This is a genomic window from Streptomyces sp. NPDC030143, assembly GCF_055573695.1.
In genome coordinates this window covers 1-57,671 of sequence record NZ_JBVIAY010000032.1, presented here as the reverse complement: position 1 = coordinate 57,671, position 57,671 = coordinate 1, and the positions used below count along the sequence as shown (strand labels likewise).

At 69.2% G+C, this 57,671-nt stretch carries 41 protein-coding genes and 8 pseudogenes (1 of these 49 running past the window's edge); 24 read left to right on the top strand and 25 right to left on the bottom strand.

All coding sequences use genetic code 11. The features are described from left to right. The 3 genes in view from ACZ4YY_RS33995 to ACZ4YY_RS33985 are tightly spaced (at most 53 nt apart) and all read left to right on the top strand, a layout consistent with a single transcriptional unit that may run on beyond the window. Nucleotides 1-179 carry the 3' end of a carbonic anhydrase gene (locus ACZ4YY_RS33995; RefSeq protein WP_468298827.1) on the top strand. Its footprint begins 307 nt before the window's first position, so the window shows 179 of its 486 coding nt (coding positions 308-486); its start codon lies beyond the left edge, outside the window; its stop codon occupies nucleotides 177-179. After that, nucleotides 179-361: a hypothetical protein gene (locus ACZ4YY_RS33990; protein WP_380810320.1), complete on the top strand. Its 183-nt coding sequence runs from the start codon at nucleotides 179-181 to the stop codon at nucleotides 359-361. Before ACZ4YY_RS33995 ends, ACZ4YY_RS33990 begins: the two co-directional genes overlap by 1 nt. 53 nt (nucleotides 362-414) lie before the next feature. Beyond that, a complete protein-coding gene (locus ACZ4YY_RS33985) occupies nucleotides 415-906 on the top strand; it encodes a RapZ C-terminal domain-containing protein (RefSeq protein ID WP_468298826.1) in 492 nt (163 codons plus the stop codon). On the opposite strand, the gene ACZ4YY_RS33980 is transcribed toward ACZ4YY_RS33985, so the two are convergent. Then, nucleotides 802-1,284 (bottom strand): hypothetical protein, encoded by a 483-nt coding sequence (locus ACZ4YY_RS33980; RefSeq protein WP_468298825.1) that lies wholly within the window; start codon nucleotides 1,282-1,284, stop codon nucleotides 802-804. The genes ACZ4YY_RS33985 and ACZ4YY_RS33980 overlap by 105 nt on opposite strands. A gap of 829 nt (nucleotides 1,285-2,113) precedes the next feature. Between ACZ4YY_RS33980 and ACZ4YY_RS33975 the strand changes: the two genes are divergently transcribed. From ACZ4YY_RS33975 to ACZ4YY_RS33955, 5 genes are all read left to right on the top strand, one after another. Continuing rightward, nucleotides 2,114-2,323, top strand: a complete 210-nt coding sequence (locus ACZ4YY_RS33975; RefSeq protein ID WP_468298824.1) for a hypothetical protein — start codon at nucleotides 2,114-2,116, stop codon at nucleotides 2,321-2,323. Beyond that, entirely contained in the window at nucleotides 2,320-2,799 is a 480-nt protein-coding gene (locus ACZ4YY_RS33970) for a hypothetical protein (protein WP_468298823.1), read from the top strand. Before ACZ4YY_RS33975 ends, ACZ4YY_RS33970 begins: the two co-directional genes overlap by 4 nt. Further along, the gene (locus tag ACZ4YY_RS33965) at nucleotides 2,796-2,999 is read left to right on the top strand and encodes a hypothetical protein (RefSeq protein ID WP_468298822.1); all 204 of its coding nucleotides are present in this window, start codon (nucleotides 2,796-2,798) and stop codon (nucleotides 2,997-2,999) included. Before ACZ4YY_RS33970 ends, ACZ4YY_RS33965 begins: the two co-directional genes overlap by 4 nt. A gap of 374 nt (nucleotides 3,000-3,373) precedes the next feature. After that, on the top strand, nucleotides 3,374-3,727 hold the full coding sequence (locus ACZ4YY_RS33960; protein WP_468298821.1) for a hypothetical protein: 354 nt from the start codon (nucleotides 3,374-3,376) through the stop codon (nucleotides 3,725-3,727). A 43-nt stretch (nucleotides 3,728-3,770) separates the two neighbouring features. Further along, entirely contained in the window at nucleotides 3,771-7,835 is a 4,065-nt protein-coding gene (locus ACZ4YY_RS33955; RefSeq protein ID WP_468298820.1) for a hypothetical protein, read from the top strand. 654 nt (nucleotides 7,836-8,489) lie between these two features. Here the strand turns inward: ACZ4YY_RS33955 and ACZ4YY_RS33950 are convergent. Beyond that, the gene (locus ACZ4YY_RS33950) at nucleotides 8,490-12,164 is read right to left on the bottom strand and encodes a S1 family peptidase (RefSeq protein ID WP_468298819.1); all 3,675 of its coding nucleotides are present in this window, start codon (nucleotides 12,162-12,164) and stop codon (nucleotides 8,490-8,492) included. A gap of 111 nt (nucleotides 12,165-12,275) precedes the next feature. Between ACZ4YY_RS33950 and ACZ4YY_RS33945 the strand changes: the two genes are divergently transcribed. Beyond that, nucleotides 12,276-12,614, top strand: a complete 339-nt coding sequence (locus ACZ4YY_RS33945) for a CU044_2847 family protein (RefSeq protein ID WP_468298818.1) — start codon at nucleotides 12,276-12,278, stop codon at nucleotides 12,612-12,614. Between the two features lie 717 nt (nucleotides 12,615-13,331). On the opposite strand, the gene ACZ4YY_RS33940 is transcribed toward ACZ4YY_RS33945, so the two are convergent. Both ACZ4YY_RS33940 and ACZ4YY_RS33935 read right to left on the bottom strand, forming a co-directional pair. Further along, complete coding sequence (locus ACZ4YY_RS33940) at nucleotides 13,332-14,249, bottom strand: hypothetical protein (RefSeq protein WP_468298817.1); 918 nt, start codon at nucleotides 14,247-14,249, stop codon at nucleotides 13,332-13,334. After that, nucleotides 14,246-15,046 carry a ParA family protein gene (locus tag ACZ4YY_RS33935; protein ID WP_466728184.1) on the bottom strand — a complete coding sequence of 267 codons (801 nt, stop codon included), beginning with the start codon at nucleotides 15,044-15,046 and terminating at the stop codon, nucleotides 14,246-14,248. Before ACZ4YY_RS33935 ends, ACZ4YY_RS33940 begins: the two co-directional genes overlap by 4 nt. Before the next feature lie 453 nt (nucleotides 15,047-15,499). Between ACZ4YY_RS33935 and ACZ4YY_RS33930 the strand changes: the two genes are divergently transcribed. Together ACZ4YY_RS33930 and mobF are read left to right on the top strand one after the other, a co-directional pair. After that, nucleotides 15,500-16,120 (top strand): hypothetical protein, encoded by a 621-nt coding sequence (locus ACZ4YY_RS33930; RefSeq protein WP_468298816.1) that lies wholly within the window; start codon nucleotides 15,500-15,502, stop codon nucleotides 16,118-16,120. A gap of 192 nt (nucleotides 16,121-16,312) precedes the next feature. Next, nucleotides 16,313-17,431, top strand: a pseudogene (mobF, locus tag ACZ4YY_RS33925) (MobF family relaxase); the annotation flags it as partial. A gap of 65 nt (nucleotides 17,432-17,496) precedes the next feature. Here mobF and ACZ4YY_RS33920 read toward each other — a convergent pair. From ACZ4YY_RS33920 to ACZ4YY_RS33895, 6 genes and pseudogenes are all read right to left on the bottom strand, one after another. Then, a pseudogene (locus ACZ4YY_RS33920) lies at nucleotides 17,497-18,215 on the bottom strand (IS6 family transposase). 50 nt (nucleotides 18,216-18,265) lie between these two features. Further along, nucleotides 18,266-18,463: pseudogene (locus ACZ4YY_RS33915) on the bottom strand (transposase); the annotation flags it as partial. Between the two features lie 335 nt (nucleotides 18,464-18,798). Continuing rightward, complete coding sequence (locus tag ACZ4YY_RS33910; RefSeq protein WP_468298815.1) at nucleotides 18,799-19,713, bottom strand: DUF3732 domain-containing protein; 915 nt, start codon at nucleotides 19,711-19,713, stop codon at nucleotides 18,799-18,801. After that, nucleotides 19,656-20,750, bottom strand: coding sequence for a hypothetical protein (locus ACZ4YY_RS33905; protein ID WP_468298814.1), 1,095 nt, complete (start codon nucleotides 20,748-20,750; stop codon nucleotides 19,656-19,658). Before ACZ4YY_RS33905 ends, ACZ4YY_RS33910 begins: the two co-directional genes overlap by 58 nt. 21 nt (nucleotides 20,751-20,771) lie before the next feature. Then, on the bottom strand, nucleotides 20,772-21,257 hold the full coding sequence (locus ACZ4YY_RS33900; protein WP_388193457.1) for a three component ABC system middle component: 486 nt from the start codon (nucleotides 21,255-21,257) through the stop codon (nucleotides 20,772-20,774). Then, nucleotides 21,254-22,384, bottom strand: coding sequence for an ABC-three component system protein (locus ACZ4YY_RS33895; protein WP_468298813.1), 1,131 nt, complete (start codon nucleotides 22,382-22,384; stop codon nucleotides 21,254-21,256). Before ACZ4YY_RS33895 ends, ACZ4YY_RS33900 begins: the two co-directional genes overlap by 4 nt. A gap of 856 nt (nucleotides 22,385-23,240) precedes the next feature. On the opposite strand from ACZ4YY_RS33895, the gene ACZ4YY_RS33890 reads away from it, so the two are divergent. Next, nucleotides 23,241-24,350 carry a hypothetical protein gene (locus tag ACZ4YY_RS33890; RefSeq protein WP_468298812.1) on the top strand — a complete coding sequence of 370 codons (1,110 nt, stop codon included), beginning with the start codon at nucleotides 23,241-23,243 and terminating at the stop codon, nucleotides 24,348-24,350. A gap of 532 nt (nucleotides 24,351-24,882) precedes the next feature. Here ACZ4YY_RS33890 and ACZ4YY_RS33885 read toward each other — a convergent pair. The 4 genes and pseudogenes from ACZ4YY_RS33885 to ACZ4YY_RS33870 form a co-directional block, all read right to left on the bottom strand. Next, complete coding sequence (locus ACZ4YY_RS33885; protein ID WP_468298811.1) at nucleotides 24,883-27,639, bottom strand: RNaseH domain-containing protein; 2,757 nt, start codon at nucleotides 27,637-27,639, stop codon at nucleotides 24,883-24,885. Next, nucleotides 27,636-30,929, bottom strand: coding sequence for a hypothetical protein (locus tag ACZ4YY_RS33880; protein ID WP_468298810.1), 3,294 nt, complete (start codon nucleotides 30,927-30,929; stop codon nucleotides 27,636-27,638). Before ACZ4YY_RS33880 ends, ACZ4YY_RS33885 begins: the two co-directional genes overlap by 4 nt. Nucleotides 30,930-31,000: 71 nt before the next feature. After that, nucleotides 31,001-32,203: a restriction endonuclease-related protein gene (locus ACZ4YY_RS33875; RefSeq protein ID WP_468298809.1), complete on the bottom strand. Its 1,203-nt coding sequence runs from the start codon at nucleotides 32,201-32,203 to the stop codon at nucleotides 31,001-31,003. Between the two features lie 389 nt (nucleotides 32,204-32,592). Continuing rightward, nucleotides 32,593-33,306 (bottom strand): annotated as a pseudogene (locus ACZ4YY_RS33870) (IS5 family transposase); the annotation flags it as partial. Nucleotides 33,307-33,871: 565 nt separating this feature from the next. On the opposite strand from ACZ4YY_RS33870, the gene ACZ4YY_RS33865 reads away from it, so the two are divergent. After that, complete coding sequence (locus ACZ4YY_RS33865; protein ID WP_468298808.1) at nucleotides 33,872-34,270, top strand: hypothetical protein; 399 nt, start codon at nucleotides 33,872-33,874, stop codon at nucleotides 34,268-34,270. Between the two features lie 219 nt (nucleotides 34,271-34,489). Here ACZ4YY_RS33865 and ACZ4YY_RS33860 read toward each other — a convergent pair. The 6 genes and pseudogenes from ACZ4YY_RS33860 to ACZ4YY_RS33835 form a co-directional block, all read right to left on the bottom strand. Beyond that, nucleotides 34,490-34,765: pseudogene (locus ACZ4YY_RS33860) on the bottom strand (NF041680 family putative transposase); the annotation flags it as partial. Continuing rightward, nucleotides 34,686-34,934 (bottom strand): hypothetical protein, encoded by a 249-nt coding sequence (locus tag ACZ4YY_RS33855; RefSeq protein WP_468298807.1) that lies wholly within the window; start codon nucleotides 34,932-34,934, stop codon nucleotides 34,686-34,688. The pseudogene ACZ4YY_RS33860 and the gene ACZ4YY_RS33855, both read right to left, overlap by 80 nt. Before the next feature lie 61 nt (nucleotides 34,935-34,995). Next, nucleotides 34,996-35,469 (bottom strand): hypothetical protein, encoded by a 474-nt coding sequence (locus tag ACZ4YY_RS33850; RefSeq protein WP_468298806.1) that lies wholly within the window; start codon nucleotides 35,467-35,469, stop codon nucleotides 34,996-34,998. Beyond that, nucleotides 35,397-36,122, bottom strand: coding sequence for a hypothetical protein (locus ACZ4YY_RS33845; RefSeq protein WP_468298805.1), 726 nt, complete (start codon nucleotides 36,120-36,122; stop codon nucleotides 35,397-35,399). The genes ACZ4YY_RS33850 and ACZ4YY_RS33845 overlap by 73 nt, the downstream gene beginning before the upstream one ends. Before the next feature lie 392 nt (nucleotides 36,123-36,514). Further along, nucleotides 36,515-37,483, bottom strand: coding sequence for a TniB family NTP-binding protein (locus ACZ4YY_RS33840; protein ID WP_468298832.1), 969 nt, complete (start codon nucleotides 37,481-37,483; stop codon nucleotides 36,515-36,517). Nucleotides 37,484-37,557: 74 nt separating this feature from the next. Then, entirely contained in the window at nucleotides 37,558-38,388 is an 831-nt protein-coding gene (locus ACZ4YY_RS33835; protein WP_468298804.1) for a Mu transposase C-terminal domain-containing protein, read from the bottom strand. Nucleotides 38,389-38,505: 117 nt separating this feature from the next. Between ACZ4YY_RS33835 and ACZ4YY_RS33830 the strand changes: the two genes are divergently transcribed. Then, a complete protein-coding gene (locus tag ACZ4YY_RS33830) occupies nucleotides 38,506-38,679 on the top strand; it encodes a hypothetical protein (RefSeq protein ID WP_468298803.1) in 174 nt (57 codons plus the stop codon). A gap of 695 nt (nucleotides 38,680-39,374) precedes the next feature. On the opposite strand, the gene ACZ4YY_RS33825 is transcribed toward ACZ4YY_RS33830, so the two are convergent. Then, nucleotides 39,375-39,530 carry a hypothetical protein gene (locus ACZ4YY_RS33825; RefSeq protein ID WP_468298802.1) on the bottom strand — a complete coding sequence of 52 codons (156 nt, stop codon included), beginning with the start codon at nucleotides 39,528-39,530 and terminating at the stop codon, nucleotides 39,375-39,377. Between the two features lie 1,484 nt (nucleotides 39,531-41,014). Here ACZ4YY_RS33825 and ACZ4YY_RS33820 point away from each other — a divergent pair. After that, nucleotides 41,015-41,260, top strand: a complete 246-nt coding sequence (locus ACZ4YY_RS33820; RefSeq protein ID WP_468298801.1) for a hypothetical protein — start codon at nucleotides 41,015-41,017, stop codon at nucleotides 41,258-41,260. 285 nt (nucleotides 41,261-41,545) lie between these two features. Beyond that, nucleotides 41,546-41,638: pseudogene (locus tag ACZ4YY_RS33815) on the top strand (IS5/IS1182 family transposase); the annotation flags it as partial. Between the two features lie 15 nt (nucleotides 41,639-41,653). Here ACZ4YY_RS33815 and ACZ4YY_RS33810 read toward each other — a convergent pair. Beyond that, nucleotides 41,654-42,319 carry a hypothetical protein gene (locus ACZ4YY_RS33810; protein WP_468298800.1) on the bottom strand — a complete coding sequence of 222 codons (666 nt, stop codon included), beginning with the start codon at nucleotides 42,317-42,319 and terminating at the stop codon, nucleotides 41,654-41,656. Nucleotides 42,320-42,947: 628 nt separating this feature from the next. Between ACZ4YY_RS33810 and ACZ4YY_RS33805 the strand changes: the two genes are divergently transcribed. After that, nucleotides 42,948-43,775: an NlpC/P60 family protein gene (locus tag ACZ4YY_RS33805; protein WP_468298799.1), complete on the top strand. Its 828-nt coding sequence runs from the start codon at nucleotides 42,948-42,950 to the stop codon at nucleotides 43,773-43,775. A gap of 119 nt (nucleotides 43,776-43,894) precedes the next feature. Next, nucleotides 43,895-45,175 carry an RICIN domain-containing protein gene (locus tag ACZ4YY_RS33800; RefSeq protein WP_468298798.1) on the top strand — a complete coding sequence of 427 codons (1,281 nt, stop codon included), beginning with the start codon at nucleotides 43,895-43,897 and terminating at the stop codon, nucleotides 45,173-45,175. Between the two features lie 49 nt (nucleotides 45,176-45,224). Here ACZ4YY_RS33800 and ACZ4YY_RS33795 read toward each other — a convergent pair. Next, nucleotides 45,225-46,067: pseudogene (locus ACZ4YY_RS33795) on the bottom strand (IS5 family transposase). 344 nt (nucleotides 46,068-46,411) lie between these two features. On the opposite strand from ACZ4YY_RS33795, the gene ACZ4YY_RS33790 reads away from it, so the two are divergent. Continuing rightward, complete coding sequence (locus tag ACZ4YY_RS33790; RefSeq protein WP_468298797.1) at nucleotides 46,412-46,954, top strand: isochorismatase family protein; 543 nt, start codon at nucleotides 46,412-46,414, stop codon at nucleotides 46,952-46,954. 156 nt (nucleotides 46,955-47,110) lie between these two features. On the opposite strand, the gene ACZ4YY_RS33785 is transcribed toward ACZ4YY_RS33790, so the two are convergent. Beyond that, nucleotides 47,111-48,403, bottom strand: a complete 1,293-nt coding sequence (locus tag ACZ4YY_RS33785; protein ID WP_468298796.1) for a DNA-binding protein — start codon at nucleotides 48,401-48,403, stop codon at nucleotides 47,111-47,113. Between the two features lie 412 nt (nucleotides 48,404-48,815). On the opposite strand from ACZ4YY_RS33785, the gene tap reads away from it, so the two are divergent. From tap to ACZ4YY_RS33770, 3 genes and pseudogenes are all read left to right on the top strand, one after another. Continuing rightward, a complete protein-coding gene (gene tap / locus ACZ4YY_RS33780) occupies nucleotides 48,816-51,071 on the top strand; it encodes a telomere-associated protein Tap (protein ID WP_468298795.1) in 2,256 nt (751 codons plus the stop codon). Between the two features lie 6 nt (nucleotides 51,072-51,077). Further along, nucleotides 51,078-51,635 carry a telomere-protecting terminal protein Tpg gene (tpg, locus tag ACZ4YY_RS33775; RefSeq protein ID WP_468298794.1) on the top strand — a complete coding sequence of 186 codons (558 nt, stop codon included), beginning with the start codon at nucleotides 51,078-51,080 and terminating at the stop codon, nucleotides 51,633-51,635. A 264-nt stretch (nucleotides 51,636-51,899) separates the two neighbouring features. After that, a pseudogene (locus ACZ4YY_RS33770) lies at nucleotides 51,900-52,097 on the top strand (DUF5302 domain-containing protein); the annotation flags it as partial. Nucleotides 52,098-52,961: 864 nt separating this feature from the next. Here ACZ4YY_RS33770 and ACZ4YY_RS33765 read toward each other — a convergent pair. After that, the gene (locus tag ACZ4YY_RS33765; protein WP_468298793.1) at nucleotides 52,962-55,493 is read right to left on the bottom strand and encodes a helicase associated domain-containing protein; all 2,532 of its coding nucleotides are present in this window, start codon (nucleotides 55,491-55,493) and stop codon (nucleotides 52,962-52,964) included. Nucleotides 55,494-55,785: 292 nt separating this feature from the next. Here ACZ4YY_RS33765 and ACZ4YY_RS33760 point away from each other — a divergent pair, with 292 nt between their 5' ends. Both ACZ4YY_RS33760 and ACZ4YY_RS33755 read left to right on the top strand, forming a co-directional pair. Beyond that, a complete protein-coding gene (locus ACZ4YY_RS33760; RefSeq protein ID WP_468298792.1) occupies nucleotides 55,786-55,980 on the top strand; it encodes a double zinc ribbon domain-containing protein in 195 nt (64 codons plus the stop codon). 965 nt (nucleotides 55,981-56,945) lie between these two features. Continuing rightward, nucleotides 56,946-57,350, top strand: a complete 405-nt coding sequence (locus ACZ4YY_RS33755) for a hypothetical protein (protein ID WP_468298791.1) — start codon at nucleotides 56,946-56,948, stop codon at nucleotides 57,348-57,350. The last annotated feature ends 321 nt before the right edge of the window (nucleotides 57,351-57,671 follow it).

Below are 57,671 nucleotides of genomic sequence, written 5' to 3'. Positions count from 1 at the left end.
CGGTCCTGCGGGACATGGTGATGGAACGGTACGGCGACTACTGCGTCATCTTCGACGCCGACCAGGACAAGGTCCCCGTCTTCACCGCGCTCGGGCAGAGGGTCGGCCGCGCGGACAACCCCGACGCCATCGCCACTCTCATCGACATCCACGAGCGCGTGAACGGCGGTGACGCCTGATGGCCACCGCCCCCGAACAGACCCGCACCGTACTGGAGCGGTTTCCCGCCGGAGGCCCCCGCGGCTCCTGGCCGGCCGAAGAGTACGCCGCCAACCAGCGCGCCCAGGGCACCAATGCTCAGGTCGTCATGGACCTGCGCACCGACCAGTTCCTCGTGATCACCGACATCACCACTCAGTAGCACCGCCCCAGAGCGCCGCGCCCCGCCCTTCCCGGCCGGGCGCGGCGCTCCGCATGTTCCCGCCCTTCATCCTCGAGCAGGAGGCTCCATTGCACCCGATCCGTCTGATCTCGTTCGGCTACTTGCACCTGCCCACCAGCCCGGACGGCTCCCCTGTCCCACCCGCCGCCGACCGGATCGAAGACGTCCGTGACCGGCTCCGCGACCCGGCCGCTGCCCGCGACATCCTCGACCTGGACGGCCTCAGTCCCCGCGTCCAGGACGTCGTCCTGAACACCCCGGGCGCCCGCGAGCTGCTTGCCAACCTCGCCGACTACGCGGACCTGCCCGCAGGCCCCAGCCGCATTGCCCTCGGTTGTGCAGGAGGTAGGCACAGAGTCGTTGACCGGACTACGGTAGGACCCGCCGCCCCCTCCGTCGGTGCACGACGTTCACCTGGGTCAGCGGGTTTCGAGGGTGGCGCCCCAAGCGATCTCCTGATTGGTGTGACTGCTGATCAGCTTTCCCTCCGCACGGAAGGTGTAGGCACCACTGAGCCCGGTTAGCTTCGGCGTCCAGCACCGGGTCTGCCCAGGGAGGACGATGCCGTTGCCGCCAGCACTGTCGCAGTCGACGTAGCTCGGCAGACCTGAGCGCCACCGCCCAAGTACGGCGTTGCCATACTGACTCGCAGTAGGCGATGCCTTGAGCAGCAGAAAGCCCCAGTAGTTGTACTGGCTGTCCCGGCACAACTGGATCTGGCCGACGACCGCGCCACTGGTTGTTTTCAAGTTCTCGCCGTCGACGAGGGTGCCGTAGCTGTTGCCGAACTGGCAGTTCGGTGCAGCTGCCGTTTCAACTGCACCTGCCTGTGCGGGTGTCAACATGGTGGCGGCTGCCACTACGACTAGACCCGCCATGGCCTTGAGAGCCTTGGTAACCATTTTACGCCTCCGAGGAATGATGCGATGAGTGATCATCAGTAGTTGAAGAACTTGATTGCGGCAGGGGAGAAGATTTCGGTCGTGCTGTTGATGTCCTCGCACACCTTGATGTGTGCGCCGCTGCGGTGGGCATCCCAATCAACCGGACGGTCAAGGAGACGCCGACGTAAACGAAGCGGGACGACCGAGAGGTCTGTACCGACTTGGATCTCGCACCCAACTTCACTAGCAACAGGTCGACATCGGCGATCCTCCCCTCCATCGCGGCTGCAAGGCTTCCCACTTCGCATGCTGCGCCAACGCCATTGATGTGGGCATCCGCGCGGAGACTCCTAGAACTCGGCTCAACCCATACGCCTGCGGAATCTGGCAGGCACCTGACCACCTTTCCTGCCCGGTCAATGATCAATCTCGATGGCGTGAAGGAACCTCCCGATTCGCCGGGAAAATTCGTATCCGGTACTACCGAACACGTCAACTGACGCTGCTTCAAATCGGCCATTGAGCCTTCTGCAAGCTTGGGTCATCGAGTGCACCATCTCCTGGCTGACTGGCTACCGTCCGACTCAGCCACCGTTACGAGCGCCCCCCGCAACTACCTGGCCTTCCTCGGCCTCGCCCGCCGCCCCTCTGCCGCCGCAGGCGACTCGTCGGCCTCACCACATAAGACACGGCCTTTAGTCCGGAAAAGGGCATCCGGACTCACCGAACTCCTGGCCCGCGAACTCCGCGCCCGCGGCCGCGAGGTCGTAGTTGAGCACCTGCACGTCCATCTGCCGCGCGCCCTCAAGACGCCCGCCGGCGCCCGCACCGAACAGGAGACCGCCCGATGATCCGCCGTTTCCGCCGCTGCGGCCACGCCCCCGGCACCCTGACCCCCGAGGACCAGGCCGTCGTCGACCAGTTCCGCGCGATGCTCGCCGCCGTACGCGACCCGCAGCCCTGGACGCCCGGCAGCGGCCGGGACATCGCCGTACGGATCGGCCCGTTCATCGAGCGCGCCCATCCTCGACCCGCGACGACCACGGCCCCGAGATGATCGCCGTGGCCCTGGTCCACCCCGACACCCCGCACGCCGCGGCCTACCTCCACGGCCGCCAGCTCGGCTACACCGACCGCGGCTGGCTGCGCTGCGAGACGACCGCAATCCTCGGCGTCTGGCAGCCCGGCTACGCGATGCTCACCCACGCCGCCACGGGCCTGCCCCGGCCAGACGACGTCGGCATGGACCCCGCGCACTACGCCCTCTACGTCGAAGCCCGCAAATGCGACGACAGCCGCGACGGCTACACCCTGCTGCGTCTCGGTCCGTACACCCAGACCCGGCATGCCCAGCAGGACTACGACCGGCTTACCGCCGCCCTGGAGAGGCAGGAGACCACCGCCGTGCCCGGGTGCCGGGTCTCCGTGCGGTACGCGCCGTTCGACGTCAGCGACCACCATCTGTTCGCCGACCCGTACGAGGCCGACGCCGTGGAGCTCCTGGCGGCCGCCGTGGAAGGAGTGACCGCGTGACCGCCCTGTACGAGATCGTGACCAGCGAGGGCGACGACGGCACGACGCACCCGGTCGAACAGCTCTGGACGCCCGGCGAGGACGCGGTGGAGGACGGCTTCATCGTCCATCGCGGCCTGCACGTCACCGGCATCGACGATCCCACCGACGACCACCTCTACCCGGTCGGCTTCGTCTTCCTTGGCAAGTCAGCATGTTGAGTCAGCTTGTCGTTTAACGTCCGGCCTCGAACAGGCGGCCACGTAACCACTCGTCCGGGTGTTTCCGGGACGGTGATAAGCCTTCGATTGATCCTGAACGCGACCAAGAGGAAAAGGACTTGATGCGAGGGCGACGTGCGGTGACCGAGTGTCCTGGACGTACTGCGGGCGCATTGGTAGTGGTTGGTGGCTTCGGTGACCTTGGCCATGGTGACTGCTGGGCTGCTGATGCGGCGTATCGAGCGGCCTGCGACCGTAAGCGCGAGCCCCTCGGATCAACCGGAGCTGACGGCAGTTCGTCCTCGTCCGGGAGTCGGCCGCACTATCGTAGTCGTCCTGGGCTACTGCAGGGCAAGCGCCAGGGGAGCTGAGCGATGAGCGGAGCACAGCGTGTGGTGGCGGGCGGGACCGGCATCGCCGTGGCGGTCGTGGCGGGGGCGCTCTGCTTCTTGTCATGGGACCGGGCGAACCAGGTGGCCGGGGTGGTCTCCGCAGTGGTGGGTGTCGTCTCGTTGGGCGTGGCGGTGTGGGCCGCACTTGGGTCCGGCGGGGGCAGCACGCTGCGGGCCTCGAACACGGGTGCCACCACCGCCCTCGGGCCGGGTTCCCGCTCGATCAGCGGTGTGGCCGTCTCGGGTGTGCCGCGGGGTGACGTGACCTCCGAACACACCGGCGAGGCGCGGTCAGAGAACGGTGGCGAGGCGATCTCGGGGAATGAGCTCCGGTAGCGGCAGGTGGGGCGAGGACGGGGCGCGATGGGGGAGGGGCGCGATGCACCGGGACGTGGCCAAGGGCACCGGCGACGCGGAAGCCTCTAGCGGCAGCCTCGCGGTCAGTGGTGTCCTGAGGGTGGGCGGGAATCTGGTCATTGGCCGAGCCGACCGCGTGCCGCGGTCGGGGTACCTGCACGAGATTCGGCAGATCGCCGCAGCTGAACTGGTCGGCCGGGAGGCCGAACTCGCCGACATGGCGGCCTTCTGCACCGGCCCGGACGGCGCCGACCCGGGCACCGGGCGGTACTGGCGGTGGCTTGCCCCGGCATGGTCGGGCAAGACTGCTCTGATGGCGGAGTTCGCGCTGCGCCCGCCCAAGGGTGTAGATGTACTCGCGTTCTTCGTCACCGCGCGTTCCGCGGGCCGGTCGGACCGCACCGCCTTCCTGTCGGCCCTCGAACGCCAGCTCCGGGCGTACCTGCAGGAGAGTGACACCGACTGCGCGGATCTCGGGCAGTTCCTCGACGCACTGGAACGCGCCGCCGAGCTTGCTGCCGGGAACGGCCGCCGCCTGGTGCTGGTCGTCGACGGGCTGGACGAGGACACCGGTGTGCACACGGCCAGCAGCGGCTACAGCATCGCGGCGCTGCTGCCCCGGATGGTGCCCGCCAGCCTGCGGGTCCTGGTGGCCGGGCGTCCCAACCCGCCGGTGCCGAGTGACGTCCCCGACGGCCATCCGCTGCTCGACCCCGCCATTGACCGCCGCCTCCGGCCGTCCCCCGAGGCACTGGCCGTGCGCCGCGCGGCCGAGCGCGACCTGCATGGACTGCTGGGCGGTGCCGGCCTCGGCCGGGAGCTGACCCGGCTGCTGGCCGCTGCCGGTGGCGGGCTTAGCGCCGCCGACCTGGCCCTGCTCGTCGGGGACACCAGCCCGTGGGAGGTGACGGAACTCCTTGGCAGCTCCCTGGGCCGCTCCTTCCAGGCCCGCGATGAACGCTGGCCGACGAGCGGGCACGACCACGAGCCGCTGTACTCCTTCGCCCACGAGGAACTCCGTGCGGGTGCTCTCCGACGCCTCGGACCGGCCGAGCTGGCCGCGTACCGGGAGCGCGTGCACGCCTTTGTCGAGATGTGGCGTGCGGCCGACTGGCCCGAGCAGACGCCCGAGTATGCCCTCACCGGGTATCCGCAGCTGCTGCGCGAGAGCACGGACACCGCGCGCGCGACCGCGCTGGCGACGGACACCGCCCGGCACCGGCGACTGTGGTACACCACCGGCGCCGACACCCAGGCGCTGGCGGAGATCGCCGACGCCTTCCGGCTCCAGCTGGCCAGCCCGGCGACACTCGACCTGGGCGCCTGCGTGCGGCTTGCCCAGCGCCGCCACCTGCTGCGCAGAAGCGTTGGAAACGTGCCCGCCGACCTGGCCGTAACGTGGGCTCACCTGGGCCAGCCGCACCGCGCGCTGGCCTTCGCCGACCTGCTCCAGGACGATACGAAGGCCGCCGAGGTCCTCCGCGGGGCGGTCGCGGCGTTCCGGGAGGACCACGCCAGCCTGGAGCTGGTGGTGGGGCACGCCCGCGCATCCGCGTCCGCCAGCCGGATCGCTGCAGTCGCGGGGGGGCTGGGCGCACTCGGCCACACCGAGGCCTGCTCCGCGCTGGCTGCGGAGGCGGCCGCCCTGGCCCGCGAACTGCCCGATCCGGACGCCCGTCTGACCGTCCTGGTCCGGACGGCCGAGGCGACGGCACAGGGCGACGACCGGCACGCGACACACCGGCTCGCGAAGGAGATCGCTGACCTGCTGGAGCGAGCCGGAGACAGGCCCTGGCGAGAACAGAGCCACGAACAGAGCATCGACGCCGCAGTGGCCGTGTTGGTTGGCGCCGGCTGCCAGAGCCGCGCCGCCTGCCTCGCCCGTGCGGTGGGCGACCCGACCTACCGGGCGCACGCCCTGGTACGGGTAGCCGCGGCCGTCGGCCGGGCCGGTGGACACCAACAGGCCGCCGAGCTGGCGCGCGAAGCCGCAGACCTCGCCCGTACCGGCGCGCCCGAGTGGGCGGGTGCGGAACTCGGCTGGCTCGCCGCAGCGCTCGCCCGGGCCGACCACGGCGGCGAAGCCATGGACGTGGCCGACCGGGCCCTTTTGCTGGTTCCAACCATGAGCCGCTCTCACAACCCGGGGGTATCCATAGCGGCCGAGGCACTAGCCCTGTGCGGGGAGGTCGAACGGGCGGCCGAGCTCGCCTGCGGCGTCGCACACAAGTTTCATCGGGAGGGGGCCATGGCCGACGTGGCCAAGGCCCTCGCGGAGGTCGGCCACTTTGAGGAGGCGGTCCAGATGGCCCATGCCGTCCCCGAGGGCTTTCTGGGCCGACGGAACGCGACCCTGAGCGAGGTGGCGTGCACCATGGCTGCGGCAGGCCGGTCCGATGAGGCTCTGGACCTGGCCCGGACCATCGAGGTCGGGTACTACCGGAGCGCCGCCCTGGCCGGGCTCTCCCTGGTCATGGCTCGGTCGGACCTGCACCGGGAAGCGACCGAGCTCGCGGCCGAGGCCGTCGGGGCAGCCGACCCCCTGGGAGAGCGGCAGATCGAGGCACTGGCCGCCGCCGCAGCAGCGGCCGCGCGCTGCGGTCTGCTTCCCAGAGCCGCCGAACTCGCCGCGCGGACGGCCGATCTAGCCCGGACCCTCCCCGAGCCGTTCGAGCAGGAGCAGGAGGACACCGCCGTGGCCATGGCCCGCGCGGGCCACTTCCGGCTGGCGGCAGACCTCGCCCGCGCGCTGACCCAGCCCTTCCACCGGAACCGGGGCATGGCCACGGTTGCGGAGGTGATGGCGGAGGCTGGCCTTCATGAGCAGGCCGCCGCCCTCGCCTGCTCGATCGAGAGTCTGCAAAGCCGGGTAACGGCCATGTCGAATCTGATGGACATGCTGATCAGGGCCGGGGAGCACGAGCACGCCGCTCACTTGGCGCAGGAGGCATGGAACGTCACGTGGACGAGTGACGCCGACGACCGGCCGTCGGCGCAGGCCCTTGTGGTCAGCATGCTGTACCGCGCCGGGCACTTGGACTTGGCGCTCGACCTCGCCGACACCCTCACCGAGCCTCGCTCGATGGAAGTCCTGGGCAATGAAGCCAAGGCGTTCGCCAAGTCCGGACTCCATCAGGAGGCCGTCGATCTCGCCCAGGCGATCGTCGAACCCTACTGCCGGTACCAGGCGTTGACCGCGGTGGCTCGGGCCTTGGCCGGTGACGGCGCGCACCATGCAGCGGAGGAGGTGGCGGCGGAGGCCGTCCGGCTCGCCTCCGCGAGCGGGGATTCGGCCTCGCGGGACGAAGCTCTCCGCTTGCAGGTTGCGATGGTGGCCCTGGCGGGCCGGACTGGGGTCGCCCTCGACCTGGCCACCAGGATCGACGATGCGGAGGGGCGGAGCATGGCCGTGCTGGAGGTGGTGCGGGCGCTTGCCGAAGTCGGCGACATCGAGGCCGCCGCCACGATCGCCCGCACCCTCGCCCAGGAGGAGGGCTGGCGCAAGTCCGCGCTGACGGAGGTGGCGGTGGGAGCCGCCCACTGGGGCCGCCACCGCGAGGCGGCCGAAATTGCCGCAGAACTCGCCGACGAGAACATCATGGACGCCACCCTGGAGTACGTCCTGGACGCCGTCGCCGCGGCCGGCGGGCACGAGCGGGCCGCCGAGCTGGCCCGGGCACACCTGGCACCGGAGCGGATGGTCCGAGGTCTGGCCCGGGTGGCGGAGGCGGCGGCCGGGGCCGGCCAGTCCCGCTGGGCCGCTGAGCTCGCCGAGGAGATCGCCCGGTTGGCCCTCTTGACCGAGCGGACGGAGTCTCAGGACGAGGGCCTGGCCGCAGCGGCAGAGGTCCTGCGGCAGACCGGGAAAGGTGGGCGGAGCGCGGAGCTCGCCCGTACCGTCAGCAACCCGGTGAAGGGCATCGAAACCCTTCACAAGGTGGCCCTCAACGAGCCGGACGAGACCCGCAAGCTCGCCCTGCTCGCCGAGGCGGTCAGCCTCGGCAGCTGGTACCAGACCCGGCGGTGGCTGGCCCGGTCGGCACCCGAGGTCCTGGCGGGCCTGAGTGTGCAGGAGCTGCTCGCCTGAGCTTGACGTTTAGGGTCGGGCAGGCGGACTGGACGTACCAGGTCAGTAGCGGGTCCACTCGATACTCTGGCGACAGGAAGATGGCGTCGCTGGGCCGGACACCCGACTCCGCTTCGCGTTCCGCCAAGCCCTCGAACCAGGTCTGCAGTTCTCCCGACCGCGATCGCGGACCGGCCGCCCGTACCCAGAAAACATGCCTTCACAGACCAGCCCTTCAGTAGCCGCTTCGACACGCTTAAGCAATAGGGAATTCGTCGTCCTCGGACACCAGCGGTGGGCCGACGTCATCGAGGCCGCCGCCGCGTACATGGCCCGCATCCATGGCTGGCGGAACCTGCACCTTTATCCGGGCGATGACCCGGCGGAGCTCATCCCCCGCATCCCGCGCGCCGTCCTCACGCACGGCGTCTTCTTACGGCACCCGCACCCTTGTGCGTAGGCGGTCAGTGACCAGTGAGTCCTCAATATTCGGAGGCCAAGCAGCAACCAACTGTTCCCAGCTCCCACCGACAAGTGCTCTTCGTACTGACCTACGCAGCCACCCGGAGGCCCGCCCCGTCATTCGTGATGGGCCCGACGGAGGTACTGGCCTGGTAGTCCCGGCCCCGGCAGCCGCACTCACCGAGGCAGCGAGCACTCGTGACTGGTCCACCGTCAGTATGGGAACGCCCGCCAGGTCGGAGTGCTGATCCCCTTGCCTGGGACCAGGCCGTCGGGCACGCCGTCCGCCTCCTCCCGGGCAATGCGCTCCATCCGCATGCGCAGCTCGGCTGCCCGCGGCGAGAGTAGGAGGCGTTCCCGGGCGCTGAATGGCAGGACTGGCGGGAAGCGGTACTCCTGCCACAGCTCGACTACGTCGTCGGGATGGCCCTCGGGCGGTGTGAGCCAGGCGCGCAGCACGCCGTAGCAGCGCGTGGCAAGCACGCGCTTGAAGATGGTGTGGACGTTTTCCGGGCCATGGGACCCGAGAGTGGCGCAGTAGGCCGCTATTTGTTCGGTTTCGCGCTGGTGGCGCTCGCCGATCTCCCGTTCCTTCTGCCGCCGCTCCTCGCTGCTGGTGGAGGTGATCGTGACTCGGCCCCAGTCGCGGAGCAGCAGGATGTCGCCCCATTGCTGGACCTGCGCGCCCTCGTTCATCCGGGCGTAGGCGTCGCCTCGGATGGTGGTGAGCAGTTGGACGCGAGTGGAGGCGTTGAGGGCGCGCTTGGCGAAGTAGAAGGTGTCCGACACGCCGGCGGCGAACGGGCTGAACCCGAAGCCGCCGAACATGTCCACCTTGAGTAGTCCGATCGCTCTGCCGGGACGTGGTGGCAGCACTTTCAGCAGGGCTGCTGGGGTGATGCGGAGTTGCTCATCCACTGGCTGGCCCTCGCTGGGGGCGGTCAGGCCACCTCGGGACAGCAGCAGGTCGACTTCGGTGATGCCCGCCTGGTGCAGCAGCACGGGGTGGAGTGGGATGATGCCGCTCTCGCTGACCACGAACGGTGCGGCGTTGACTACACCATCGCCCGATCCTGGGTGGTGCTGGCAATCCTCCCAGAGCCGCGACTCCCACGGGATGTGCGCGTCTGGCCCCTGGGCGGCGACCAGAGCCAGCCAGGCCAGGTGGTCGGCGACCGCATCGCGGCGGACGGCCCGGAAGGCGTCCTCCGGGTAGGAGATGAAGTCGTCCCGGGTCAGTCGGATCGCGGTCGCGGAGTTCCGGTCCGCGATGTCGATGACGGGCTGCTTGAGCTGGTCGACCGGCTCCATGACGTTCTTGTCGAAGTTCTGGTGCAGCGAGACGATGCGCACGCCGTTGACGAAGATGTGGGACTTGAAGGATTCCGGCGACGGTGTCCAGGAGACCTCGCCGTAGGGGGGCAGTTGGAGTCTGCGCCATTGTGAGCCCGGTGTGAGGCGGGCGAGTTGGTTCACGATCGGCAGGAACTCGCCGTCTCGGACCACCCCGCGCATCACCGGTGGGTCGGTGTGCCGGAACCAGTCCCAGGCGTCCGGGTCTTCCAGTAGCTTCTCGCTGGTCTGCTGGTCCAGGCGGATCCGCACGGTGGTGCCGATCGGAGCCCGGCACCGGTGGATCTCCGTCGTGTCGTCGCGCTCGACGAAGCGGAAGCAGACGCCCTCGTCCTCGGCGGCAGCCAGGTGGCGGGTGATCACCTGGATCTCGGAGCCGAGGAGGAAGGCGGCGTTGACCCCGATACCGAAGCGTCCGATCCGCAGCCGCCGTGGACGTTCCCGAAGCTGGGGCAGGGAGGGGTCGGTGGTGGGGTCCCAGGTGCCGCCCACGGTGAGGAAGTTCTGGCGTACCACATCGGCGGTCATGCCGACCCCGGTGTCGCGCACCTCCATCCACTGCTCCCAGTCCTCCGGGGGCGCGATCTCGCCGGCCAGCAGCGGGAGCTCCAGAGCGGACCGGTCGGCGATGGCGATGACGATCCGGTGGTCGACCGGCTCGGCGTCAACTCCGGTGCGCCCCGCCTGGATCGCCTGGCGTGCCCAGACCGCGTCCAGCGCGTTCTGCAGCAGTTCGCGCACGCCGACCTCCGGTCGGTGGCCGTACAGCGGCCGGACCAGCAGCGGCAGCACACCGGAGGCGTTGAGGGTCAACCGCCCCAGTTCGGGCTCGAAGGCGAGGCCGGATTCGCGGACATAGCGGATGGGGTCGTCGATATTGCTCCGGATCACCGGGAAGCGCAACCGGAAGACCGCCTCACGCCCGACCGGGTAGTTCCGGGCCAGCACGGCCGAGCACTGGTTGACGCCGTCACGCAGCTCGACCACCGTGGTGTGCAGGGCCTCCAGCAGCCGGGGGTTGCCCGGGGAGCAGACGATGCGCAGTGCCTCCGCGCCCTCCTCGCTCTCCAGGCGGATGTCGCCGACCTGCCGTTGCAGCCGGCGCTGCCAGTGGTCGGTCGTGTTGGACGTCCTCACGGGCGTGAGGGTTTCGTCGGCCGAGACCTCCATTAGTGGGCGCATCCGCAGCGCCACCCGCAGCAGCGAGCCGAGGTACAGCACCCGGCAGCCGGCCACGAACCGTGCGCCGCCGAGCAGTTCGACGCAACGCTCCGCGAAGGAGTCGGGCGGATCCGCGAGCGTGCGCAGCAGGGCCGAGACGACCGCGCCGCACCCCTCGAAGGGCTCGCTGCGCAGCAGCAGCGGCATCGTGTCCGCGCCGGTGACTGCCGCAGCGAGCAGGTGGCCGTGCGCGTCCCGGAAGAGCGCGACCGCTCGCTGCTCGGCCTCGCCGAGGTCGGCGGCGAGGGCCTCCAGCGCCCTCGGGTCGGGCTCGTGCTCGTATCCGGCCCGCTCCTGCCACAGGTGCGGCGGCATGGACTCGACGGCGTGCACATACCTGGTCCAGGCGGCGTGCAGCGACCGGTCGTCCGCGATGGCCGAGGCCAGCTCGCCGATCGGCAACTCCTCGCACCGAGCGAGGGTCAGCACCGCCGCAGTCAGCACCACGGCATCGCGCGCGGAGAGCCCCCGCAGCGCCTCCGGCTCCGCCATCGCGGTGGCCAACTCCAGGAGTCGGCGGCACCGCCGCAGGACGTCCGGGGTGCCCGCGCAGCTCCGGACCATCGAGTCGACCGCCGCCAGGTACGCCGAGGATTGGCTCAGCAGCCCGCGCAGGCGCACGGGCACGGCGTCAGCGGTGGCGCTCGACCAGTGCCCTGGCCCGGACAGCGGCAGGAGCCGTGCCCAACTACCGCTCCGCGCAACGTGCCGCGCGTTGGCAGCCGCCACGTCCGGAGCGAACGCACCGGCCGGCACCGCCCATCCCCCGGACGGGGCCGATGCGTCGCGAGCCGTCTTGACCAGTCCGCAAACCCGGTACGTCCGCAGGTTCACCAGCGGCGCGCCGCTCATCCCGGGGCTGGCGTGCGCGCCAGCACCCAGCTTGAGCAGCCGACCCTCCCCGGTGTCGTGCACGCCCTCGAAGGTGAAAGTGGCCGGCTCTGCCGTCGGCGTCTGCCCGCTGAAGACGTCGCTGAACCCCAGGCAGTGCAGCCGGTCTTCCAAGCCTGGCAGCTCCTGGTCCAGCAGCACGCACTCCGCACCGGGTACCTCGACCTCGACCACCGCCAGATCGGGAAACGGGTACAGCACACCGCTGCCCCGGACCGGCGGGTAGAGCGCCGCAATCCGGCCGGTGAACTCCCCGTCGAGGTGCACGACCCGCACCTGCGGGGACTGTGCGGCAGCCACCACATGGGCACAGGTCAGCACCCGGCCCGGGGCGACGAAGAACCCGGTCCCGCCCGGCACCTCAGGGGCGGTGAGCCGCACCAGGCAGCGCATCAGCACACCATCGACCGTGTCGGGATCCACCACAACGCTCCCCAGCGCCTTCCGCCCCCGCTTTGCACGGGTTCAGCGCTGCTGACAGTATCTCAGCAGGCGCCGGGGGAAGCCGGTTTCGTTCACGGGAAGGGCACTGGAATGGGAACTGAGACCTACGAGGTGGACCTCGGCAATGGCACCACGATCCTGGTCCGGGCCCGCACGGCAGATGGCTCCGGCGCTGGCCCTACCGACGTCGGCCTGCGCCAGGCGCTGTCCTTCACCCAGGTCGCGGACGCCGTCCGCCAGCTGAGTTCCGAGTTGCGCGACGCGGTGCGCGCCGCCGCGCCGGACGAGATGGAGATCGAGTTCGGCCTGGAGCTGGGCGTGAAGTCCTCCCGCCTGCTCGCCGTCCTGGCCGACGGCGAGTCGAAGGCCACCTTCCAGGTACGGCTGAAGTGGACCAAGGACTCCGCGGAGAGCGAGCAGGAGGCGTAGCGGACCGGGCAGCACGCGGACCGGCCCCAGCGTTGCCGCCTGGCGGGCCGGCGCCTCCGGTGCGACCCGCTCGAACTACGAGCTGGCGATCAAGACTGTTCTGCGGCACATCGCCGCGGAGCACCCCGACCTTCAGGCGCTCGACAGCGATGCCACGTTCACCGAGCTCGGCCTGATCGCCGGCGCAGCGTTGGGTGGCCGAGGAAGACGGCCGTGGCACCGGCCGCCGCGAAGTAGGAGCCGCTCCGAGGCCCTTACGGACACATCCGTGCGGGCCTCGGTTGTGTTGTCGGCTACCGGCGGGAGGCAGATGGTACGGCGTACCGTCTGGGCCTTGTGTTCCCGGCATGACCGGGAACACAAGGCTCACAGGGGCTCGCTCTGCCACGTCACGCAGGGGGGGGAAGACTCCTGGCGCGTGGTCTGGGCGCCGGCCGCCGAACCCGGCGCCGTCCCGATCACCGCCATGCGGCACCCCGCCGCCCGGCGGCCACCGCCAGCATCCCCAAACCCGACGAAGAAGGCGCGCCCGCGACCTGGGCGGCCTGACACGCACCACCGGCACGACATAGGGCCGTGCCCACCGTGATCTGCGGTGGGCACGGCCCTTTTTTGCGTTTCACGGGCTCTGTGGCGAGCCGCGAACTCCGGCGAGGCGGGGATCTGTGTCGATGGTGACGCAGGGAGGTCAGAAATTTCTGACCTCTGTCTCGACTCTCAGCCGGAAGTGGCTTCGGCCTGCTCCGGTGAGGCGGCGGCAACGGCACGGTTCGCGGCGGTCAGCCGCTTCATCACGCGCTGCACCTCGAACTCCAGACGCTCCAGGTGCTCGCGAGCCGCGACCGGGTCGGCTTCCAGGGCGGCCTGCACCGCAGCCGGCGCCAGAGGCGCGTAGACACGGTCCTTGAGTGAGCCGGCCGCCCGCTCCAAAGCCGTGATCGCGGCCGGTGCGGGTGGCGACGCCGGGAGGTCAGAAATTTCTGACCTCGCCTCCTGTGCGGGGATCGCAGGCGTGGTCAGGTCCTTCACGATCGAGGCGAGCAGTGAGGCAGTCGGCCGTTTCTTGCCCTGCTCCGCTGCCTGCGTCAACCCCTCGGTCATCACTACCTGAGCGGTCTCCAGGCCCTGGCTGGCGATCACTTCGGCCATCACCTTGCGGGCCGACGCCCGTGTCAGATGCTGCGCGAGGTCGGGCCCCAGCTCGCTGATGGCCCGGATGCGCGCCGCGTCCTGCAGAAGCTCGAACACGTACTTCGGCTCGACATCGAGCACATCCGCCGCCCACACCGAGAAATTGGTGTGACCGGCCACCAGGTGCAGCTCGCGCTCCTGGGCGACCTCCAGCAGCACCGCCTTGTTCAGGACGGTGAAGTCCTCGGCGCGCTTACCGGCGAGGTCGATCTCGTGCAGGCGCTCGGTGATGTAGGCGAGCTGTTCCTCAGGGGTGCCGGTGATGTCGTCGGCGCTGAGAACCCGGCCGCGAGCGAAGACGCTAGGCCCGTCGACCGAACCTTGCTTCGCGGCTGACGTCGCTGCGCGCTTCTGTAGCTCAGCCGGAACCGCGGGGTCGACAGACGAGTCCGCAGCCTTCTTCAGGCGGCTGTTGCCCGCCGCGATCAGCTTGTTGCCACTCACGCTTCCACTCCTGATGCGGTGAGAATCCGGTCGTATACGTCAGTGAGCGCCTGCGCCTCCCGGCCCGGCGCATCGGTGATCGGCACGCACGCAAATCGCGTCTGCTGGCGCACCGAGTGGCGAGGGATCACCAGGTCGTCCCGGTAGAGGGATCCGTAGGTGTCCGCCAGGAACTCCCCTATGGCGTCCTTCAGCGTGCTGCGGCCACCCGGCACTATCGACGGGATGATCCCCACCACCCTCAAGTCCGGGTTCATGCCCAGATCCTTAACGAGCTTGATCGTGCTCAGAGCTTCCGCCGCACCGATGCGGCCGTCCTCGTCCAGCGTCGCCGGGATGAGGACGTCGGTAGCCGCCACGAGAGCAGACGTCACCAGCTTCCCGCCGGCCCGAGGCGGCAGGTCCAGGACGCCGACCATGTCGGGCCCGACTACGCCCTTGAGCCCCAGCCGCAGCCGGAACTCGAGGCCGACGGCCACGTTGTCGGTCTCCCGATTGGCGAGAGCCCGCTCCGCAGCGATGACCTGCACGCCGGACCAGGCCTTCCCCGCTTCAGCGAACGCGTCCACGGCCAGGCCGGTCTCCCCCTGCGGATCCAGCGCCAGCAGGTCGTTCATGGAGAACGCTGGCGCCTCATCGGCAGAAATGCCCAGCTCTGCCGTGAAGGTTCCTCGCGGATCGAGGTCGCCCGCGATGACACCGAGCTTCCGCTTCCGCGCGGCCGCGACTAGTCCTGCGGAGAGGGCACTCTTGCCCACGCCGCCCTTCTCGCTGTAGACCGCCAGCACTCTGCTCATGTCAGAACCTTCAGTCGATACGCCCAACTCACGGGGGGAAGAGTATCGGCAGGAAGCCCGGTATCTAGGGGCGGCTAGCGTGGAACAGCGCGGGCGAGGGCGGATCGAAAACCGTGGGGGAGACTCTTCCCCGGGCGTCGGTAGCTTTGGTGAAGCCAAGTGGTGAGAAGCGCAGGGCACTTGGTGTGTTGACCGGAGATTGTCGGCACCGCAGCATTCGCACGACCCCTGACGGAGCGGCACGCCCACGTAAGGGTGAACGCCTCGGCGGGCGGCCCCGGGACCACTACGGTGCGAGTCGGCATGACACGAACGCCGCCTCGCCGCTGTCGCAGCGCCCACGCCGCCCGCGACCCAGTCCGGCCAAGGCTCCCCCGGCTTCAGCCGGCACGGGCCCGTGCAGACGTCCCGCCGCCAGACTCGTTCTGCTGCCCCGGGAGGAGCGTGGGTCCCTTGGAGAAGCGCATGACGAAGAATGGTTCCAACGGCCGCAAATCCCGTATCCGCGCCCAGGCCAAGAGCGCGGGCACTACCTACCGCCGGGCCGCCAAGGCCTTGGACGGGCAGCGCGACGAGAGTGAGCTCCTGGCTCAGCGTGCCGCGCGCATGAACCTGGACGAACTCGCGGAGATTCGAGAGGTCTTCGTAAACGCCATGTGGGAAGCCGACCTGCCCGAGGTGGTGCAAGCCATCCTCTATGTCCTTTCTGGCCGCCTTAACACCGGTCGGCTTATTGACCCCAACGGCGTGCGCTGCTCACGCAGCGAGCTGGCGGCGCTGACGGGCCTGAGTGCGGAAGCGGCCAGCTTGGGCTTGCATCTCGCCGAAGCCCGGGGCTGGGTTACCGAGTTCCACGACAACGAAGCCCGCCTGACGATCCCTGGCGAAGACGCCGCCCTGTGGGAGCACTTCCTCGAGAAGGAACGCAATCCCGTACAGGACGTTGAAACCTACGAAGGGGTCCACGACCAGATTCGAGAGCAGATCGAGCAATCGCTGGCGGACCGGGCTAGCCTGCGGGCCGCTCTAATGTCGCGCGCGACAACGAGCGGCACTGTTGCCGAGACCGTCTGAATCCCGGGTTCGGCTGGCAGGACGGCCCGCCTGACGGGCGCCACGCTAAAGGCTTGGTGATGGCCTCCCGCCCGGCGGGAAGGACCCCGGATCGCGCTTTTTCGCAGGTCACCTCCGGGGTTCCATGGGGCGATGATCAGCATGTCGGAGGTTCGCCCGGGGAGCGGGTGGCGCTATCTCTTCCGCGGCGTGATGGTCGGCGACGGCCAACGCCGGGCGGGCAAGCCCCTGCGCGCTGCCCAGGATGAAGCCGGTGTCCCGCCCGGCGTGTGGAAGGGCCGGGGCCTGGCCGCGGTCGGCCTCAAGGACGGGGACGTGGTGACCGAGCGGCAGGCCGAACTCCTCCTGGGGGAAGGCCGGCACCCGGACGCCGACCGGATCGAGCGCGAGCTCCTGGCGCAGGGCAAGAGCCCGGAGCAGGCGAGGCGGGCGACCGTGCTGGGCAGGCCCATCGAGCACAACCGCTCAGCCAAGACCGACAAGGCCAAGGAACGCACCCCCTGGCTGGCCATGCACCTGGTGTTCCGGGCGCCGTCGACGGCACACATCGCGTGGGCGCTCGGGGATGACGACACCTGCGTGGTGCTGGAGCTGTGCCAGGGCATCGCCCGGGACAAGACGCTGGCGTGGTTGGGGGATGAGGTCGCGGAGATCCGCTGGAAAGGCGGCGGCAAGCGCCGCGCCCGGGTCAAGGACGGGCTGATCGTCGCGGCCTTCCGGCACTACGAGTCCAGAGCCACGGAATCGAAGCCATTGCTTCACGATCATGCGATCGTGTCGATCCGCGTCCGGCGGCCGGACGACAAGGGAACGTGGGGCAACCTGTCAGCGGACTCGCTGATGGCCCACATCGTCGCGGCCGACACCACCTACATCCTCTACTTCATGGAGGAGGTGTCCGCGCGGCTCGGATGGGCGTGGGAGCCACGCGAGGTGACGCCCGGCCGCAGGCCCGTCATGGAGATCGCGGGCATCGACCAGCGACTCATCGGCTGGCAGTCGACCCGCCGCCAGCAGATCGAGGACGTGCTGCCCGTCCTCACCGCCAAGTACGAAGAGAAGCAGGGGCACGCGCCGGAGGAGCGGGCCTCCTACGCGCTGGCCTGCCAGGCCGCCGACCAGACCCGCCCGCCCAAGCGCACCGAGCTGCTGTCGCTGACCGAGCTGCGGACGCGATGGCGCACCTCCGCGATCCGGGCGTTCGGCGCCTGCACCGTCTACCGGCTCGCACAGCGGGCGCGGGCGGCGGCCGCAGCGGTGTGGGCACGGGTGCGACCGGTGGTCGACATCGCCTTGGCGGGCGTTGTCACGTTGTTGAGGGTGTGACTGCCTGACGGCCCGTCGGGGCAGGGTGGGCTTGGGAGCTGGGCCTGTGGTCAGGCCGTGGTGGGCCGGTCGGCAGCGCCGGTGGTCTGGTCCCAGATCGCGAAGCGGACGGTCATCTCGGCTCGATAGGCGGCAGCGGTCATCAGGTGGCGGCGGGGCCGGAAGTGGGGCGAGATGCCGCTGAACGCGGACAGAAACCGCTGGGCCCCGCCCACAGAACGGAAGCCCTTCATCGCCCGTTCGCGCTGCCTGGTTGGCTGGTGGCTGTTCTCGGCCCGGTTGTTCAGGTATTTCGACTGCCGGTGCTCAACTGAGGACATGACCTCGCGGTGGGCTGCGCCGTAGGAGCGGAGCTTGTCGGTGACGATCACGTGCGGCACCATGCGGGTCTTCTTCATCAGGCGGCGCAGGAAGCGCTTGGCCGAGGCCTTGTCCCGGCGGCTCTGCACCAGGATGTCCAGGACGTTGCCGTCCTGGTCGACCGCCCGCCACAGGTACTTCTGTTCCCCATTGATCTTGATGAAGACCTCGTCCAGGTGCCACTTGTCACCAGGCCGGGGCTGCCGCCGGCGCAGCGCCCTGCGTACCACTGCCCGAACTTGGCGCACCAGCGGCGCACCGTCTCGTACGAGACGACGATCCCGCGCTCGAGCATCAGCTCCTCGACCTCGCGGAACGACAGCGGGAAGCGGAAGTACAGCCACACACAGTGGGATATGACCTCGACCGGGTACCGGTGCCCCTTGTACGACAGCGACACGGCCCCCACCGACAGCCCCCTCCAACACGATCAACCAGAAGATCATCCCACCCGGTCAACCAACGTGACAGCGCCGTCTGGAACGAGCCGAGCTCGCCCGGCAGATCTCGCCAGGGCGAGCCGGTGCGGTACTTCCACGCGATGGCCTCCAAAGTTCGGCGGTGGTCGGCCCATCGCCGGCCGCGGACCGGATTGGCCGGCATCAACGGCTCAATCCGGTCCCACATCGCATCAGTGATCACCCACCGGACAGACACTTGAGCCGTGCGGCGCATGGTCAGTGCCTGTGTCTGAACCCGCAGCCTCGGAGTGACTTTCGGCGCGCTGCGCCGTTGTCGACTTGATCAAGTCGGGCGGACGCGGTCCGCCCGCGCCCTGCAACACCACGGAGGACAGATGATCGCGCCGCCGGGCACTGGATCGCCAAGCTGATCGGTGACGAGGACGGCCGCTGGGGCCCGGCCTGCCCAGCCCGGCGGCGATGTCACACCGCGTTGATGGCTGAGCCCCAGCAGCCGGGACTGGCTGCCGGGGCTCGATGCGTGCTGAGGGGGCGGGGCACAACGCAAGCGTTGAGGGCTCGCTGGTGAAGTCAGGTGAGCCAGTGCGGTGGGATGAGCGCGTTGCGTGTGCCGTCCTCGTCGGGCCTCCAGTTGTCGATCACTGCTTCTTGGAACCAGTCGTCCGGGAGATTTGCGTGGTCGCAGACGATGATCTGGAGATCGCCCTGGTTGAGTTCCGAGACGTCATGTAGGAGTCGGAAATATTCGGTGACGGTGGACCAGTCGGCGTCTGGGACGGTGGACGCGTCGCGGGGCTTGGACGGGAAGAACGCCTGCGTGGGCTGGTCCAGCGCGAGGAAGCTAGGGACGGGCCTGTGGTGGCGGCGCAGGTAGGTGTGCAGGGCGAGATGGGCCACGAGGTGGTAGCCGATGTAGTTCTTGGCGCTGCCAACGCGTTCCTGAGGGAGACGGTCCTGGGGCCGCCGGATGACCACGCTGAGTTTCTTGAAGCTGATGCCGGCCTCGTTCGGCTCTTCTGACTGACCAAGCTCGAGCCGACGCGCCCACGGGGTCATTTGAGCCGCGATGTCAGCGAGACGGCGTTCCGTCTCGGCGGGTACGTCGTCGTTGGCTGTGTGCTCTTCGAGAACGCTGACGACTTCTTGTGCGGATGCCAGCGCATTGCGCAGCTGACCGACGTCGTCGGTGGGCCGGCGGTCATGAGCCAGAGATTGTGCGATGCGTCCTTGAAGGTGCGCTGCTCGCAGATGCTGTTCTTGCAGGCGAGCCATGTTCTCATCGCTCGCCATCAGCTCTCTCAGGAGCACGCCGTTGGCCTTGAGTCGCTCGGCCAGGCCATCGCGCTGGACTTGCAGGGCCCGAAGATGCTCTTGGCGGACGGGCTGAACTCCGGCGGCCTGTTCCAGTTCCTCTGAGAGCCGGTTCGTCAGCCTCGAGATGTCCTGGGCTGAAGGGTCCCGGTGTTCAAGGGGCTGGGTGCACATTGGGCAGACGCCGGTGTCGTGATCCCTCTCAGGTCCCAGAAGATCGAGTGTCTTGAGCCGGTCGACCTGGAGTGCAGCTCTCCTGTGAAGTCGAAGCTTCTGCGCTGCCAACGGTCGACGGTGGCCAGGGCGGCATCGAACTCCTGCAGCTGGGCCCGCAGCGTTCGACGTTCCTCATTCAGCTCCTGACGGCGGTCGCCGACGTCGGAACTGATCGGAGCGAGGGGTGGGACGGCGAGCGCCTTTCGGAGCAGGGCCTGCACCGTGTCGGCGTCAGGGGCTGCGGGAACGTCACTGAGAAGCCCCTCACTCTGCGCGAGTCTGAGCAAGGCGATGCCATTGGTGTCCAAGACCTCGCGCTGTCGCAGGGCGGCGTCGAGCTTGCGCTGCGCGGTGCGTACCTCGCGGCGGGCTTCGCCGAGCCGGTATTGCCGAAGGGCCTGTTCAGGGCCAGCAGCGCCGAGGAAGTAGGGCAGGGTGTCTTTAATGGCTTGCGCGATGCCATCCTCGGTCTGACGGTGGAACAGAGTTTTGGAGGCAGCGATCTCGTCCTGGTTTTGGAAGCAGAACAGGGCGCCCTGAGCTACAGAGACGTCGAAGGGGTAGCGGGCAGCACCAGCTGGAGGCTGGAAGCGGAAATCTTCGATTCCGAGGTGCGCGCTGACCTCGCCGCGCAGCGCGGCGGCGTTCGAGTTGACGTGGAGTTCAGCAGCGCTGGGCAGACTGAGCGTCTGGTCTCCGGAGCGCACGAACGCCTCATTTGTGGACTCGCCGGCCGGGCGAGGCCGTGCGAGAACCATCCGGCGCCCGTCACGAAACTCGGCTAGAAGCGCGTACCAGCCGACGGTACGGTCGATGGGGTTGTCGGGCAGCCCGGGCTTGCTACGACCCAAGCAAAAGTCAATGATGGCGAGGACGCCGGATTTCCCGGTTTCGGACTCTCCGGTCAGGATGTTCAGCCGCCCGGGGTGGAACCGCAGGACCCTGGGGGGCTTCCTGTTGTCTTGGTGGTAGAGGGCCAGGGCAAGCAGTTGCATGGCGGTTCTGGGACTCCTTGGTCAGGGACGAACACCAAGAGCGGTGTAGGCGCGATGCGGGTCGGTTGCTGCAAGCCAACGGCCTACCAGAGCCGCAGCGCGCGCACACTCCGCAACCTCTTGTCCGAAGCCAGGGGCCGCCTTGGGCTTGCGCGGACAACGCAGGCCGAGCGGTGTGACTTCCACAGCCTGGTGGCGCATCGCCATACGCAGACTCATTCGTGTGAGGCTGGTCAGCGAGACCGCCCGCTCGGCGAAGGCTGCGTGCTGAAGGGGGTTTTTGTCCGCCCACGCCATGAGTGAGACCGTCGAATTGCCCGGAAGGCTGTTTCGAGCTTTGGCCGGAAGGACGAGCGGCAGGACGAGAAACGCGGACGGCCACGGCATTGGCCGCCCCTTTTTGCTTTGCGCAGCGTAGATGCTGTGGGCCAGCAGGTAGGCGCCGAATGCCGGGTTGAGAAGCGCCTGCGCTTCCGCCGAGCGGTGGAGTGGGGCCGGTGTGGTCACTGGTCCGCGGCCTCGATGTGGTCCTTGCACAGACGGGGGTGGTCGGGGTGCCAGCCCACAGCTCGATCGCTCCCCACGTACTCCGTCCTGTCGCAGAGGTCGTGGATGGATCCGCGACCGATCCAGGGGGCCGTGCTGGTGCCTGGCCGAGCCGACTTATCAGCGACCTTCTCCATCGTCCCGTCCAAGACGTCCTGACCGATGTCCTGCCGAGCGGCCTCGCTGGTCGCATCATCGACGCGGCGGGTACGACGCCGGAAGACGCTCTCCCACTCGTAGTGCAGATCACGCTCGTATGCATCCAGCCCATCCGCGGTGACTTTGAAGCTCCTAAGCCACTCGGAACGCTGAGCCCGCGCGTAGTGGTAGTCGCGTAGATGCATCGCGATCTCGGTGTCGGGGAGACCAATCCACTGCATCTGCGAAACGACCAGCCGGTTCCGGTAGGGGGCCATCTCTGCCTCGGTGAGATTGCGGAGGGTCTCGGTGATTGGCAAGCTCTTGCCGGTGTACCGATCGACGGCTTCATCGCGGCGGCACAGGAGTTCTTCAGCACTGACCGAGGCCAGCATGTAGGTAGGGTCCTTGCGCTCTAGCAGACGCACGGCCACGCGATACCACCAGCCCTTGATCTCGTCTAGCACTGCACCCGCGTGCTCGCTAGGGGTGATCCCCAGCTCCTTGGCGAGACTACGGTCGACGTCTGACATCACTGGTGCACCGTCATCGACCACCATGGCGGTGACGAGCTTGTGCCGTTGCGCTGTCGTGAGCTCCATGAAGAGCGCGCGGTCGTCAGCCGTGGTTCCGGGTCCGTCTGCGTCGGTGGCAACTTCCTCCATGCGCGCCAGAGCCCGACCTACGTTCCGGTCAGGGCCTGAACGCAGGAAGTGGAGGAAGGTCCCCTCTTTGGCAACTTGTGTCGAAACGAGTCGCAGGATGGGTAGCGGGAGGGCTGATTGGTCGGCGCTGACGTTCAGAGAGTCGATCCAAGAGGTGACTGAGCGCCAGAAGTCTTTTCCAGTCTCGCTGAGCTGCCCGGCCGCCTCTCGATACTTGGACTGCAGCAGCTCAACGGGATCCTGCGTCTCGTGGCGCAGGAACTCGATGTCATCGAGAAGTTCCATACGCACTTCAACGGTATTTTCGTCCCAGCTGCGGCGTGCGAGTTCAAGAAGGGCTAGCTCGCATTGATAGAGGTAGCCCATCATCTGGCCCGCGGCCGAATGCGATCGCGCTTGCGCCACGTCCCCCACTACTGGTCGAACCGTGCGGCCGCGTGCCGCAGCAAGGTCCCGGCAAGAGGGAACCTTGCAACAACGTAGCACCGGGCGCACATGCTGGTGGGAGCTATGCAGTTTCCGTCGCCGCCCTCCGCGCCGCCCGCGCCCCGCGTCCCGGCTGTGGGTCTCCCCGGCCGCCCCATTCGACGCCGTCCGCGTAGACGTCGCGCATCTCCAGGTGGACCGCTGACCCGCCGCCTCGGTCGACCAGGAGCACTGGGTTGCGACAAGGTTTGAGCCTGGCTGATTCGCGACCCGGAAGGCCGTCCCCGTATCCGGGCAGATCACCACGCAGTTCGCCGTGGTCGGCCCGCTGACATCCCCGTTGCGGCCGCTCTGCGAGTGGGAGGGCGGGTTGGGCGGCGTGGACGCAACTGGGGATCGGGGCGCGTGCTCAGCCGGTCGCGCGTCGGCCGAGGCTGCCGCGCCCGTGCCACCCGTCAGCCCGTCGAAGCCCGGCGGGAAACGTGGTGGGGGAGTGTTGCACCGTCACGTTGCGGTGGCTTACTGGCCGCAGGGGTCTTCCACGAAACAGACCTGCGTCGGCTACGCCGACTGGATACATTCGAGCGGTGAATGAGATCGCGCGCCGAGATGCGCAGTCGCCTGCCGTAAATGACCTCGAGCGGTTCGAGGAGATGCTCCTCGATCAGCTTGCTGATGTGCAGGCTACGACCTGGCCTACTTCTTCGACATCGCTGTGCCGTCGCATGATCGACGTAAGCACCTGTCGACAGAGGACGACCTGGTCAAGGTCGACGACATTGACCTGCTGAGGGCCGCCCGCGAGATCGGCCTGCTCTCCGCCACCGGGCACGCTCAGATTGACCACATTCGCTACATGCGGAACTACGCCAGCGCGGCCCATCCCAACCAGGTGGAGCTGACAGGCATGCAACTCGCGGCCTGGTTGGAGACATGCGTCCGGCAGGTCATCACACTGCCGTACGACACGGTCACTGCAGAGACCGGCAGGCTTCTGGCCAACATCAAGAAGGATCGGCTTGACCCAAGCGAGGTCAAGAGCACCACCGCGTTCTTCGAGGACCTGCCCAGGGACCGCGCTGACGCACTTGGCGCTGGCCTGTTCGGCCTCTACACCAACACCAGCCGCACACCGATCGTCGCCGACAACGTCCTCATGCTGTGGCCGGAGCTGTGGCCGGAGATCAGCGAAGACGCCCGGCAACGTTTCGGCGTACAGTACGGCCGCTTCCGTGCCAGCGCCGACACTGCCCAGGCCCGCGCCGCCAAGGAGCTCCTTAACCTCGTCGACGGCGGTGCCTACCTGCCGGAACACGAGCGTGCAGCGGAGATGGACGCGGTACTGGACGACCTGCTGGCCGCTCATCATGGGTACAACAACTTCCACACTGAGCCGGCACCCGCACGAGCCCTAACCGCCCTCGCCGGCCAGTACGGCAACATCCCAGAAGCCGTGGAAGGCAAGTACGTCCTCGCCCTCGTCGAAGTCTTCCTCGGTAATGAGTACGGCGTGTCATGGGCTGCCGGCACCAGCTACGACAAACTGCTCGACAAGCTGACCAGCAGCCAAGCTGGGCGCGCCCTGCGTAGTTTCACCGAGCCGGTGATCTCCGCCAAACTCTGGGCTGTCAAGCCGCAGGCACGTTGGGACGTGCTGCTCGACACGATCGAGCCCAAACTGACATCACGGTCAGACCGTGAACTGTTCGAGGCAGTACGTGCCTTCACTGGCACACCGGACAAGTTGCGAAGCGACAGCAAGATCGCCCGACTCACGGAGGCTCCCCGAACTCGGCGAGTCGTACGGCTCCCGAAGAAGAACTGAGCAGGGTGGGTCCAACTCTGCACGTTGGACCCACCTCCTTCGCCTACGCCCAGTCCACGCCCAGTTCCCGCAGCGCGTCTGTCCAGGATCAGTCTCTGTGATCAGTAGGCGGTGGTCTGGCCTGCGCTGATCAGTTTGTGGTGGGGCTGGGATCAGGTGATCGTGATGCCTCTGTACAGACAGTGGCTGTGGGCGCTGATCGTGGGGTGGGGTCTGAGCTGCAGGTTTGTCAGTTTTCTGGTTGGTGATCAGGCCGTGTCATCTGTGCTGTGCAGGGTTCAGGTTCAGTGATCGTTGGTATGTGGTGGTGTCTGGACGAGCCCCTTGTGCCTGGGGTCGGGCATGGCTGGGTGGGCTGCACGCTTGGCTTGAGGAGCCGCTGACGGATGAGCGTGCCCGGGGGCAAGTGAGGGTGGACGGTAGCGGGCCGTTCTGGTGGCACTGTCCGCCTCGACCTCGACCGACGTCTCCTCACCGTCGATCCGGTATGACGGAAGCGCCTCGAGCGCCTCCTCGTCGGAGCGCGCCTTGGTTACAGGCTGGTTGTCTCCTCTTGCGCGGTGTTGCCGTCTTCGGCGGCGTCGGGGGCGTCCTCGGTGCTTTCCGCGGTGCGGCGGTAGTAGGGGTGGGTGGTGTCCATTCTGCGGGCGAGGTGGAGGGGGGTGGGGGTGCTTTGGCGGACGTCGGAGGTGATGCCCTGGTTGGTCAGGACGGCGGCGACGGCTCCGATGAGGTCGCAGTCGGCGTCGGGGCTCTGGGCGATGACGGTGAACCGGGTGGCGGTGTGGGCGTAGCCGTTCTTGCTCTGGCTGGCGCTGTCGAAGCGTGTCTCGTCCTTGCCGAAGCGGCCGGCGGGGCCGGCGGCCCAGGTGCGGGGGACGTTGACGAGCAGGAGGTCGGGGTAGGTGACGGCGCCGTCGTCGGTGGCGAGTTGGAAAAGGCTGTTGGTGGTGTCGGTGGCGCGCCAGTTGCCGTCGCTGGTGCGCATGTGGGCCCCGGTGGGGCGGCCGATGCGTTCCAGGTCGCCGATGACGCGGACGGTGGCCAGGGGTCGCTGGGCGCGGGGGAGGCTGTGGCCGGGCAGCCAGGACGCCGGCCGGGGCATGCCGGGCGGCGGATCCTGACCCAGGGCTTCGTCGGTGAGGCCCGCCCAGATGTACTCGACAGCGTCGCCGTCGACGTAGAGCACCGCGGGGGCTGGTGCGGGGAGTTGGGTGCGGGTGGCGATGAGGGCCTGCTCGACGATGTCCGCGGCGGCGCGGGCCTGGAGTGTCTCGTCCGCAGCAGGGCGGTATCCGCTGACGTCCCAGGCGAGGTCGGCGGCGTGCAGCGCGGTGGTGGCCGGGCTGTGGGGCTGCCACCGCCCGGCCTGCGGGCTGTAGGCCCAGATCTGCCAGGGGTCGTCCTTTCCGCCGGTAGGGCGCATGGCGGTGAGGGTTGCGGTGATCGGTGCCGGTTCGGTGGTGCGGCGCTTGCCGGGTGTGCGGCGCTGGGCGTGGCGGCGGACGTGGATGCCGATGTGCCACCAGTTCTCGAGCGGCAGTTTGCCGAACGCGGCACCGAGGCGGTGGTCGGTGGCGCCGACGCCGCTGAGAATCTCGCGCAGCACGTTCGCGGTCGAGCTGTCGAGGCCGCTCTGGCGGGAGGCGACCTTCTTCGCGCGGTACTTCTCGTTGTAGGGCTTGCCCTCCCGGGTGTGGGTGGGGACCGGCGGCGGGGCCTGCTTGATGTACTGGGAGGTCGCTGCGAGGCGCGCGAGAGCCTGCTTGGAGGGCCACTTGCCGTCCTCGGCCTCGGCCTTCTCGCGGGCTTCGACGCTCGGGTACCAGCGCTCGGGGTCCCAGTCGGTCTCGCAGATCGCCGCGACGAGCGTGTCCTCGCGGATGTAGGGGGCGAGTATCTGCGCCAGATCCCGCTCGCGTTCCGCGCTGGTGCGCGGTCCGTGGCCGAGGGCACCGACCTTGTCGTGGAGGAAAACGACCTCGATACGCCTCCCGACGGCTGATTCGGCGACGCCCTCGACGGCCTTCCAGTCCTCGCCGGGGCCCCACTGGGCGGCGATCGCGGCCTTCACCCGGGCGCGGACCTCGTCGGTGCTCCACAGGACGGGGACGAGGAGTGTGCCCACGCCGGCGGCGTCCAGGGCGGTGGGGATCCGTTCGAGGGGGATCGGTCCGCTGACGCGTGAGCCGCTCTCGGTGGGCGGCACCTTGATGCCGGGGACCTCGATGAACACGGGGCTGCGGTGGCTGTACTTCTCGCACCGGGTGTCGATGGCCTCTTCGAGGCGGCGGAAGAACTCCATGCCGTGTCCGCGGCCCAGGCCCGGGGTTCTGACGCTGGCCGGGGCGACGGCCCAGACCGGCCCCGGAGCGGTGTCGGCCAGGGCGCCGTCGGCGAGGTGCTCGGGGAACGGCGGCACGTTCGCGCTCAGGCGGGGCAGGGCGGCCAGGCGGCGGCTGGCGGCGACCGCAGGGACGTTCAGTCGGCGCTTCCATGGCGGGCCGTCGGTGGCCGCGGCGACGACGAGCGGCTGGTCGGGGTTGGCCAGCAGGACGGTGGCGACACCCTTCCAGGAGGTGGCGAGGAGGGTGGTGGTGGCGTTCACGGTCAGCGCGTGGCGCCGGGAGTGCCCGCTGGCGGCGGTGCCGATGGTGATACGGGGCAGCAGGTGGCGCACGGTGCCCTTGCGGTCGGGTTCGGCGGGCAGTTCGTGGCCGATCGCGGCCAGGCGGCCGTCGGTGCACAGGGCGAAACGGACGGGGGCCCCGTCGTTGCGGGGCCACTCGAGGGCGGCGAGTTCCTCGGCCAGGCGCCAGCGGGCGAGTTCGCCCGGCCACCAGCCGCGCGAGCGCTTGCCGGCGCTCGGCGGCGGGGGCCGGACGGCGGAGCGGGGCTCGGCCCGGGCGAGGAGTTCGGCCAGCTGTTCGCCGATGCGTCGGCCGTCGGGGCCGGGGACCACGGCTTCGGCCCAGTAGCGGAACACGTCGCGCCGGTCCTCGGCGCTGATCGGCGCCGCGCACAGGAGTTCGTAGCAGCCGTCGTTCCACTGCCAGCGCGCCCAGGTGCCCGCCGCCGCGCGCAGGACACACTCCAGCGCCCGGTAGGGCGGCTGCACGTCCAGACCGGTGCCGACGTTGCGCTTGTACTCGCGCGAGAGCTCCATGGCCAGGTCCATGACGGGGGCGTCGGGCCGGTAGGCGATCACCTCGCCCAGGTCGGCGGGAGCGGTGCGGAACTGCAGCAAGCGGGCCTGCTTGCGGGCGACGCTGTCGAGCGGGCGGCTCATGCGTACTCTTTCAGGTAGGCGTCAAAGCCCGCGCGCAGCGCGGGGAGCAGGTGCTGGGCGTGGGCGTACTCGGCGATTTCCTCGATGGTGTGGCCGTAAGAAGCGCCGAGCTGGGCGAGGTCGTCCTGCGGGGACTGCTCGAGCAGCCCGCGGATCAGGGTGGGCAGGTCGGATCCCCAGGTGGGGTCGTGGAAGGCGCCGTCGATGAAGTGGAGCTCGACGTGGGTCTGCCCGCGACGTCCGCGGCCTGCCAGCTGGACGCTCTGCCCGAGGAGGGTGGCGACGAGTTCGTACTTCAGCTCGTCGGGCAGGGCGGAGAAGCGCTTGGGCGCGTTGAGGTTCAGGCGCAGGTGCGCGCCGGCCGTCGCGCGGGCCTGGGCCAGGACGGCGGCGGGGTCATCGCCGGGCACGGTGTCGCGCCAAGCCCGGGCGGCGACACTGGCCGCCAGCACCGCCGGGTCGTCCGCCGGCATGACCGGCCGGACAGCCATGGCGATCAGGGTGATGGCTGACACGGCGACGCCCTCGAACACGGTCAGCACGTTCAAGCCCCGCTCGGTGCGCGGCAGCGGCGAGATGAGCACCTCGCCGTCGAGGTCCGCCAGTTCCGCGAAACGGTCGCGGGTGAGCTGGCCGATCGCGTCGCAGACCGGCGGCAGAGAGGGGTCGGGGGTGTCCGCGACGGCGACGTAGATCCGCAGCCGCCGCCCGAGGGCGAGTGCGGTGTCGTACAGGGTCTGGGCGAACAGGCGGGCCTGCCGGTAGGAGTTGACGGTGATCAGGGCCCGCGCGCGATGCCGGGTGCGCGCATCCGCGGCAAGCCGGTCCAGGTCGCGCACCAAGCCCGGTGCATAGCTGGCGGCCAGTGAGATGACCCGCTGGTCGCGTTCGCGGTAGGGGGTGCTGCCGACGGCCAAGAGCTTCCCGTCGGCGACGGGGCTGCTGTTGAAGATGGTCAGGCCGCCCGAAAGGGTGTCGGGCATCGCCCAGTCTGGGCGGGCGAGCAGGTGGGTGCGTGCCGCGCCCGGCATGAAGCCGGTGGCGGACATGCCCAGGACAGTACGCTGGCGGCCGCTCAGGGCGAGGGAGACGATGCTGCCGAGGAACTGCGTCTCGGTGTGGGGGTCGGCGCGCAGCACCTCCATCTTCAAGCTCGCATGGGCATCTGGATCGTCCAGCCCCTCGAAGCGGAACCCGCCCAGCTGGCGTCCCAGCGGCCCGAACGGGACGACGGTGCCGGCGCCCTGGTGGCCGATCGCGTCGGCGAGCTCGGAGGCCGCGTCGATGCCGTGCCCGGCGAGTTCGCCGGCCCTGTCCGTCAGGTTGAACATCGTGTGGACGATGGCCGTCAGCCACGTCTTCATCATCAGCGCGTGCAAGACGCCCGCGGTGACCTCGGTGCGCGTGGGCGCCCGCACCGGCTCTGGCCGGTCGAGCCCGCGCTGCGCCGGCACCGTGGACTCGGCAGGTGCCCCGTCGTCTCCGCACTCGGTGGCGCAGAAGGCGGGCAGCGCGGCACAGATGATCTCCCGCAGTTCGTCCTTGAGGGGGCCAAGCTGCCACTCCCCGCCCTCGTCGATCGTGAGCATCCGCTCCAGCACGCCCGGGACGGGCAGCAGCCGATCCGGCAGGACGGCGCAGGAAGGGCGGTCGCCCGGCCGGGTGGCCACGCGCGGGAGCAAAGCCTGCAGACAGTCGGCCTGCTCAGCGGTGGCCGCAGCATCAGGGTCCACCCCGATCAGGTTCTCCAGCAGATGCCGGTCCCACTGATGGGGCTGATACCAGCGCTTGCGGTCCTGCAGGACCTGCCGCGTCCGGCGCGGGTCCTGCCCGCGGGCCAGGGCCCGCGCCTGGGCGACCTCGGTGCAGACCTCCTCCCCGGCCACCAGGTCGAGCAGCTGCTCGGCCAGGAACACCGCCCGGGTCAGGGGCCGGCGCACGGCCATCGCCAGCCGCGGCGGCGCCTGGTTCAGGCTGTCGCGAATGCGCCGCAGCACCGTGGTCGGGTGGGAGCGGGACGCGAGCTCCAGCACGCCGCACTCGTCGAACCCCCGCGACTGGTAGGCGTCGACCTCGTCGACGACCACATAGGACGCCAGGCGCAGAAGGAACTCCCGCACGCTGATGCTGTTGCGGACCTCCCCGTCGACCTCCACCGGAACCTTGATCATCCCGGACTGGAAGCAGGCATGGGTGGTCACGATGATCCTGGCCGTCGTCGCGGCCTCGACGTGGGAGAACTTCCCGCAGGACGACACATACGGGCACAGCGCCCGCTCCGGCTGGCCGAAAGCATCCGACGCCATGACCGTGCACGGCTCCCTGCCGGCCTCGAAGGCGTCGCGCCCCTCGAGCTGCGCCTGCGCGGCGCACCCGTAGGCGGAGTTGTTGATGAGGAAGGCGATGCTCGCCGAGGCCTGCGCCAGCGGCACGCCGGTGCCCTCCAGCTTCGCGGCGGAGCGCAGCGCGAAGTTGTACCGGCTGTTGGGGGCGATGAACGGCGTGGCCGTCGCCTCGACGCCCGCCGCCCGCAGCTCCTGCTGCAAGGTGGCGGCCTCGCCGTAGACGTCGCCGTTGTCGCTGACCACCAGCACGGTGGTGCGGCCCAGGCCTGCCTGCTGGATCGCCAGCCCCCGGCCGAAGACGTTCTTGCCTACGCCCGGGGGCGCACTCAGCAGGTGCATCCGGCCCGGCGGCAGGACGACGGGTTCCAGAGGACGGCGTCCGCCACCGATGGTCCCGCGCAGCAGCAGCGCGATCTGCTTCTCGCGGAAGGCCGGGCCCTTCATGTCCTGGTCGGTGTCCCGGCTCTGCCAGCCGAGCTCATCGGCGTCCACCACCAACTCCACCGACGGCGCGGTCACGACCTGAGGCGGCCTGTACACCCCCTGCTCGTCGGGGAAAGCGAGCTGGACCCGCCCACGCGATGTCGGCGCCGACCAGCCCGATCCGCTCGCGACCCGCAGCAGCCGTCGGCGCCTGGCCGGCGCGAGCAGGCGTTCGGCGACGTCCGAAGGGTCCTGCCCGTGAGCAGGCAGCACTTCAAGCGCCCGTCCCCGCTCGCTGTACCCGAGCGCGTAGAGAGCGGGCAGCGGGTCATCCGCGCCCGGGGTATGGAAGACGTCGTAGACGGTCCGCTCGACGTGGTGCAGCAGCGCCTCCCCCCGATGGCGGGTACCCAACAGCGCGCCGAGGCGCTGCTTGTCCGCCTCCGACCACTGTTCCCAACCCGCCACGGCACGCGGCGCGTGCCCGCTCAGCAGGACATGGGCGTCCGCGACACGTACCACCTGCCGCCCATCGCGGAACCGGGCGGGAAGAAGATACTCGGCCAAGGCAAGAGCCCCGGCAAGCGTCCTGCTCACGCCCCCTCCACCTCCGCCACCAGGTCGGCATCGGTCAGCACGCGCGCCCCGCTGCCGCGCACCACCCGGCGCAGCAACGGCAGATATCCCCGCAGGTGCTCAGGCACCACGAAACACAGCTCGCCAGGCCCCTCCGGATCCTCGCGCAGCTTCTGGGCCAGCCCGTACGGGTCGGCCCAAGTCTTGACGTCGACGCGCCACGCCCTGGACCGGCCGGGACGAGTGACATGCAGGTCATAGGCGTCGCCGAACGGCCACAGCCGCACCTCCGCGCCCAAGACGACCAGCCGGTCGCGCAGCTCGACCTCCAGCAAGCCCGGGAGCGTCACCCACAGCCACAGGGCGTAAGGCAACGCCACGTAGCCCTCCACGGGCAGCAACTCCGGCACGGTGCGCAATTCGCCGCACGGGGCCAGGCGCCAGCCCTCCACCGCAGCCGGCTCGGCCCGATACCGGGAGCCCAGCAGGCTGTGGCGCTCGTCCTCACACTCGACGTCCACCACGCCGTTGGGGCGGTAGGTGGCCCGCATCGTCCATCTGCACATCGGACACGCTGCCCACAGGCCGCCGAACTGCCGCGTCGGGGAGATACCGGTGTACGCGCCCAGCTCGACCAACGCGGTGTTCCGGGACAAAGCGCGCCGTGTCAGGACGGGCGTACGGACCATCGCCTCCCGGCCCCGGGTGTACGCCTCGAAACCTGCGCCCCTCAGCGCGCGGAAGACGGCGTGCTGGACGGTCTCGCCGGAGATCCGCGACAGCCCGCTACTCACCGGCAGCATCCCTACCGCCCGCAGCAGGCTGTGCAGATGCCGGATGTCGGCACCAATCCCCGGGGCCTGGTGGCCGTGCTCAGAGGCCTCCACCGCGAGCCGGTGCAGCGCCAAGCTGGGCATGCCGTCGTCATCGAGCAGCCACAGCTTGCCGAGCACTGACCCCTGAGGCCGTCCCGGCAGAAGATCGGCCACCCGGCTTCCACGGAGCCGACGGGTGAACACCTCGTACGACGGTGCCTGCTCAACGACCCCGAACGAGCGCACGTAGCGACCATGGCACTCCATCAGCAGCCGCATCTGCCCCTGTGCCTCGCCCTCACTGCTACTCAAGGCGAGCGCCGCGACCACGCAGGCGTCGAGTGCCGCGCGCTGGTCCTCGTCGAGTTCTTGAACGGCCGCTGCCGTCCCGGCCACCGCCGACACCCCGGTCCTCCCCGCACCGCATCGAGCCCATGCCACGACCTCAACCCCTCTGCCCTGTGGGAGGGCACGGGAGTTCGGGGGCCTTCCCCCGATCCGGTGATCCCGATCCGACGTTCGCGATGCGGGGTCTTCCGGACGGACTCGTGTCCGGCAGTCGCCGAATCGGGACGAGCAGCGTCGCGCCCCCAACGGCGCTCCGCAGACCACGCGGGCATACGGTCGCGGCGCGCGGGATGTGCTGTGTGTACGGGGACACAGGCCTGGCGGAGGTGGTCGCCGCCGTCTACCTGTACATCGACCGCGACGTCCTCGCCCGGCAGGTTGCCCGTGAGGATGCCTAGTGTTGCTCTCTGGCCACGTGCCTGTACGGCTGGGACGCGACGGCGCAGGCCGCCACGAGAGGCGCGTTTCTTACGGTTCCGCGCCTGGTCGGCCTTGTCCGGGATGGTGCAGCGAATGCCGCACCGCCGCAGGTAGGCGCGGTTTTTGCTGGAGGCATACGCCTTGTCGGCGCGCACGCGGGTGGGCCGGGTGCGGGGCCTGCCCGGCCCGAGCCGCGGCACTCGGACGCGGCTCAGGACAGCCTCGAACTGTGGGGAGTCACCCCGCTGCCCGGCCGTGATCACGATCGACATGGGCTTCTGCCGCTGTTCAACGGCCAGATGCAGCTTGGTGGTGAGGCCGCCGCGCGAGCGTCCGAGTCCGTGGTCGTCCGGCTCGACAGTGTGGCCACCAGGCGGCTCCTTTTGCAGGTGCCCCCTGTTCCTTGCTCCCGCGGCGTGCTGGTGTGCCCGCACGACGGTGGAGTCGACGTTGAGGTCCCAGGTGATCAGGTCTTTCGCGTCGGCCCGTGCCTGAAGGGTGGCGAAGACCCGATGCCAGATGCCGTCCCGCTGCCAGCGGCGGAACAGGTCGTATACCCGGCCCCAGGGTCCGTACTCGGAGGGCATATCCCGCCATGGGACACCGGTGCGGACCCGGAACCGTATGCCGTCGATCAGTTGTCGCCGGGCCCATGTCGGCGGGCGGCCGGACTTTTTGCCCTTCGGTAACAACGGCTCCAGCACCGCCCATTGCTCGTCCGTCAGATCTTCACGTGCCACGAATCAGGATCATGTCGCGCTCAAGATCCACTTCCGATATACGCCCTCTAGCCGACTCTCCAGGCTTCACCCAGCACCCCGCCCGGTGGTCCCGCTGGGCATCTTCTGCCAACGTCGGAAGTAGCGGGGCGACACCAAAGGCCCAGGGGCATCTGGCTCGGGATTGTCAAGCTGACGAGCTCACCGGTGGCGCAGTCGCAGATCATGGCAGGACCTCCAGCACGGTCGAGCATCGCGAACCACGTCAGTGTGCCGGGCTTCCCTGGCCTTCTGCTCTCAACCCCAACAAGGCAGTTGACGGACCGAGTTGGGAAATGATCAGCTGCCGAGGCGTTGTCGCGGATCGTTACAGGAACCGCTGCGCGGCGGCAACGGTGCACGCACCCCTGCGGCGGGATACCACCCCCCGCGCGACTGACGGGAAGAGGACATGCGATTGCGGCGAATGGTCGCTGTTGGCGCAGCAGTCGTTGCTCTGGCGACGGGCAGTGCCTGCCAGAGCGACAGCTCACCGAGCGATTCGACTTCACCGACCACCGGAAGCGGTGGTGAGACGACTTCGGCTTTGCCGAGCGCGGGCACGATGGCGGACATCGAGGCGTTCGTCGGCCAGCGGACCACCTGCGAGAAACTCCACCTGGAAGCTGAGGACCCTGACGAGGAGTCGGTCGGCAAGGACTGGGGCGTCAAGGAACGCGCGGTCTGCTACGACGCGGACGGCGACGGGATCACGCTTCTGTTTATCGACAACATGAAGCAGTTCCAGACCAAAGCCAAGGAGCACGGCGGCGGCTACCTCGTCGGGCAGGACTTCGCCCTGGACGCCTCATTGCAGGTGCGCCCCGAGTTCCAGGGATCTGGCCTGCTCTACCTCAACTGCGACCCCGACAACCCGATCCCGAGCGGCTACAAGAAGGAGGACGCTCTCGTGGCCGGATGCCAGCTGACGGATCGCATCTCCTAGGTCCCATGTCGAAAGTGGCTGCCTGCTGGCCGACGCCTGGCACGCCTCCCCATTGCCTTGAGGGCGCGGGAGATGCCCCCACCTCGCCGCACCGGGCGAAAGCCCAAGTACATCCAGTACGAGGGCTTCCGCTGGCACGCCGAGAATACGCACCAGACGCCGCCCGGCCCGCCCTTCGGGCGGGCGACGCCACTTTCGATACAGGCCCTAGCTTGATCTTTAACCTGTGCGGCGGGGTCGTGGGGTCGTTGACTTCTGCGTTCGCTGTTTCCCAGCACCTGGTTTGCGGACTGTGTGCACGTCGTGACGCGGGGCGGGCCGGGTGTTCTTGCGACCGGGTGGTCGTCCCGGGCCGGGGCGGGAGGGTTTCGGTGCTTGGGCGGGGCAGGCCACCTGCGGGCGCAGGTGCCGAAAGTCACGGCGGACGCGAGCCGGAGTGAGCCTGTCCGGCGGGCTCGGCTTCTCCCACGGCCGACGCAGGTCGGCCTCCGCCGGGGCAGACGACCTGCCGCTGGTCCCAGTCGATGGTGAAGTGGGTGTTGTCGAAGACGTCTCCGGTCGCCTGTCCCTTCACGGTGGTGGACTTGACCGGGCCGACCAGCTCGATGTCGTGATCGCGGCGGGCGTGGTGGATCTGTTCGGCGTCGATGTATCCGGCGTCCACCAGGTGCTCGTCCGGCCGAGAAGGTCCCGTTCGGCTGGGTCACGGCGGACGCCGCCTACGGCTATAGCACCTTGTACCGTTCCATCGCCGCGAGGAACTCGGCATCCGACAGGTCCTTGGTGACACCGAGATCGGCGAGGGTGTCGACGTAGGCGTTCTTCAATCGGTCGTGCCACGGGTCCAGGTAGGCGCCGGTCTCGCGCCGCAGGTAAGCCTCCAATGGCTGGACGTTGTAGCCGAGTTCCTGGGCGTAGGCGACGGTGTGCGTCTGGTACCAGGCAGGTCCCGTCGGCCGGGTGCCGTCCGGAGTGAACGGCGAGGGCAGACGCGGGTCCACCTCGACGTGGGACAGATCGACCAGCCAGGAGCCGGGAATCTTGGGGTTGAACGTCGGAGCGTGGAAGTGGTCGGGCTCCGACAGCCCGACGACCAGGCGAGCTGCGGCGGCGAGGAAGGCGGTGTTCAGATCCAGGCCGACCGCGTACGGCAGCGTGCACTCCTCATCCGTGTCAGCAGGCCGACGTCGCGCACCCACTGGTACGCCTCCTCGTTCAGGAACCCGCCGCTCCAGCCGCTGTCGACGACGACGGGGTGCTCCGGGGTGGCCTCCGGCGGCGCCTGGTCCATCGGCTCCGTGCCCAGCGAGCCGGGGTTGTGGCCGGGCACCCAGTTCCCGGTCTGCGGGTCCTGCACCGCGCGGGTGGGCGGGCGCAGCGCCGTCATCAGCTCAAGCCCGGACACGGCCGTGGAACCGCGCGGGGTGATGACCCGCTGGGCATACACGCCCAAGACGCGGGCGATGTTGGCCGGCTCCATGTCCGCAACGCCGGGCCATGACCGCTCGTCGAGGGCGTCCCACGACAGGACCGCGAGCGGCATGCACTGCCGCTCCCGCCCCTGGACCTTGCGGTAGATCCTTGCCCACGGGCTGAACCCGCGCTGGATGAGCCGCCACTTCGCTTTCACCACCTGCTTGACCACCGGATGATCCTCCGGCAGCCGAAGGGACCGGCGCTGCTCATGACCCTCGAGGCGCTCGGGCAGTCCGAGCTTCACGGCGGCTGCCGCGGTGAGCACGATCAGCGGGTCGCTGTCCTTTCCGTTGCGGTGCAGGCGCGGCGCACCGAGTCCGGGGCAGTCGAGCACGATGCCGCCCGTGCCGTACGCGCAGCCGTCACCATCCAGCACGGCGAGCGGACCGTGCGGGAAACGCGGATCGGCTGCGGGCTGCGCCGCCTTCTTCGCGGCCGGACGGCGCTATGCCGCGGCCGGCCGGGCAGGGGGACGTGCAGACCCCGCTGCTGGGGCGGGGGGAGTGTGCAGGGCGTGTGTCGTCTCCCCCGCGGACTGACGCTCGAGGGAGGGCTTGTTGGTGTACGGGGTGGTGGCTGGCTTGGTGTGTTGCTGGTTTGTTGAGAGGGCGTGTGACTGGTTCAGGCGGGGAGGTCGGGGTGTGTGAGCTGGGGTTGTGTGTTGTGTGTTGAGCCTGACCTGGTTCGTCGTAGGTAGTTCTAGCGTGTGAAGGCTCGGTTGGTGTTTGTGCTGGTCAGGGCTGTTTTGCCTGGTCGGTGGGTGGGGGGTTAGCGGTTGCGGGTGGGGCGGTTGTGTTGTTCGGCGAGGTGGTCGAGGCGGATGGTGTCGAGTGAGGCTTTGGTGATGCGTTCGGTGCCGTCGTGGATGGCGGTGATGGCGGTGATGGCGGCTTGGCGGATGAGGCGGGTGAGGGATCCGATGCGGCCGGCGGTGCGCTGGTGGAGGTAGGGGGCGTGGCGGGGGAGGGTGCCGGGTTTGTGGTGGGTGAGGTCGAGGGCGTTTTCGAGGTCGGTGATGACGTCGGTGAAGGGGCGGGTCTGTCCGTGGCGGGCGGGGAGGGGGCCGCAGGTGATGAGGGTGGCGCGTCCGGCGATCTGGGCGCCGCGGGTGCCGCTGAACAGGGGTGTGTCGGTGACGTTGATGCCGGCGTACACGAAGGTCGCGGGGAGGCGTTCGGTGAGGTCTTTGAGCAGGTCGGCGGCCTGGGCGCCGGTGGTGGTGCGGGGGTTGAGGCGGTGGATTTCGTCGATGAGGACGAGTTGGACGCCCGCTTGGGTGTAGGTGTGGCAGACGGCGTCGGTGATCTGGGTCTGGGTCATGCGGGTGGTGGTGGGGATGCCGAGGTAGCGGGCGAATTCGGTGATGAGGGTTTTCGCGGTGGCGCCGGGCGGGACGAGGACGTACGCCACGGGTGCCGTGGAGTGGGCTGATCCGGGCGGGGGCGGTTTTTTGCGGGTGTGGGCGAGGTGGCAGGTGCGGCCGACGTTGAGCAGGGCTGTGGTTTTGCCGGCTGCGGCGGGTCCGGTGACGATGAGGGAGGGCCGTGCGGTGGTCTGCTGGTGGCGGCCGAGGATCATCAGGGTGCGGACCTGGGTGGCGAGCTGGCTGATGGCGGGGGTGCGGATGGTGACGAACGCGGAGTGGTAGGCGAGGCGTTCGTCGGTGCTGCGGGGCGGGTCGCCGGGCTGGGGCGGGTCGGTGGTGGCGAAGCGGTGCCAGCCCTGCCAGGTGGTCAGGGGCCAGGGAAGCTCAGCCGGATCACTGTTGCCGGCGCCGACTGGTGTGCTGCCCGCGCTCTGCGGGTTCGGGTTCACCATTTGTCGGCTTCCTCGTGTGCGTCGTAGAGCCCGAATCCGGCGGCCGCGGCGGGGCGGGTGTCGTTCTCGGGGAGGTCGTCGAGGTCGTCGATGCTGTCGTCCTCGCCGTGCTGCGCCGGCTCGCCGGTGGCGGGGCCGGTGCCGTATTGCGGGGGCTGTGCGGCGGGGACCGGCGTTGTGGTGGCGCGGGCGAGGAGGGCTTGTTCGGTTCTGGTGGCGTGGCCGCTGTGGACGCGGCGCATGAGCTGGTCGAGGGCGTCGGCCAGGCCGGCCTCGTGTCGCTGGCTGTCGTCGTGGTTGTGGTGGTGGGCGTGGGTGCGGATGTGCTGCCAGGTGTGGTCGTTGAACGGCTGGTGGACGTGGTCGCGGTGGATCCAGGGGATCTCGGTCAGCTCGCCGTCGTGCAGACGCACCCAGATCTGGCGGACATCGTGGGGGTTGTAGTGGATCTCCCATTTCCCGCCGCGGCCGCCGACGGGGGAGGCCTGGCCGCGGTACGGGGCGAGGAGATCGTGGTCGTAGGTGCGGTGGTGGATGGTGATGCCGGCGGGGGTGATGGCCTGCCAGCGCACGGGCAGCAGTTCGAGGTAGTCGCGGCCGGTGAGCGGGACGGGGATGTGTCCGGCGACGGCGACGAGCGCGGCCCACATCTGGTTCGGGGTGAGCGCCTTGCGGGGCATCAGCGGGTGGCGCAGGCCTTCGTGGGGCCGGTGGTGGTAGTGCACCAGCCACTCATCGAGCAGGTCCTGCAGCTGGGCGACGCTGTAGCAGGCGTCTTTCTCGGTGTCGGGGGAGCCGGGTTGCCGGGCTAACCCCCGGACCAAAGATCCTGGCGCCGCCCCAGCCGGGAGCCCGTGGTGACAGCGCCGGAACGATCACCGTGTTTCCGCGCCGAACCTGCTTCCGAGATTCCATCTCCGAACCCGAAGGGGGACCTGTCCGTGTCCACGCTCGCTCTGCTCGTCCTGCTGCTCCTGGCCGTCGTCGTGGTGGTCCTCGCGGCCGGCGCCGCGTACGTCGTCCATCGCCACCCGTCCTGGGGCCAGCCGCTCGCCGCCGCGTTCGGCGCGGTCACGGTCATGGCCGCGCTGGTCGGCGCGATCCTCGCCCGGTGAGCCGCACGGCCGTTGCCCCTGAGTGTTCACGGCTAGTAGCGGCGAGGCGAGGCGAGGCGAGGCGACGCGGCGCAAGGTGCACGCAAAACCCCTTGATCACAGGCCGGTCAAGGGGGGTCTCACCTCGCGCCACCTCGCCTCGCCGCAACCGTCCGTCACATCTGTGGGAGGGGAGTGGGCGGGGCGCGGGGAGCGCCTCGGGGATCAAGCGGCCGGCCGCTGTGCTCGTGCGCGTCGGCGGGGCCGGGCGCGGACTGGGGCAAGGTATCCGCACAGCATTTGCATGGACCGTAGAGGAGCAACCCGGGCTGTCGTATGGCCTGTTGCATGGGTCGGGCGAAGGAAGCGGACGGATGCGGGGAGTGCTTGGGGGGTCGGGCGGCCCGGAGCTGCTCGCGCGTCGGCGGCGCCTCCGCGCGGTGTACCCGACGCCTGGCGTCATGTAGCTACACGTGCAGCAGGGCTGGGGTGCAACGCTGGGTTGCAAGGCTGGGGTGCAACGTTGCACGTTGACCCCGTACGATCGAAGCGCGGATGACGCGTAAAGCTTGGCGAAGAGGGCCCCATCCCGGGCGGCATCCCAGGTCAGGGCCCTCTCCATCCGTGACACAGCTAGTGGGCCCGGCCGTCCTCAGTTCGGGTGGGCCCACTGCTGGACCCTCCGTGGTGTACGCCCGGGATCACGCGCTTCCCGCTTACGAGAAGAAGTGCTGTACCACGAGGTTGGCGACGCCCGCCGCCACTGGTGACCAGTCGATCAGAAGCTGCCTGATGAGGCGGCGCCGTTCCTGACGCTGCTCGGCAGTGTCCTGCTCCTTGTCACCGTCTGAAGCGGCCGTCTGTCCTTCCATGTGATCCTCCGTGGCATCTGGAGACAGCCCGGCTGGGCTTGCCGGGCTCTTCACCACCGATTGGTGAAGCGCTGGGCAGATGCCGTGGAGGAACGGGACCAAGCATAGGGCCGCATCCCGCGCCCCGAGGCCCGGGGACCACAACTTCTGGGCGCTTGTGTCCTCTTACCTGCGGTGATGTCTCACATCTGGCAGGGAGGCCTAGCTCATCGGCCGGGTTCTCGGACGCTGTGTACGGTCCTCGCGGCCCTGATCGACGGCGAGTTGCCGGAGCTATTGAGTCTGCCGTGACGAGGGTTGGGAGTTCATGCACTGCCCCTTCTGCAGACTGCGCACCACCGAAGCCGGCGGTCCGCCGGGATCCGTTCAGCGCCTGCTGCTCGGCGGACGACCGGCGGACTGCCCGGCGGGCTCTCGCGGCGGTCACCCCTGCACCGGAGCGCGCGGTCCGATGCCCGCCCCGGCCGTGGCCCCGGCCGGGCCCGAGATGGCACCTGCCGGCCACAACGGCGACCAGGAGCAAGGCGAGCGGCGGCGCTGGTGGTCTCGCCGCGGCTGACCACCGGGCACAGTACGGGCGCGGCAACCTCGAAGGCGAGTGCGCGCGTGCCTCGACTGGGGCACGCGGGTGGATGTGCAGAAAGGGGGAGCTGGTGGCCTCCCCCTCTGCTGGCGGGGCGTGCGCCAACACGCATTCCGCAAGAACGCTCAAGATCACGGAAGGGGGGTTCACACCTGCGGTCCCACCTCCGGTGCAACCGTGGGCGCACCTGTGCAGACAACGGTGCAGACAACCCTGGGTGCAACCCTCTGCCGACCCCGCCTTCGAAGCCCGTGAGCTTCTCCGGCCTCCTGGACGGGGTGTCCCAGAGAAGTAGTCGGCGGCGCCGCAGCCGCGAGGGACGGCCAAGACAGCAGGTCAGCGCCATTGACTGACTAAGCCCGGCCGTCTGTATGAGGCGCCCTGCACGAAGTCTTGTGCGACGCCTTGGGAAGCGCCCTGCATGGCGCCCTGGCCTCGGGCAAGCCTCCGGCCCCGCCCGGCAAGCCGAAACAACCGCGCGGCAAGCCCTGTCGGACCCTCGGCAAGCCACCCGTGCCGGACGGCTTGTCGACATGAGCGGACGAGCCCAACCGGCACCACAGCCGGTGACTTGCACCACACGCAGTGGCTCAAGCGTTCGCGCGCTGCCGCCCCAGAACCATCAGCCGTACCAGTCCGCGAAGCCCCATTCAATACCCGAGACCGCCTATTTGCCCAGGTCAGAGCTATTGAATGGGGCCTTCTTGATGGTCATGGTGACCATGGTTGCGGAGCTAAGTCCCGCCTCCCGCACAGTGCATGACGCCGCGACGGGAAACCCCTGCGCTCCAGAACCAGGGCCCGCCCGCCGCTGTCCCGGGGACCTGCCCGAGACACAAGCGGTGAAAGCACTTCACGCTCCGCCCGACCGCACGCCCACGACCACTGGAGGATCCGTCCCATGTCCGCCTCGACCAGCACCGACTCCAGCCCCATGCCCCCGGCCGATACCGCGCTCGTCGCCGCCGTCATCGTCCTCGGCGTCCTGTTCCTCGTTGCCATGAGCCTGTTCGCCGCGTACGTGGCCTGGCAGCACCCCGGCGCCGCCGCGCCCATCGGCGTCGCCGCCGGCCTCCTCAGCGCCATCGGCACCGTCGCCGCCGCCGTGATCGCCCTGCTCGTCGCGCTGCGCCGTCGGCAGCGTTGACCAGGGGCGTCGTCACCGCCCGTGGTGGTAGCGACCGTGGTCAAGGAGATTCGCCGCCCGCACGGCCCCTTGTCCGCTACGGCTGGTAGCGGACAAGGGGCCGTGCGGGCGGCATTCAGCCCGCGTCCACCCGTACGCGGGCCAGGGCCACTCCTTTGGGGAGGTGAGTGCCGACATCACTTCCGGGCGCGCCCCCACCAGCGGGCGGGGAGCGCATTCCGTCCCGAGGATGTCGTGCACCCTGTGCCCCGGCACAGGGTGCGTGGCGAAGGCCGGTCGTAGGGGCGCGGTCTGGCTACACGGATCGACAAGCGTGCGATCGCTTATCAGGCCGCGCTCCACCTCGCCGCCGTCCTCATCTGGACGACACGACGCCGCCCGGGGTGTCGGGATCTAGTGGGTTGTGCGCTTGGGGGCCTTGGTCTTGCGGAAGGCCTCCATCCAGGGCTTGAGGGCGGTGCTGGTGCCCTGCTTGACCCACTCCTCCTTGAGGTGTGAGGAGCAGACCGGGTAGTCGCCGTGCCAGTTCCAGAAGCCGCGCTCTTTGTACACGTCGAACCGGTACTGCTTGTAGATCATGCCCGCCCGAACCCGGTACTGGGCCGGCTTGGGCAGCTCGATCTCGGTCCTGTCGGTGATGGTCCGAGTCCAGTTGACCTCGAACCCCAGACCGGCGCTGACCTGCTCGTAGGTCGCGCCGAAGGTGGCGCTGACCTTGCTGGAGACTTCGAGCTTGTACTCGAAGATCTTCTTTCCCGGGCCGGGAATGCTGGCCTGGGCGCCGGGGGTGTCGGGCCATTCGTAGACGGTCTTGACGAACTTCTTGTTCCTGATCTGTACCGCGCCGGTCCAGCAGGGGTTGCTGGCCTTGGACTTCTTCGCCGTTGTGGCGGCACCGGCCGGCGCGACGATGTCGGTCGAGTGTGCGGGCGGCGCGTCGTCGTCGTTGAACAGGTTGGTGGGGCCGACGGCGAGCCCGCCGGCCAGCAGGCCGGTGGCGACGGCGGCCACGGTGGCGATCGCCACCGTGCGGCTCTTTCGGTCTCGTGTGATGTGCACGGTGAAGCTCCCTTGGTGAGCGGATGCAGTGGAGTGGCACGGCGTCAGCGGCGGGACGGGCGTGACGTGGGCCCGGCGGCCTGGTGCTGATCGCTTTGCTGGGCCGCCTCGAGGAGGCGGCGAGGTGCGGCCCGGCAGCGCGTGGTGGCGCCCTATGACTGGGGGCGCCATCTGGCGGGTGCGGGGCGGTGAAAGAAGCGTCGCGGAGCGGTTGAAGGCCGGGCAACGGTTACGGCGGCTGGGACAGTCCGGCCTTGTCCGTGCAGGTCAGATGAGGTGTCCGCTTCTCCTTCGCGTACTGCCGAGAGGGGTTTTCCAGGAGCGGACGCACCCGGACTGTCCCGGACGCCTCAAGATCTGGCGAGACACCCTCAAGCAGAAACAGCCTCCTTCCGGGCCGTGAAATCCCGGCCCCGTGAAGGAGGTTGTGATGGCACAGCAGACCTTGACCCGGCCCGCGCGGCAGGCAGCAGGCCGACCGGAAACGAAGGCGTCGGCCCGGGCACCGCAGCCGGCACAGAACCGGCAGCGAACCTCCGGGGAAGCGACGTCCCCCGGGTCACACCGCCGGCCCCGCACCCGGAAGGCTCGCGGGAACAGCACCGGCCGGGGTCACCGCCGTGGGGCCGTGGTGTTGCTCCTGGCGCTGTTCGTGCTCGCGTGGCTGGCGGGAGCGCTGCTGGCCGTGCACGGTCCGTCAGGCGCCACCGCGGAGCGGCCGCCGCTCACCCTCGCCCCGCAGGCTCCGGCAACACCGAAGCCCACCGGGACCGCACCCATGCCGGAGAGAACGCCGACCCCGGTCAAGGAGAGCCGTAAGCCGGCCCGGACGGGCAAGGCGGCGCCCGCCACGAACGTCACGCTGAGGCCGGGGGACACCCTCTACGCGCTGGCCCTCGCGCACGGCACCACGGTCAAGACACTCCAGGCACTCAACGGCCTGGGCACTTCGACCCTGATCTACGTCGGCGACACCCTGCGTCTGCCGGCCGCTCACGGCGACGCGCCTGCCGCCGCAGCGGGCTCCGCGGGCAAGCACGCCCCGCCAGCGCGGCCCGCACCGTCCCGGACCACCGACGCCACCGGGTCGGCACCGGTGGTCCGGGGCCGCGCCGCGACAGCCATCACCTTCGCCAGGGCGCAATTGGGCAAGCCTTACATCTGGGGCGGCACCGGGCCGCGTGGATACGACTGCTCGGGGCTGGTGATGCGGGCCTGGCAGAAGGCCGGGGTGAGCCTGCCGCGTACGACCTGGGGACAGATCCGGGCCGGCGAGGCGACCACCCGCGCCCGCCTGCTCCCCGGTGACCTCATCCTCTCCTACGGCGGCGGCCATGTCGCGCTCTACATCGGCGACGGCAAGGTCATCCACGCCCCCCGCCCCGGACGCACGATCACCGTCGCACCGCTGCCCCACCCGTCCGACATCGTCGGCTACCGCCACATCACCCGGTGACACAGGAAGAGGGCATAATGCACAAATCCGCACCTCTTCATCCCCGGCGCGCCTGGGTTTCCCTGCCAACTGCCGCTCGCACTAGGCTCCTTGGAGCTTGCGAGCGATCAGGAGGGGATATGGGGACCGGGCCGGATCCAAAGGCCGCGAAGACACCGGCGCAGTTCGTCGCCATGATGCGCCAGCTGCGCAACTGGGCCGACCTCAGCTACCGGCAGCTCGAACGCAGGGCCGCCGACGCCGGCGAGGCCCTGCCCCGGGCGACGCTTGCCGGCGTACTGGCACGGGAGGACCTGCCCCGCGAAGACCTCCTGACCGCCTTCGTCCGCGCCTGCGGGGGCGACGCCGCCGCGATCGACACGTGGCTGGACGCCCGCCGCCACCTGGCGATGAGCGCCGAACCCGCGGCACCCATACCCGACAGCCCCCACGAAGCGGCCACAGCCCCGGCGATCGCGGAACCCGCAAGCGCCGACGGCACCGGTGCGGACACCAGCGCAGGAAGCGACACCGATAACAGCACGCCTCCCAGCCCTGCCGACACCGGCACGAGCCCCACGCACACCGAGAACCAGACCACGAAGGCTGCGACAGCCGCGGCCCTCGATCCCGGCGCGCCGACGCCACTGCCCGAGCCCAGCGACTCCCCCCGCAGCCGGTACCTGCCGATGTCCCTCACCGGAGCCTTGGCCGCGGCAGGTGTACTGCTGCTCGCGTTATGGCCCGACGGAACCACACGCGACACCACCACACCGCCCGACGGCCCCCGCACTACCATCAGCCCCACCGACAGCAAGCCCTCGCCGACCCCGCCCCCCACTTCTCCGTCCGCGCCATCACCGTCCCCTGCCGCACCCTCCGGCACCGGCAAGGCCTCCGCCAAGCCGAACCCAGGGCCAACGACGAAACCCACCAAAACCGCCAGCAAGGCCCCCACCACGCCCGCCCCGGCCGGGATGCCCAAGGCCGGCTGGGTCCGGATGCACCCGGCCAGCTCCTCCAGCCTGTGCATCACCGAAGGCCGCGAACGCAACGGCCGCACCGACCGCGAGATCGCCGTCCAGCGGCCCTGCGCCGAGGCCCCCCAGCCCCGGGTCTACCTCGAATCCCTCGGCAACGGCATCTACCGCATCCAGTGGCACCACCCCGAGTTCGGCCCAGGCTGCCTGGGCGTCGATGAAGCCCTCGTCGAAGGCTCGGAACTGATGTCCCCCGGCGACTGCACCGACGCCCTCGGTCTGCGCTACCGCTTCGAACCCTCCGGCAGCGGCCACCGGCTGCGCCCCCTGGACAGCGACATGTGCATCGGCATCCTCCCGCCCCGCACCAGCGGCGCCGAAACCATCCAGGCCGAATGCACCGGAGCCGACGACCAGGTCTTCCGCTTCAGCACACTCTGAGAGGTCGTTTTCGCCCGTTGTTTCATCCCGTAATGCGGACTTGATCGCGTTATGTCGGGTCGCGCCAGGAGATGGTGGCCTCGCCGGTGAGGCGGCGGGCCATCAGGTCGATCATGGCGAGGTGGACCATGGCTTCGGAGCGGGCGGGAAGGGTCTCGTAGTCGCGGGCGAGGCGCCGGTGGAGCATCAGCCAGCCGTACGTCCGCTCCACCGCCCACCGCTTCGGTATCGGGGTGAATCCCCTGGTCCCGGGTTTGCGGGCGGTGATTTCCATGTCGATGCCCAAGGTGGCGGCATGCTCGACGAGGTGCTGGCGGTAACCGCCGTCGACCCACACCTTGCGGATGCCGGGATGGCCGACGGCGACCTGATCGAGCAGCTGGGTGCCGGCCACGGAATCCTGGACGCTGGCCGCGGTGACCAGCACCGCGAGAAGCAGGCCGAGCGTGTCGGTGACGATGCTCCGCTTGCGGCCGACGATCTTCTTGCCTGCGTCCGTGCCCTGGCTCGCGGCGGGGACGCTGGTGGAGGTCTTCACACTCTGCGCGTCGATCACGCAGGCCGAGGGCTCGGCATTCCGGCCCTCCTTTCGCCTCACCAACTCCCGCAGCACGCCGTTGAGCTAGGCGAACACACCTTCCTTCTGCCACTTCGCGAAGTAGCCGTAGACCGTCTCCCAGGGCGGGAAGTCGTGCGGCAGGTAGCGCCACTGCACCCCCGTGCGGTCCACATAGAGGATCGCGTTCATGATCTCGCGCAGGTCGTGTTCGGGAGGCCGGCCGAAGTCCAGGGCCCGACCGCGGCGCTCGAAGCGCCAGGCCACGAGGACCGGCTCGATCAACTCCCAGCGGGCATCGGACAGATCGCTCGGATAGGCACGACGTTCCGTCATGACTTGGACGTACTGCCGATCGGGGGCGTGCGCCCAGGCGTGTGTTCTGCCGACGGAAGCACGGAACAGATCTGGGCGTCCTGGAATGAGACAGGCGCAAGCCGACTCCAGCCCCAGCGGTCACCCCATCTGCCTCTGCCTGAAGAATCGCCTCTACAGGCTCATACACAACACATCAGTAGGCGGCGCAAACCCGTAGTTAGCACCGCGCGATAGGAGAAAACGACCTCTAAAGTGCGTGTTTTCGAACTTCTCGCAACTGAGTAGGGCGGTTCGTGTGGCTCGCTGACGGGAGGCCATCACGCGCCCATCCGAGGTGCGGGCAGAGCCGATAGGCTCGCGGGATGCCGGACACCGCACTGCTCATCATCGACATGCAGAGTGCCTTGTTGAGCGACGCCTATGACGTAGAAGCTTGCCTGAGCAAGGTCGCCGACCTTGCGGGGCGGGCTCGCTCCGCTGAAGTGCCGGTCATCTATCTGCGGCAACGGCTCCATGACGTGCCCACTAGCCTGGTCGATGTCCATCCCTCGGTGGCCGCCCGGCCAAGGGATGTCCTGCTGGACAAGGACAGCGCGGACTCCTTTCTAGGCACGGGACTCGGTGACCTGCTAGACGAGTGGGCGGTGCGTCGCGTGGTCGTCACCGGCTTCGCCACCGAGTACTGCGTTGACTCCACCAGCCGCAGTGCGCTCTCCGGTGGCTACGACCTTGTATTGGTCGCGGACGGACACACCACACCGGAACGCCCGCCTGGTGCTGCGCTGACGGCAGCTCAGGTCATCGCACACCACAACGCGACGTTCTCAACCATCCAGTACGCGGGGCGCTCAATTACGGTGACACCGGCGGCGCAGATCCGCTTCGATGCCGCGTCGGCGAGTTAAGCAACACATGCCTGTATCACAGAGCGCGGTCACCGATCGTGAACTGCCCGCGCGTCTGCTGTTCGACCACATCCCGCAGCTCGGCAACGATTTGAAAACACGCACTAACGGTTGACGAGCCTTCCGGAAGGCCGCCCGCGAGCTGCCGCCGGTCCTTCAGCCGTCGTCGTCGTGGCCGGCCGTCAGTATGTCCATCAAGGCGTCGGCGGACATTCCCGCCCACTGGGCGACCTCTTCCAGGGGTATCCCGGCGTTCGCGGCCGCCAGGGCGGTTCGCTTCCAGGCGTTCTCGATGAGGGCGGAGCTGTGGCGGAGGTTGCGCAGGAGCTGCCGGGCGACGTCGGCGGTGGGTCCGGTCTGTGCTCCGCGCAGCTGGAGCAGCTGTTCCTCGGCGCTCTCGATCGTCCGGGTGATCAGCGTGCGCTGTTCGGCGGGCACCGCCGCCCGCCACATCCTGCCTGAGCCGGGCGCCTTCTTCTCCTTGCCCAGCACCCGCAGCTGGCCGGCCATGGTCGCGCTCTGGTGTTCCCGACGCAGCCACCACGGGTCGTTGTCGTATCCGGGCGGCCCGCCGGCCCCGCGGCGCAGGCGGATGACGCTGCCCATCCAGGAGATCAGCGGGCCGCCGTGGTCGGCCGCGGCCAATGGCCCCAGCCACGGCCGGCCGACCCGCTCACCGAGCGGGCGGCGGAACATCCCGTCGGCGGGAAGCGCCCGCGGCCGCCCGGCACCGCTGTCTATCCACACCAGATGGGCCATGGCAGGGTCCAGCAGTGCGTCGGCGACGGTCACCACCTCGGGGAAGACGACCGTGTCCCGGCCCACGATCCGCCACCGCCCCAGATCATCTCCGGCGTTGCCGCCCGCGACCTGGTGCAGCCGCCGTGGCCAGACGGTCGCCGCTCCCAGTGCAGGGCCTGTTCCCACCACCGCATGCGCCAGCGCGAACACCCGCTCCGGCTCGACTCCGGCCCGTACCGCCCGCCGCGCCACCTCCGTCCACCGCCGCTGCGCCGCGACCACCTCCGGCACGCCGCGCAGATCGAGATGCTCCAGCACCTGGTCGGCGTCCGCGTCCAGCAGCCATCGCCCGTGCCGGACACACACCCGCTCCCATCGTGGCGCGTACCGCACCACCCGCACGGCCGTCCCTGTGCGCCGGGCCGCGCATAGGCGGCAGCCGAATGCCACCGGACCGGCGACCGCGCCGCCGGTCCGCCACGCCGCCGCCGGCTCCCCGTTCTTTCCGGCCGACAGCTTGGCGTCCTCCTGTCCCCAGGACGGCAACGCCCGCGCCAGGACGTCTTCCTCGACGCCGCACCGGCCTGCCAGGAGCTGCCGTCCGGCCGCATTCAGCAGTACCTCGGCGTCGGCCCGCGCGCCCCCGCCGTCGTGCCCCGGCGGGTAGTTGCGCCACTGCCAGTACGACCGCAACGCCTTCGCCTCCATCCCCTAACGGCTCGCGATGCGGCAGATCAGCGACGACGTCGTCTCCCCCTGCAGGGGAGCTGTCCGCAGGAGGCCGGGGTGATGGGTCACTCCACCACGGTCTCGTGTCCGCCGTCCCTGCGGGCGCTTTTCTCAGCGGATGCCCAGCGGTTCCACGAGACCTGCTGTGGAGAGCTGATCCCTTTTCGCATGCTTCCTCTCGGCTCCTTAGCCAAGCCGGGGGTCACCCGAAAGCACCGGCAGACTGGTTCCCTACTCCACACCAGCCGCGGCCGCAAGGCCCCCGGTGCCGCGAGGACGGGACACCGGCAGGACTCCAGCATCGCACCTACCGCAAACGCGTACGCAATTCGTACGGCAACCGTACGCGCTTCGTACGCTTCATGGGCTAGGGTGTTACTCAGGAGGTTCCATGTCTGAGTTGTTCGACGCGGTCGATGCGTTGGTTGCGTCCCGGTCGGTGTTGCCGCCGCCTGCGGAACGCAGGCGGTTGCGTCAGGCCCACGGGCTGACGCTGGACGAGGTGGCCGCCGCGCTGAAGGTGCGGCGGGCGACGGTCGGCGGCTGGGAGGCCGGTAGGACCGAGCCGCGGCCGCCGGAGCGTGACGCCTACGCCAGGCTCTTGGACAAGCTCGCGGAGCTGTACCCCGCCGACCCCAACGTCACGGCGCCCGTGGAGGGCACGGCCGCTGCGGAGGCGTTCTCGAGCGCTCCCGCCCCGGCTCCGCAGGCGCAGGCTGTGCCCACAGACGCGGCGCCGGTCTCCGAGGCTGGGGCCATGACCGCGACCGAGCACACCCAGACCTCTGCCTCCGTCGCCCCAGCTCCGGTGGCTGCGCCCAGTCCGGCTCGCACCGCCAGGCCGATGTCGTCGGCGTCGCGTCGGCCGGCCGCGAGGAAGGCCGCCCCGGCGAACACCCCGGCCGGTGGCACGGACCCGCGGTTCGCCAATGGTCCGCTGGCGGTCGTCGATGTCGACGTCGACGACCAGGCGTATGCGTATTGCCCCGGCGGTCTGGTCCTGGACGTGCCCGCGAAGTCGATCCCGGCCCTGGTGGAGTGGACGCTGAAGGAGGCGAAGCTCGGGGCGCCGAAGCTGTCCGGCCCAGGCAAGGACGCCGACCCGCTGCTGGTGCTCACCGAGGCCGCGCTGGAGCGCTACGGTCTCCCGGTCGCCCTTACCGAGGAGGAGCGGCTCGCCGGGCGGATCCCTGAGGGCCACAAGGTCATCAAGCATCTGGTGCGTGCGGAGTGGAAGCTGACGAAGCGGGGGTTCGGGCCGTGGGCGCGGATCTACCGCCCGGCCACGGGTTCGGAGCGTGCCTGTGTGCAGCTGTGCATTCCGTCGTGGAACGCGCTGGACTCCCGGCACTGGGGCGAGGCCGCCCAGCTTCCGCCGGCGGAGCTTGCCCGGGTTTTGGGTGTGTACGCGTCCCGGGTGATGACGCCGCGCGGCTCCACCGCCGTCACCGGCCTGGAGCTGATGACCGCGCTGCACCCGCCGACCCGTGCCTCCGAGCCCGATGCCGACGGGCGCAGACACTCCGAGCACAATCCCGGCTCGCTGGGCAAGGACCCGGTGGACTGCGCGCCGTGCGAGGCCCCCGACGGTCACCCGCTCCTGGCGGACCTGCCGCGCTTCCACGTCCGTGGCCCCGGGGAGAAACTGTTCGAGGAGGCGTACGACTGGGCGCGGCCGATGACGGATGCCGAGTGCACCCTGCGGCACCTGGTCGGCATCGACGTGAACATGGCCTTTGCGGCGGGCGCCAACGGTCTGGTCGTCGGCCTCGGTGCGCCGACGCACGTCACGCAGCCGGTGTTCGATGCGAAGCTGCCCGGCTCGTGGCTGGTGGACCTGTCGCACGTCGACCTGTCGCGGGTGAAGGTCGGCAAGGACAAGTGGGCGGACCTGGACGGGAGTCTGCTGCCCAGCCCGTTCACGCCCAAGGGCGAGCGCCCCGACGGCCCGGCCTGGTACGCCACGCCCACCGTTGCCTACGCGGTGGAGCTCGGCTACGACGTCGCACCCATCGAGGCGTACGTCCGCTACGACAACGGCCGCTACCTGGACGGCTGGTACCAGCGGCTCCGTGACGCCTTCCTCGCCACCATGGCCGACCTCGGCGTGCACGCGGACATGGAGCCGGCCGACTTCCTCGCCGCGATGGACGGCTACCGCGACCGTGACCCGGAGCTGGCGATCGTCGTGTCGGCGGTCAAGGCGACGGTGAAGGGCGGCCTGGGCAAGCTGCGCGAGCGCCCGCGCGGTGAGGGCTGGAAGCCCGGTCAGCCGTGGCGTGCCCTGTCCCGTCCGACGTGGCGGCCGGACATCCGGGCGGCGGTCATCTCCCGTACGCGGATCAACCTGCACCGCAAGATCGTCAAGCATGCGGCGTTCACCGGCCAGTACCCGGTCGCGATCCTGTCCGACTGCGTCGTCTACGCGGCCGACGGAACGTCGCCGCTGGACTTCCTGCCCTACCGGGACGGCAAGCCGCTGCCGGGCGGCTTCAAGCTCGGCATCAACCCGGGCCTGGTCAAGCACGAGGGCACCCAGAGTGTCCTGTGGGGCGAGGAGGTCCGCGAGCGGTTCAACGCCCCGGAGCTCAACCTCGCCCGGTACATCAAGGACGGGCAGGTCACGGACAAGGACAGCGGGGAGTAGCAGGAGATGAGCATGTTCGGGGACGGCCTGGACCAGGCGGTGCAGAAGGCGTTCACCCGCCCGGCACCCAAGAACGCGCCGGCGCAGATGCGGTACCTGGTCAAGCAGCTCAAGGGCACCAAGGCCGTCGCCCAGATGCTGCGCATCTCGCAGCGCACCGTCGAGCGGTACGTGAAGGACCAGATCAAAAAGCCCCGCCCGGACCTCGCCGCGCGCCTGGAGCGGGAGGTGAAGGCCCGGTGGCAGCCGCAGATCCGTGCCAAGGCCCGCCAGAAGGCGGCGACGACCGGCGGCATCGTCATCGACACCCGCGCCCGCCTCGGCTACACCGCCCCGATCGGGTCGACGGACCAGGACCGCATCCGCCACCTGACCGTCGCCCTGCCCCCGCAGTACGCGGCCCGCCTCTTCGAGGCCCAGGAGCAGGGCGCCACCGAGCAGCGCCTGAAGGAGCTCACCGCTGAGGCACTCAAGGAGGTGTACTTCCAGGACGGCGGCCGCCGCGCCGGCCAGCTGGAGGAGGTGCGCTTCACGGACATCGAGCACCTCGAGTTCGACCTGTAGATCTCGAGCAACCGCGAGCCCCGTCGTCGACAGCATCATGTTCCTGCGGGCCGCGGCCTGTTTCGCCCGGCTCGTATCCGGCGAGGACCAGGAACTGTTCGCCACGCCAGGCAACTGTGCCCTCGTGGCGGAGACGGCCAGGCTGCGCCCGCCCCAGCCGCACGCGGCCTGCGGCCAAGGCCTGCGTGACAGCTACGAGTGACGGTCGCTGGCTGATGGCGGCCGCGGGCGTCTCATGCGAAGTCAGCTGACGTCGAGAGCCCTGTCCTCTCGCCCGACGATGACGGCCAGGACGACCTGAAGCGTAAGTTTCGGGAGGCCCTGGCGCGCAAGCGCGGTATGCAGACGGCCGCCGCCGACATCGCCGCGAACACCGACGCATCAAAGGTCCGCGGCGCGCACGGCCCGGCTGCGGACCGGCCCGTGCTGCCGCGCCCCAGGTGCTTCAGCGTGCCGGGGTAGGACGCGGTGACCTGCTCGCCGTCCAGAAACACCAGTTCCGTGTCCATCCCGGCTGGCGGGGTGGACTCCGCCGAATGCCACCGCACCTCGACATCCTGATGCTCCCGGGCAAGAAACCAAGGCCCGGTGACCGTCATCTTCTCCACCGCCGGGCGCGGCAGCACCGGCAGGACTCCAGCATCAACATCTACCCGCATTTCGTACGCAATATGTACGGCAACCGTACGCTATCCGTACGTTTCATGGTCACGGTGTGGGAGGTGTTCCATGTCCGAGTCGATGCGGTGGTTGCGTCCCGGTCTGCGCTGCCGCCGCCAGCGGAACCAAGCGGTCACCGCTGGCGCGGCCCGGCTGCTTTGTCGGAAGGCGTCGTCACGGCCCCACAACTAGCCAGCCCCCGCCCTAGCCCGGGGCTCCTAGGCTCTCGGCAGGACGATGACACCGGCTGAACTTGATCAGGGCATTCGAATGAGAACGACGGGAACACACACTCCATGCCGAACTCCGATGACGAAGCGCAGACGTCCCACACACCGGGATCCCAGCCGAGCGTCCACCCGGGTTCCGACGAACCGCAGACGATCACGGCGCCGACACCGCCCGTCGCGTGGAGCAGTGGCGCTCCGGACCAAGCCGACCTGGCCGACGAAGAGGAGGAGTCGGAACGGCCCCGCACTCACGAAGAATCGAAGACTACGCCCCCAGAGCGACTGAGCCCCCACTGGGGATGCGCTGGAAACGGCGTGTGTTGGGGCGAGGTCAGCGCCCTGCGGGTGCGGCGCCGGCCAGCGGCTGAGACCGAGGAAGTCGACCCATGCCAAGGTGTGACGGCGGGCCGTCGTGATCAGGCGGTCCCGTGCATGGTCATGTCCAGCGCATGCCGATGGTGGAGAGCTGTTCGACGCGCTCGGGCGTGAGCGTCGCGGCTCTGGATCTCTGGTTGCTGATCCATGCCCCCAGCTTCACCTCCCGGACCTCTTGGTCTTCGTGGTTATCGCCGTCTCCGGCGCCACCGCCGATGATCTGTTCGATGTGCTTGCGGGATACGCGAAGGTGTCCTTCGCGCTCGAAGAACTGTCGGGCTGCAGCGAGGTTGAGGGCCCATTTGTCGGCCTGGCTGCGCCGCGGCTTGGGCTTCTCGTCCTCGGCGGCGGGCTCGATCCCGAGGACCTGCTCGCACAGCCACTGCTGGGCGCCTGTGAGTTTGTCCCAGCCGAGGCAGACGGAGCGTACCCATCGTCCGAGGTCTTCGCCCTGGCGCACAACGTCTCCCGGCAACATAGGCAGCGTGCCGCCGGCGTCGAGGTGCTGTCGGGTGAGGTGGAAGCAGCGTTGCCATTCCACTGGCCAGGTGGGGCACCAGGACGGGTCGATGTCCTCGAGCTGCTCGCGCCGTTCTTCCGGCAGCGCGCCGGCCGACGACTGGACTGGCAGGCCGTCGGCACGTCGCTGTTCGATCTCGGTGGCCTTTCGGGCGGCGGCGCGCGCGTTCTTCAGCCAGATGCCCACTCGGTATCCCTGGTAGGTGGCGTCCAGCGGTGCCAGGAGGTGGCCTGCTTCGGCGGCCCAGCCGCGGGCTGCGGCCAGTCCGTCCTCCCATGCGACGTCGTAGTGCGACCAGACCATACCCAGCCGCTCCAGCTGTTCTACGCGGTCCTGATCCATGTCCCCGCGGGCGTAGAACCTTCGGGCGTCGGCGATCCATTGACCCAGTGGAAAGGCGGCGAGCGCGGCCGGCCACCCCTCGGCTTCCGCCTCCCGGCCCTCGGGCACGCGGTACGTGAACGGGACCTTCAGGTCGCCGTGTTCGCGGGCGTAGATGACGGAGGCCTCCACGCCGCGCCGCCAGTGCTGGTGTTCTGGGTTGAGGACGCGGAGGTTGATGAACGCTGCCAGCTGTGCCGGGTCGCGCGGCGTGGAGAACTTCAGCAGCTCCCGAGCTGGCACCGAGAGCCGGTCGCTTCGGTCGCTCTCGGCTTCCTCACCTTCCACCCCGCTGCGGCTCTGCACACCCCTGACACAGCTCTGCGCCTGCGGCTCAGCCAATGCCTCCACGATGCGGGTGTCGTGTGCCCTGAGCGCTTCCAAAAGCCTGGCCAGTCCGCCGTAGGCCCGGCTGGTGAGCATGTTGTCGGCGCTCTCTCCGGGGCCGAGGAGGACGGGTACGACCAGCGACGCCGTTTTGCCCTCGCCGGGCTGCATCCGCAGCGCCCGGCCGACGGCTTGTACGAGGTCGGGCATGGAGCCGCGTACGTCGGCGAAGTACACCGAGTCACAGTGGGATGTATCGATGCCTTCGCCGAGCACGCGAACGGACCCAAGAAACGTCTTCTCCACGACGGTGCCGTCAGCAGCGATTCCCTTGGAGAACTCGTCGAGGACGCGGCGCCGGTGGAGGGGCTTGTGGTCGCCGCACAGCCAGTTGGCCCAGACCATCCGCGGGTACAGCTCCGGGTCGGCGTCGTGCAGTCGCTTGGCGACGTGGGGGAGGCCGGCCGCGAACGCTTCGGCCTCCTTCACCAGGTGGTGGAAGACGAGGGTGCGCCGGAAGCCCTCTTCCGCAGAGGCTTTCACCAGGGCGGTCTGCAGGGCGGCGAGCCGCGCCCCGCGTACCTGCTCGGAGCGGGCGTCCTCGCCCAGGAGTTGTGCGGCTTGGAGCTGGGTGTCGGTGATGTCCAGGCACACCACCTGGTAGGGAGCACAGATTCCCCTGTCGATGGCCGCCGAGAGCGTCAACGTGAACGCCCTGCTGCCGAACAGTGAGCTGGGGTCGTCATCCATCGACGCCACCAGTTCACCCGGCGCGCCCTGCTCGGAGTCCTCATCCAGCTGCCACAGCCGGGGAGTGGCGGTCATGTAGAGGCGGCGCAGGGCGGGGATGCGCGTGTTGTCGTGGACGACCGCCCACGGCCGGCCGATCCTGCCCGAAACCCTGTGCGCCTCGTCCACGACGATCAGCGACCACCCCGGAAGGCCGGCGGCGTGCGCGCGTTCCAGCGTGCCCAGCCCGAGCGAGGCGTACGTGGCGAACACGGTGACCTTGTCCAGGTGGCGAGTCCACTCCACCAGCTCGTCGACGTCTGTGGTGTTGGGGAAGGACACCTCCTGACCGCGCAGGGACGAGACGCCGATCATCGGGCCTGTACGGCCCCCTTCGCGCCACGCGGCCTCGGTCTGGGCGAGCAGGTCCAGCGAAGGAACGAGGACCAGCACCCGGCCCGCACGGAGCTCCTCCGCGCTGCGGGTGGCGACGAGGGTCTTCCCGGTTCCGGTCGCCATGATCACCTGAGTCCGCAGCCCCCGCTCCGGCATAGTAGATCTTGCAGGCAATTCGAGTGCCCGGAGAACCGCGTCCACGGCTTCTCGCTGGTGAGGACGGAGTTCCTTCACAGCCATTCCGATCTGCCCTTTTCTACAGGCTGGACGAAAAATCCCACACGCCAAAGGCCAACAACCAGCATGCCACCGCCATGCGAGGGGGCACAGCGCCCCACGAAGACACCGCAATCACACCTCTGCTCCGGGACACAGACGATCACCTTGCAGCGCCACACAGATCCCACAAGCCAGTAGCCATTGAAATCCAGAGTCTATCGCAAACTCAAAATGAAGCAGATGCCTAGACGAGTCAACACCGATGCCATGGGTACTCGGCATCCGCCACTGTCCACCCTGTCCCTGGAGAGCCATGACACACAAGACTGAAAACAGCGAGGGAAACCGGTTCTGCAAGGCATGCGGCACGCCGGCCGAAGACGGGAAACTGTGCAATCACTGCGGCGCCGTTCTGGACCTCCCTGACGACGCAGGGCTGATCGAAGACGAAGGGGCAGCGGTACGACGCGACTTCGAAGGACGCACCGAACAGCAACAGCAAAAGTGATCGAAACAGCAGGAACGAACCCAATCCGCTGAGCAGCGTGCACTGGGGTACACGGGCCGGCACGGCATCCACAACTGATCGCGTCATGTCCTTGCGAGCCGTGCGGCAGCTGCGCCGGGTCCGCGCCTTCTACGCGGGGGGCGTCCTGCTGTGGGCGGCATCGACCGCCTGGACGGGCTGGCAGTTGCCCGGCAGCCGGTAGATGCGGGTGTCCGCCCTCCTCCTGGCCGCCTTCAGCGGCCTCCCTGTGGCTGCAGCGTCTCCAGGCCGCAGGCTCGCGACGTCCCGCGCACCACGCCGCATCACTGAGGGCGACTACACCACGTCACGCGCACGCCTGACCCGCCGCCGGCAAGGCAGCACCACCCGCCGACCCGGGTCTCACCGTGTTCTGCGCCTCTTCGCGGGCTTGGTTCAGGTCGTTGCCCTCAACTGCTCTGGCGGATAAATAGCCCTCGCAGTGTGGCTGGATGAAGGGCCCTGGCAGGACCGAACCCTCTGAGTATCTCTGAAGCCGGTGGGGCCGTCTGTTTTCGGCCCTCTCCCAAGGGCCGGGAGGCAAGGGGAGGGCAGGGGGTAGGCGGATAGTCATGGATGGCACACGACTCCGACAGGATGATCAGAACTCACAGGCAACCCGTGCCCGAGGAACGATGCGGATCTGGCGGTGGGCCAGGTGGGCGGCACTTGTTCTCGCGGCTAGCTGGGCGGTCAGCTGGGTCGTCAATCTCTTCCAGGGTGAAGGGGGACGGGACCTGTGGTGGCCTGTGGTCAGTACCGTCATCTGGACAGGGGTGACCGTGAACGGCTTTATGACCTACCGCCGGATCAAGACAACGACCCTGCCGGCCATCACCGGCCGCCCGTCTGCCTGACCACCTCGGCCAGCCCGCTCCCTTGTGCTGCTTCCGGGTAGATGAGCACCGAACAGTGACGCGGTCGTGCGGAAGACGAGGGGGACGGCGATGGAAGCGGCCAAGTGGTCGGTGGACCGCGAACGCTTGACCCAGTGGGTTCCTGAGGGCGAGCGGATGACAGCCGGCTGTGCGGTGACATATGGACGCACGCTGTGGGGCCTGATCCCACGACGCGCTTCGCTTCTGTTGACCGACCGCCGGGTACGAGTACTACGCCACCGAGGCAATGACCTCCGGTACGCCATACGCGGTGTCTGGTTCGAGATGATGCGCGGCGAGGCCGTGGCGGTCTGCAGGAACCCGCAGGTGCGGGTGGAGTTCGACAAAGGACAGGAAATCGAACTGCGCCGGCACGAGGGTGGGGTGGAGCGCCTGCTGATCAGTCAATGGGACGCGGTGCATGCCGAGGCTCTGTATGCGGCGTTCCCTCCCGAGAGCAGCGACCCGCGGTGACGTGACAGCACCCCTCCCCTCTTTGCTGCTGCCCGGGCCGAAGGCCCGTTGCCGGCACCGCGCAGCGGAGCCGGCGCCGTGGCGCGTAGCGCCCTCAGAGGGCTGGAGCGCAGCGGAAGCCACCTGCGGGGCCGCAGGCCCCGCAGTCCTGGGAGCGCAGCGGACGGGACGTCACCCACCTTGCGCAGCAAGGTGGGTGAGCGGGGATGCGCAGCATCCCGCCAGCGCTCACGCGGAGCGGGAGCGCAACCCCCGCGCGCAGCGCGGGGGTTCGCTTGCATATCGCGCAGCGATATGGTACCCGCTCCGCGGGAGATCGGA

What these genes read in the sequence shown, in the direction of transcription:
- ACZ4YY_RS33990 (WP_380810320.1), top strand. Translation starts at nt 179, where the DNA reads ATGGCCACCGCCCCCGAACAGACCCGCACCGTACTGGAGCGGTTTCCC.
- ACZ4YY_RS33985 (WP_468298826.1), top strand. Translation starts at nt 415, where the DNA reads ATGTTCCCGCCCTTCATCCTCGAGCAGGAGGCTCCATTGCACCCGATC.
- ACZ4YY_RS33980 (WP_468298825.1), bottom strand. Translation starts at nt 1,284, where the DNA reads ATGGTTACCAAGGCTCTCAAGGCCATGGCGGGTCTAGTCGTAGTGGCA.
- ACZ4YY_RS33975 (WP_468298824.1), top strand. Translation starts at nt 2,114, where the DNA reads ATGATCCGCCGTTTCCGCCGCTGCGGCCACGCCCCCGGCACCCTGACC.
- ACZ4YY_RS33970 (WP_468298823.1), top strand. Translation starts at nt 2,320, where the DNA reads ATGATCGCCGTGGCCCTGGTCCACCCCGACACCCCGCACGCCGCGGCC.
- ACZ4YY_RS33960 (WP_468298821.1), top strand. Translation starts at nt 3,374, where the DNA reads ATGAGCGGAGCACAGCGTGTGGTGGCGGGCGGGACCGGCATCGCCGTG.
- ACZ4YY_RS33955 (WP_468298820.1), top strand. Translation starts at nt 3,771, where the DNA reads ATGCACCGGGACGTGGCCAAGGGCACCGGCGACGCGGAAGCCTCTAGC.
- ACZ4YY_RS33945 (WP_468298818.1), top strand. Translation starts at nt 12,276, where the DNA reads ATGGGAACTGAGACCTACGAGGTGGACCTCGGCAATGGCACCACGATC.
- ACZ4YY_RS33935 (WP_466728184.1), bottom strand. Translation starts at nt 15,046, where the DNA reads ATGAGCAGAGTGCTGGCGGTCTACAGCGAGAAGGGCGGCGTGGGCAAG.
- ACZ4YY_RS33910 (WP_468298815.1), bottom strand. Translation starts at nt 19,713, where the DNA reads ATGTGCACCCAGCCCCTTGAACACCGGGACCCTTCAGCCCAGGACATC.
- ACZ4YY_RS33905 (WP_468298814.1), bottom strand. Translation starts at nt 20,750, where the DNA reads ATGCAACTGCTTGCCCTGGCCCTCTACCACCAAGACAACAGGAAGCCC.
- ACZ4YY_RS33895 (WP_468298813.1), bottom strand. Translation starts at nt 22,384, where the DNA reads ATGGAACTTCTCGATGACATCGAGTTCCTGCGCCACGAGACGCAGGAT.
- ACZ4YY_RS33885 (WP_468298811.1), bottom strand. Translation starts at nt 27,639, where the DNA reads ATGAGCCGCCCGCTCGACAGCGTCGCCCGCAAGCAGGCCCGCTTGCTG.
- ACZ4YY_RS33825 (WP_468298802.1), bottom strand. Translation starts at nt 39,530, where the DNA reads ATGGAAGGACAGACGGCCGCTTCAGACGGTGACAAGGAGCAGGACACT.
- ACZ4YY_RS33820 (WP_468298801.1), top strand. Translation starts at nt 41,015, where the DNA reads ATGTCCGCCTCGACCAGCACCGACTCCAGCCCCATGCCCCCGGCCGAT.
- ACZ4YY_RS33800 (WP_468298798.1), top strand. Translation starts at nt 43,895, where the DNA reads ATGGGGACCGGGCCGGATCCAAAGGCCGCGAAGACACCGGCGCAGTTC.
- ACZ4YY_RS33790 (WP_468298797.1), top strand. Translation starts at nt 46,412, where the DNA reads ATGCCGGACACCGCACTGCTCATCATCGACATGCAGAGTGCCTTGTTG.
- ACZ4YY_RS33785 (WP_468298796.1), bottom strand. Translation starts at nt 48,403, where the DNA reads ATGGAGGCGAAGGCGTTGCGGTCGTACTGGCAGTGGCGCAACTACCCG.
- tap (WP_468298795.1), top strand. Translation starts at nt 48,816, where the DNA reads ATGTCTGAGTTGTTCGACGCGGTCGATGCGTTGGTTGCGTCCCGGTCG.
- tpg (WP_468298794.1), top strand. Translation starts at nt 51,078, where the DNA reads ATGAGCATGTTCGGGGACGGCCTGGACCAGGCGGTGCAGAAGGCGTTC.
- ACZ4YY_RS33765 (WP_468298793.1), bottom strand. Translation starts at nt 55,493, where the DNA reads ATGGCTGTGAAGGAACTCCGTCCTCACCAGCGAGAAGCCGTGGACGCG.
- ACZ4YY_RS33760 (WP_468298792.1), top strand. Translation starts at nt 55,786, where the DNA reads ATGACACACAAGACTGAAAACAGCGAGGGAAACCGGTTCTGCAAGGCA.
- ACZ4YY_RS33755 (WP_468298791.1), top strand. Translation starts at nt 56,946, where the DNA reads ATGGAAGCGGCCAAGTGGTCGGTGGACCGCGAACGCTTGACCCAGTGG.